Source organism: Bacteroides sp. 1001302B_160321_D4 (genome assembly GCF_015667765.1).
GTDB lineage: Bacteria > Bacteroidota > Bacteroidia > Bacteroidales > Bacteroidaceae > Bacteroides > Bacteroides xylanisolvens.
On the sequence record NZ_JADPLO010000042.1, the window covers coordinates 1 to 57,671 of the forward strand.

The 57,671-nt window shown below is 42.7% G+C and carries 34 protein-coding genes (1 of these 34 running past the window's edge); 12 read left to right on the forward strand and 22 right to left on the reverse strand.

Features of this window, described 5'->3' with window-relative positions:
- Positions 1-267: 267 nt before the first annotated feature.
- Together KFO40_RS16200 and KFO40_RS16205 are read left to right on the forward strand one after the other, a co-directional pair.
- Positions 268-2,793 (forward strand): AsmA-like C-terminal region-containing protein, encoded by a 2,526-nt coding sequence (locus KFO40_RS16200; protein WP_211146581.1) that lies wholly within the window; start codon positions 268-270, stop codon positions 2,791-2,793.
- A gap of 80 nt (positions 2,794-2,873) precedes the next feature.
- Entirely contained in the window at positions 2,874-3,488 is a 615-nt protein-coding gene (locus KFO40_RS16205) for an L-threonylcarbamoyladenylate synthase (RefSeq protein ID WP_015532391.1), read from the forward strand.
- A 93-nt stretch (positions 3,489-3,581) separates the two neighbouring features.
- Here the strand turns inward: KFO40_RS16205 and nagB are convergent, their stop codons facing one another.
- The 7 genes from nagB to KFO40_RS16240 all read right to left on the reverse strand — a co-directional run bounded on the left by nagB (position 3,582) and on the right by KFO40_RS16240 (position 12,170).
- Positions 3,582-4,394, reverse strand: coding sequence for a glucosamine-6-phosphate deaminase (gene nagB / locus KFO40_RS16210; RefSeq protein ID WP_004301540.1), 813 nt, complete (start codon positions 4,392-4,394; stop codon positions 3,582-3,584).
- Positions 4,395-4,445: 51 nt separating this feature from the next.
- Positions 4,446-5,642: an FprA family A-type flavoprotein gene (locus tag KFO40_RS16215; RefSeq protein ID WP_008020770.1), complete on the reverse strand. Its 1,197-nt coding sequence runs from the start codon at positions 5,640-5,642 to the stop codon at positions 4,446-4,448.
- Between the two features lie 54 nt (positions 5,643-5,696).
- On the reverse strand, positions 5,697-6,677 hold the full coding sequence (locus KFO40_RS16220; RefSeq protein WP_211146582.1) for a TIGR01212 family radical SAM protein: 981 nt from the start codon (positions 6,675-6,677) through the stop codon (positions 5,697-5,699).
- 437 nt (positions 6,678-7,114) lie between these two features.
- A complete protein-coding gene (locus KFO40_RS16225) occupies positions 7,115-7,933 on the reverse strand; it encodes a LytTR family DNA-binding domain-containing protein (RefSeq protein WP_008020767.1) in 819 nt (272 codons plus the stop codon).
- 3 nt (positions 7,934-7,936) lie between these two features.
- A complete protein-coding gene (locus tag KFO40_RS16230; protein ID WP_074707678.1) occupies positions 7,937-8,731 on the reverse strand; it encodes a LiaF transmembrane domain-containing protein in 795 nt (264 codons plus the stop codon).
- Positions 8,732-8,904: 173 nt separating this feature from the next.
- Entirely contained in the window at positions 8,905-10,482 is a 1,578-nt protein-coding gene (locus tag KFO40_RS16235) for a polysaccharide lyase family 1 protein (protein WP_118194793.1), read from the reverse strand.
- Positions 10,483-10,529: 47 nt separating this feature from the next.
- Positions 10,530-12,170, reverse strand: a complete 1,641-nt coding sequence (locus KFO40_RS16240) for a pectate lyase (protein WP_211146583.1) — start codon at positions 12,168-12,170, stop codon at positions 10,530-10,532.
- Positions 12,171-12,467: 297 nt separating this feature from the next.
- On the opposite strand from KFO40_RS16240, the gene KFO40_RS16245 reads away from it, so the two are divergent.
- Genes KFO40_RS16245 through KFO40_RS16255 form a run of 3 tightly spaced genes read left to right on the forward strand, consistent with a single transcriptional unit; the run spans position 12,468 to position 19,344 of the window.
- On the forward strand, positions 12,468-15,689 hold the full coding sequence (locus KFO40_RS16245) for a SusC/RagA family TonB-linked outer membrane protein (RefSeq protein ID WP_211146584.1): 3,222 nt from the start codon (positions 12,468-12,470) through the stop codon (positions 15,687-15,689).
- 13 nt (positions 15,690-15,702) lie between these two features.
- Positions 15,703-17,730 (forward strand): RagB/SusD family nutrient uptake outer membrane protein, encoded by a 2,028-nt coding sequence (locus tag KFO40_RS16250; RefSeq protein WP_055234949.1) that lies wholly within the window; start codon positions 15,703-15,705, stop codon positions 17,728-17,730.
- Between the two features lie 18 nt (positions 17,731-17,748).
- Complete coding sequence (locus KFO40_RS16255; protein WP_015532384.1) at positions 17,749-19,344, forward strand: fibronectin type III domain-containing protein; 1,596 nt, start codon at positions 17,749-17,751, stop codon at positions 19,342-19,344.
- 227 nt (positions 19,345-19,571) lie between these two features.
- On the opposite strand, the gene KFO40_RS16260 is transcribed toward KFO40_RS16255, so the two are convergent.
- From KFO40_RS16260 to KFO40_RS16280, 5 genes are all read right to left on the reverse strand, one after another.
- Entirely contained in the window at positions 19,572-24,146 is a 4,575-nt protein-coding gene (locus tag KFO40_RS16260) for a hybrid sensor histidine kinase/response regulator transcription factor (protein ID WP_192923095.1), read from the reverse strand.
- 90 nt (positions 24,147-24,236) lie between these two features.
- Complete coding sequence (locus KFO40_RS16265; RefSeq protein WP_211146585.1) at positions 24,237-25,577, reverse strand: ATP-binding protein; 1,341 nt, start codon at positions 25,575-25,577, stop codon at positions 24,237-24,239.
- Between the two features lie 272 nt (positions 25,578-25,849).
- Positions 25,850-27,598 (reverse strand): pectinesterase family protein, encoded by a 1,749-nt coding sequence (locus KFO40_RS16270; RefSeq protein ID WP_211146586.1) that lies wholly within the window; start codon positions 27,596-27,598, stop codon positions 25,850-25,852.
- A 545-nt stretch (positions 27,599-28,143) separates the two neighbouring features.
- Positions 28,144-29,115, reverse strand: coding sequence for a pectinesterase family protein (locus KFO40_RS16275; RefSeq protein ID WP_120144442.1), 972 nt, complete (start codon positions 29,113-29,115; stop codon positions 28,144-28,146).
- A gap of 9 nt (positions 29,116-29,124) precedes the next feature.
- Positions 29,125-30,324 (reverse strand): glycoside hydrolase family 88 protein, encoded by a 1,200-nt coding sequence (locus KFO40_RS16280; protein WP_004315060.1) that lies wholly within the window; start codon positions 30,322-30,324, stop codon positions 29,125-29,127.
- A gap of 301 nt (positions 30,325-30,625) precedes the next feature.
- Between KFO40_RS16280 and KFO40_RS16285 the strand changes: the two genes are divergently transcribed.
- The 4 genes from KFO40_RS16285 (at position 30,626) to KFO40_RS16300 (ending at position 35,093) form a co-directional block, all read left to right on the forward strand.
- Positions 30,626-32,032, forward strand: coding sequence for a PTS galactitol transporter subunit IIC (locus KFO40_RS16285; protein WP_004301502.1), 1,407 nt, complete (start codon positions 30,626-30,628; stop codon positions 32,030-32,032).
- 67 nt (positions 32,033-32,099) lie between these two features.
- Positions 32,100-33,020 carry a 5-dehydro-4-deoxy-D-glucuronate isomerase gene (kduI, locus tag KFO40_RS16290; RefSeq protein WP_004324875.1) on the forward strand — a complete coding sequence of 307 codons (921 nt, stop codon included), beginning with the start codon at positions 32,100-32,102 and terminating at the stop codon, positions 33,018-33,020.
- A 327-nt stretch (positions 33,021-33,347) separates the two neighbouring features.
- Positions 33,348-34,865, forward strand: coding sequence for an MFS transporter (locus KFO40_RS16295; protein WP_008642154.1), 1,518 nt, complete (start codon positions 33,348-33,350; stop codon positions 34,863-34,865).
- 87 nt (positions 34,866-34,952) lie between these two features.
- Positions 34,953-35,093, forward strand: a complete 141-nt coding sequence (locus KFO40_RS16300) for a hypothetical protein (RefSeq protein WP_153882606.1) — start codon at positions 34,953-34,955, stop codon at positions 35,091-35,093.
- A 176-nt stretch (positions 35,094-35,269) separates the two neighbouring features.
- Here KFO40_RS16300 and KFO40_RS16305 read toward each other — a convergent pair whose 3' ends face one another.
- The 5 genes from KFO40_RS16305 to KFO40_RS16325 all read right to left on the reverse strand — a co-directional run bounded on the left by KFO40_RS16305 (position 35,270) and on the right by KFO40_RS16325 (position 43,512).
- Positions 35,270-38,791: an AAA domain-containing protein gene (locus KFO40_RS16305; RefSeq protein WP_151921884.1), complete on the reverse strand. Its 3,522-nt coding sequence runs from the start codon at positions 38,789-38,791 to the stop codon at positions 35,270-35,272.
- On the reverse strand, positions 38,754-39,590 hold the full coding sequence (gene tatC / locus KFO40_RS16310) for a twin-arginine translocase subunit TatC (protein ID WP_004324871.1): 837 nt from the start codon (positions 39,588-39,590) through the stop codon (positions 38,754-38,756). Before tatC ends, KFO40_RS16305 begins: the two co-directional genes overlap by 38 nt.
- A 17-nt stretch (positions 39,591-39,607) precedes the next feature.
- Positions 39,608-39,829 carry a twin-arginine translocase TatA/TatE family subunit gene (gene tatA / locus KFO40_RS16315; RefSeq protein ID WP_004301497.1) on the reverse strand — a complete coding sequence of 74 codons (222 nt, stop codon included), beginning with the start codon at positions 39,827-39,829 and terminating at the stop codon, positions 39,608-39,610.
- Positions 39,830-39,976: 147 nt separating this feature from the next.
- Positions 39,977-42,517 carry a bifunctional UDP-N-acetylmuramoyl-tripeptide:D-alanyl-D-alanine ligase/alanine racemase gene (locus KFO40_RS16320; protein WP_151921885.1) on the reverse strand — a complete coding sequence of 847 codons (2,541 nt, stop codon included), beginning with the start codon at positions 42,515-42,517 and terminating at the stop codon, positions 39,977-39,979.
- Positions 42,493-43,512, reverse strand: a complete 1,020-nt coding sequence (locus KFO40_RS16325; RefSeq protein WP_248005597.1) for a GSCFA domain-containing protein — start codon at positions 43,510-43,512, stop codon at positions 42,493-42,495. Before KFO40_RS16325 ends, KFO40_RS16320 begins: the two co-directional genes overlap by 25 nt.
- 166 nt (positions 43,513-43,678) lie before the next feature.
- Here KFO40_RS16325 and dxs point away from each other — a divergent pair, with 166 nt between their 5' ends.
- From dxs to KFO40_RS16340, 3 genes are read left to right on the forward strand one after another with little or no spacing between them, the layout of a single operon-like run.
- On the forward strand, positions 43,679-45,583 hold the full coding sequence (dxs, locus tag KFO40_RS16330) for a 1-deoxy-D-xylulose-5-phosphate synthase (RefSeq protein ID WP_004301493.1): 1,905 nt from the start codon (positions 43,679-43,681) through the stop codon (positions 45,581-45,583).
- Between the two features lies 1 nt (position 45,584).
- Complete coding sequence (trkA, locus tag KFO40_RS16335; protein WP_211146587.1) at positions 45,585-46,925, forward strand: Trk system potassium transporter TrkA; 1,341 nt, start codon at positions 45,585-45,587, stop codon at positions 46,923-46,925.
- A gap of 39 nt (positions 46,926-46,964) precedes the next feature.
- Positions 46,965-48,416, forward strand: a complete 1,452-nt coding sequence (locus KFO40_RS16340) for a TrkH family potassium uptake protein (RefSeq protein WP_015532375.1) — start codon at positions 46,965-46,967, stop codon at positions 48,414-48,416.
- A 378-nt stretch (positions 48,417-48,794) separates the two neighbouring features.
- Here KFO40_RS16340 and KFO40_RS16345 read toward each other — a convergent pair whose 3' ends face one another.
- The 5 genes from KFO40_RS16345 to KFO40_RS16365 form a co-directional block, all read right to left on the reverse strand.
- Complete coding sequence (locus tag KFO40_RS16345) at positions 48,795-50,177, reverse strand: SGNH/GDSL hydrolase family protein (protein WP_015532374.1); 1,383 nt, start codon at positions 50,175-50,177, stop codon at positions 48,795-48,797.
- A gap of 55 nt (positions 50,178-50,232) precedes the next feature.
- Positions 50,233-51,366: a glycoside hydrolase family 130 protein gene (locus KFO40_RS16350; RefSeq protein WP_015532373.1), complete on the reverse strand. Its 1,134-nt coding sequence runs from the start codon at positions 51,364-51,366 to the stop codon at positions 50,233-50,235.
- 78 nt (positions 51,367-51,444) lie between these two features.
- Positions 51,445-53,601 (reverse strand): GH92 family glycosyl hydrolase, encoded by a 2,157-nt coding sequence (locus KFO40_RS16355; protein ID WP_015532372.1) that lies wholly within the window; start codon positions 53,599-53,601, stop codon positions 51,445-51,447.
- Between the two features lie 24 nt (positions 53,602-53,625).
- Positions 53,626-55,899: a GH92 family glycosyl hydrolase gene (locus tag KFO40_RS16360; protein WP_015532371.1), complete on the reverse strand. Its 2,274-nt coding sequence runs from the start codon at positions 55,897-55,899 to the stop codon at positions 53,626-53,628.
- 50 nt (positions 55,900-55,949) lie between these two features.
- On the reverse strand, positions 55,950-57,671 hold the 3' portion of the coding sequence (locus KFO40_RS16365; RefSeq protein ID WP_211146588.1) for a sialate O-acetylesterase. The gene runs 267 nt beyond the window's last position; 1,722 of the gene's 1,989 nt are visible here — the last part of the coding sequence; its start codon lies off the right edge, out of view — the gene reads right to left on this strand; it ends in the stop codon at positions 55,950-55,952.

Consider the following 57,671-nt stretch of genomic DNA (forward strand, 5'->3'; position numbering starts at 1 on the left):
AAATTCAGATTGTCGTTTTTACGTAGGGCGTTGCCCTACGCTATATAATTAAGCCCTTTCAGGGCACTCCGCAAAATGATCATTTATCTCATTTCTGCACCGATTTGAACTAAAACCGGAAATTCGGATTAAGCCAGAAGCCAGTCCGTTGGATTCCGCTTAATTTAAAAATAAGAATCCCTAAAAATTTCTCTTTTATCTCTTATTATCAAAAAGTTTTATTAGTTTTGCTCTTCATTATATCTCAAACTCTTAAAATAGAAGCAAATGAAAAAAGGTTTGAAAATCGCAGCTATCACCGTAGGAGTAATTATCATTCTGATGTTCCTTCTTCCTTTCGCCTTCCAAGGAAAGATAGCCGACATTGTAAAAACAGAAGGCAACAAGATGCTTAACGCACAATTTGACTTTAAGAACCTTAACATTAGTCTGTTCCGCAATTTTCCACAGGCTTCTGTCACTCTCGAAGATTTCTGGTTGAAAGGTACGGGTGAATTTGCCAATGACACCCTTGTACAAGCCGGAGAAGTTACCGCCGCAGTCAACTTATTCTCCCTTTTCGGAGATAGCGGTTACGATATTTCTAAAATATTTATTGAAGACACGAAGTTACATGCCATTATCTTGCCGGACGGACGTGCCAACTGGGATATCATGAAACCGGATACAATAGCAACAGCCGAAACGCCTGCAGAAGAAGAAGCCTCTTCTCCTTTCAAAGTCAAGCTGCAACGCTTTGTTATCAAAAACATGAATCTGATTTATGACGATCAACAAGGAAAGATGTATGCTGATATCCGTGACTTCAACGCTATTTGTGCCGGAGACTTAGGAAGCGAACGTACCACTCTGAAACTGGAAGCGGAAACCAAATCACTCACCTACAAAATGAATGGAATCCCTTTCCTGGCAAATGCCAATATCTCCGCCAAGATGGACGTAGACGCCGACCTTGCCAACAACAAATACACATTGAAAGACAACACTATCCGCCTCAACGCCATTCAGGCAGGAATCGACGGCTGGGTAGCCTTGAAAGACCCGGCTATCGACATGGACTTGAAACTTAACACGAATGATATAGGCTTCAAGGAAATTTTGTCATTGATTCCCGCCATTTACGCCACAGAATTCTCCAGCCTGAAAACAGACGGAACTGCAACGCTTACCGCAACGGCCAAAGGTATCCTGCAAGGAGACACCGTTCCATCATTCAATATTGACATGCAAGTCAAGGATGCTATGTTCCGCTATCCGGCTCTACCGGCAGGAGTAGATCAAATCAACATCAGTGCCAACGTTCAAAATCCGGGAGGAAATATTGACCAAACTACGGTCAACATCAATCCGTTCAGTTTCCGCCTTGCCGGAAATCCGTTTAGCCTGACTGCTACTGTGAAAACGCCGATCAGTGATCCGGATTTTAAAGCAGAAGCGAAAGGAGTACTCAACTTAGGTATGATCAAACAAGTCTACCCGCTTGGAGACATGGAGTTGAACGGTACCATCGATGCCGATATGCAAATGTCGGGACGCCTCTCATCCATCGAAAAAGAAGAATACGAACGTATACAAGCTTCGGGTACTATCGGACTGACGGGCATGAAACTCAAAATGAAAGATATGCCGGATGTAGAGATTAAAAAGTCTCTCTTCACCTTCACTCCGAAATACCTCCAGTTGAGTGAAACAACCGTCAACATCGGAAAGAACGATATCACCGCCGACAGCCGGTTTGAAAACTACATCGGTTATGTATTGAAAGGTAGCACATTGAAAGGAAACCTGAATATTCGTTCCAACTACTTCAATCTGAACGACTTCATCACCGCTTCTGCCGATGAAGCCTCCACATCAGAAGCTGCGTCCACCGACTCTGTAGCTACAGCCGCCACAGGTATTGTTGAAGTTCCCCGTAACATCGACTTCCAAATGGACGCTAACCTGAAACAGGTGTTATTCGACAAGATGTCTTTCAATAATATGAATGGCAAACTTGTTGTAAAAGATGGCAAAGTGGATATGAAAAACCTTTCCATGAACACCATGGGTGGTAATGTAGTGATGAACGGCTACTACTCCACCGCCAACGTAAAGAAGCCGGAAATGAAAGCCGGATTCAAGCTCTCCAATATCGGTTTCGCACAAGCTTACAAAGAACTGGATATGGTGCAGAAAATGGCTCCTATCTTCGAAAACCTGAAAGGTAATTTCTCCGGAAGCATCAATGTCCTGACAGATTTGGATGCAGCCATGAGCCCCGTACTGAATACGATGCAGGGTGACGGTAGCCTTTCCACCCGCGACCTTAGTTTAAGCGGAGTAAAAGCAATCGACCAGATAGCCGATGCCGTGAAGCAACCCAGCCTGAAAGACATGAAAGTGAAAGACATGACATTGGATTTCACCATCAAAGACGGCCGCGTAGAAACCAAACCGTTTGATATCAAGATGGGAGACTACACACTGAATCTTTCCGGCAGCACAGGACTCGATCAAACCATCGACTATTCCGGTAAAGTGAAACTGCCCGCATCCGTAGGCAATATCTCTAAGTTAATGACTCTTGACTTGAAAATCGGAGGTTCGTTCACCTCTCCGAAAGTCAGTGTAGATACTAAAAGCATGGCCAACCAAGCTGTCGAAGCCGTAGCCGATGAAGCAATCAGCAAACTCGGACAGAAACTTGGACTGGACTCTGCCGCTACCGCCAACAAAGACTCAATCAAACAGAAAGTCACAGAGAAAGCTGCGGAAAAGGCACTAGATTTCTTGAAAAAGAAACTCAAATAAAAAGAGAAGATAATAACCATTTAACCCCACTCATCCCTCCTCTTTCTCCTTTGCGAGAGGGAAGGGATGAAGCTTTTAATATGCTACTGAAACTATATGATAAAAACAATAACCCGCAGGATTTACAACGAATCATCGATATCCTGAATGACGGCGGACTTATCATCTATCCTACCGATACGATGTACGCCATCGGCTGTCATGGTCTGAAGGAACGTGCCATAGAACGGATATGCCGGATTAAAGAGATAGACCCTCGAAAAAACAATCTGTCCATCATCTGTTATGACTTAAGCAGTATCAGCGAATACGCGAAAGTAGACAATAACGTATTCAAACTGATGAAGCATAATCTTCCGGGACCATTTACCTTTATTTTGAACGGCACCAACCGGTTGCCGAAAATCTTCCGCAACCGGAAAGAAGTAGGTATCCGTATGCCGGACAACAACATCATCCGTGAAATCGCACGCCTGCTGGACGCTCCCATTATGACCACCACACTGCCATACGAAGAGCACGAGGACTTGGAATATATGACTGATCCCGAACTTATAGATGAAAAGTTCGGCGACATCGTCGATCTGGTCATTGACGGCGGTATCGGAGGTATAGAACCTTCAACGGTAGTGAAATGCACGGACAACGAACTGGAAATCGTCCGACAGGGAAAAGGCTGGCTGGAAGAGAATTAATTCCGCTGACAGCTATCCCTAACATACAAAATGGGCTGCAATCAATTCAACACTGATGCAGCCCATTCTCTTTTTATAGAATCAGTTTTATGCTTACTTGATCAAAGATTCCGGATCTAAATGAGCAGACTCGATATCTTTGAAGTAACGGTAAGTACCTACTTTCAATTCCGCCGTAGCAGCATCATCACAAACAATAATACCTTTTTCATGCATTTGCAATGCACTGATTGTCCACATCTGTGTGATAGCACCTTCTACTGCATGATACAAAGCACGAGCTTTGTTATGACCGTTTACAATAATCATCACTTCTTTTGCAGAAAGCACAGTACCCACTCCCACTGTCAAAGAAGTCTTAGGAACTTTGTTGATGTCATTATCGAAGAAACGGGAATTAGCAATGATGGTATCCATTGTCAATGTTTTCTGACGAGTACGTGAAGTCAATGAAGATCCCGGTTCGTTGAACGCAATATGTCCGTCAGGACCGATACCGCCCATGAACAGGTCGATACCACCGTATGACTTGATCTTTTCTTCATAACGTGCACACTCTGCATCCAAATCCGGAGCATTACCATTCAGAATATTCGTATTCTCCGGTTTGATGTCGATATGACCGAAAAAGTTATTCCACATGAAAGAATAATAGCTTTCCGGATGTTCTTTCGGCAATCCTACATATTCGTCCATGTTGAATGTTACCACATTCTGGAAGGAAACGATTCCTTTCTTATTCAGGTCGATCAAAGCTTTATACATACCCAGAGGAGAAGATCCGGTGGGGCAGCCCAATACAAATGGTTTTTCGGGGGTTGGATTGGCAGCTTTTATTTTAGCAGCAACATAATGTGCAGCCCACAGAGATACGGACTGATAGTCCGGCTGAATAATAAGTCTCATAAGTCGATTGTTTTATAGGTTAGTTAATAAATTATTATCTCATTCACAGTTTTAACGATCTTTCTTCAAACGATCCGCCATGGCACGTGCCAGATTTTCACATTGAGTATAAGTCAGGTCTTTCATTGCCTGTTTCATCTCCACCGGATCACCGACCAATTCGAATTTGCTCTTTTCCGCAAACTCTGCCAGACGCTTCACAGCAGCACCTGCCCATGTGAAAGAACCGAAATAACCCAAATAGCGTCCCTTCACCTCACGCAACAGAATCTTTGAGAGCAGCGCTTCCACTTCCGGGAATATCTGATTGCTATAAGTGGGAGAACCGATAATCAATCCCTTGTAACGGAAAATATCCGCTATAATATAAGAAGGATGGCTCTTTGTCACATTATGCATGACAATGTTCTTAACACCCTGTGCCGAAAGCTCTTCTGCAATAGCTTCCGCCATTTGCTCCGTATTTCCATACATGCTTCCATAAGCAATAACAACACCTTCGTCTGCATCATAACGACTCAAACGGTCATAGATACCAATTACCTTGGCAATATTCTCTGTCCATACCGGACCATGTGTAGAACAGATGGCAGAAATAGGTAGTCCTCCCAATTTTTGCAAAGCTTTTTGCACGGGGCTTCCGTATTTGCCTACGATGTTAGAGTAGTAACGAACCATTTCCCCCCAATACTTATCCACATTGATCCGCGTATCTAGGAATCCGCCATCTACAGTGCCAAAGCATCCGAATCCGTCGCCGGAGAAAAGAACGCCGTCCGTTTCATCAAAAGTCATCATCGTTTCCGGCCAATGCACCATCGGAGTCATATAAAAACGCAGTTTATGATGTCCCAAAGCTAAGAAATCACCTTCCTTTACCAGATACTGTTCGCCGGTTACACCGTAGAAACCTTCAATCATACCGAATGTCTGCTTGTTACCCACGATAATAATTTCCGGATAATGTTGCTTAATCAGTCGGATAGATCCCGAATGATCCGGTTCCATGTGGTTTATAATCAAATAATTAATAGGACGTTCTCCAATCACTTGCTTGATCTTGCGCAAGTAGACTTCAAAATAACAAATATCTACCGTATCCACCAATGCCACCATTTCATCATCAATCAGATAAGAGTTATATGAAACTCCATAGGGCAATGGCCACATCCCTTCAAATCTGTGCTTGTTACGGTCATTCACTCCCACATAGTGGACATTTCCTTTAATTCTTGTTTTATGTTCCATTCTTCAAATCCATTTATATTTCTTCCACCATCTATATTCCGCTCAAACAGCTATTTATTCAGTGGTAAGTTTATCGTCTGCAAAAATAATCCTTTTTTCCGAATCCCTATACTTCTTACCTTGATAAGCACCTCTTTCTTTCATTCTTTTTTGTAAACGCGCTACAAATTCATAATTTTTCAATCCCCAGTCCGGAGCTATTAATAAATCTTTAGGAGATTGGGAAACAAAACGCTCCACAACTATATCGGGACGAAGATGTTCTACATAATCAATCACCAGATCAATGTATTCCTCCACCTCGTTAAACAAATGAAAACCATCAGGAGCTTCATCATACCCATGCGCCATTCGTGTACCACGAATCAATTGTAACTGATGGATCTTGAGTGTAGCTAAAGGCAGATCGGAAAGTATTTCCGCTTGTGCCACCATCGTATCATGCGTTTCTCCCGGAAGTCCGAGGATGATATGTCCGCCTGTCAGGATACCACAGGCGGCTGTCCGCCGGACGGCTTCCACCGTATCGGCATAAGTATGCCCCCGGTTAATGCGTTTTAAGGTTTCGTCGCAAGTGCTCTCGATCCCATATTCAACCATAAGGAAAGTATGTTTGTTCAATTCTTCCAAGTAACGCAACAAACTCTCCGGCATACAATCGGGGCGTGTACCTATTACCAATCCGACCACCCCGTCTACCGTCAACGCTTCTTCATATTTACGCTTCAAGCCTTCCAGTTCGGCATACGTATTGGTATAGGCCTGAAAGTAGGCCAAATATTTCATTTCCGGATATTTATGGGCAAAAAAGCATTTCCCTTCTTCCAATTGGGTAGTGATAGACTTCTCTGTCCGGCAGTAATCCGGATTAAAAGTCTGGTTATTGCAATATGTACATCCGCCCCATCCTTTTGTTCCGTCACGATTAGGACAAGTGAAACCTCCGTTCAATGAAATCTTTTGTACCTTGTAAGGAAAATATTTCCGCAAAAAAGTAGGAAAATCATTATATAATAGCTGTGTAGACATGTTCATTCACTTCTTTCTTTATTTTATCTACAAACATAAGCAAAATCAGCGAGTTATGGAAAGTTGACACAAAATATCTTCAATATATTAAAAATTTCATAAATTCCATAAGATAAATTAATAAACATTGCTATTCAAAAAACTATTTAATTAGCTTTGTAATGATTTTAGGCATTGGCAGGAGGATACTTGTGAAAGTCTTGTGCAATTATTCCCCAATTATGATTTCATCTCACCATACCCCATGCAACTCTTGTCAATAAAATTATCCTCTTTATATTCTGAATAAGATTATAAAGAGGATTTTTTTAACGAATATTATTCATTTCACTTTTCCAAAACAAAGAAGCGAGATCAACATTATTACCCAACCGATCTGCTAGATGAAACATTGATAACAGGACTGTAGTGATAGTATATTACAAAATCAGAATAAACAGATTTTATATGCCCAACCGTTCTTTCAGCAACCGGTAGCCGGAAAGGCTAACCCGAAGTTTCACTCCATTCTTCAATAATAACTGATAGGTTTCTTTTCCGAAAAGCTCGACCCGGGAAATCTGCGTAACATTCACAATCGTAGAACGATGCACCCGAACAAATGTATCCGGAGAGAGATGAGTTTCAAAATACTTCATGGTCTGCTCTTTCAGGTATTCGCCTGTGGGGGTTATCAGCATCACATAATCTCCACATGCTTGTATGTAAATCATTTCGTCTGCCTTCACCAAATGAATCCGGGAGCCGTCTTTCACTGTAATACGATCTATCCATTCAATGGGTGATTCTTCCTGCTGTTCAGCCACATTCACCTGATGTACAGCCAGTTCTTTTTCCAGTTCCTGATTTTGTACTTCTTCTTTTGTGACTATCAAGCGGTACCATAGAGTAATAGCAATTAAAACCGGTAGTCCGAACAATAACCGGAAAGGGATTGTCTGCGCAAAAGGAACATAGGACACTCCTACAATTCTCACCATTATGTCACAGACCATAAAACTTCCTGCCAGCCAAAGCAGACTTCCAACGATAATCATAATTACATCCGTCTGGAACAACGAGACAAGACCGACCACAAACCATGCCAGATAGGCGATAGCCGCCAGCCAACCAATCGTTACTATTCCATCTACCAAAGCGGGAAGATAATCGTTTCCGGTGTATCCACAGACCAAAGCTACCTGGAATGCAACCAGAATCAATGCCAGCACCAGCATCGGAATCCAACGAAAAGGAGATTCTATAATCGGATGTGCTTTCATACGCTAGCCTTTAACCTCCAAGCCTCCGAAAGAAAGTGTTCCCCGAATTACCAACACACTCTCCTTATTTATATTTCCATTCTGCCAACGTTTATCATCACATCCTCCAAAGAAAGCATTGCATTTAAACACGACTTTCCAGTCAGAAGGGACATATATCTCAACTCCTCCCCAACTGCAATCCAAATCTATGTATGTTTCTCCGGGTGCAATATGGGTATGGCGCAAATCAATCGTCGTTCCTCCGAAAGATGTGCGAATGACAGCTCCTTTAAACAATTCGTCAAGCACCACGTGACGGGCAGCTCCCCAAACATTCTCGGCACGTAGAAAACCATCTACTGACTCTGCCTGCTGTTGCTCACTTTCAAAATTCATGCCGGGTTGTCCCTGATGCATCTTCATCCATTTCTGACGGTGCTGCATGGCATGATGGTGCGCCCAGTGCCCCCGCCTGTTCTTGCCGGATTTCAAAAAGAATAAGACACCTGCTGTTATCAGAGCGACAGGCCATACCATTGCCTGCGAATTTTCAGGCAACCATGAAAGCCCTCCAATTAAAAAATACACACCTATCAACAAAAGGATGATTCCACCGATGAAATGGCGGCGAATCATAGAATATATACCTAATATAATAAGGAGTGAATGCCAGGATACGATCATATCGAAGACTTCAGATGTAATCCATCCCATATTACGGGCAAACAGCAGAATCCCGGAAAGGATAAAAAGCGAAGCTATCAGTGTTTTACCGGAAAAGCCTGTAGCAGTGGGAAATTTTTGTTTCTCTTCCATTGTCTCTATTACTAATTGATTAATGGTTCAAAGATACATCATTTCTCACTGCTTCTACAGCCTTTTCTGTTGATTTCCGGTATAAATTCCGATGAATGCCGGATAAAAACCGGTGAAACTGACTATAAAGTATCTTACCTGATAAAGATAATTCTTAATACGATGTTTGCAGATTACTTCTTTCCACCGCTATTTTGTTTTTCAATAATGTCATGCACCAAACTATTCATATACATTTCCAGATTTGTATACTGGCCATATTTATCTATCGTTTTTCCATTGCCATCAGAAGCATCATGAGGATTTAATCCGAATTTTCTCTCCCATGCATCAGGCATACCATCATTATCAGAATCAATCAAGGTACTTCTCTGTAAAAGAACTGGCCATGCGGAAACATTTTCCGAAGTATTTAACGAGAGCAAATCATCCTGACTATCTATCAATCCTGGTCTCGGATATCCTTCACTTTTCCAAATACCTCCTTCTCCATTATGAACATTCAAACCTTTATATCCAGCTGTTCTCGTACGTGTTTCCTTCACAATACGTGCATCCACATCATCTCGATGTAATGAACACCCCGCATAATCCAACACTTGTTTATAAGCATTGAAAGCAGAATGTGTCGTTACCGATGCAAATTCATGAGGTTTGTCCAATCGAATCGAGTCTTTAGTTTTTTGCGTAACTACTTTCTTATAATTATTCGAAAATTGATTGTAAACTCCATATTCCCAATTATTAGCTGTAGCCTTTTGGCTGTTTTTATCATCTGCCCCTCCATCTACAACGTTACCATCAATATAATACTTTCCCCACAGATACCCCCCATTCCTATTTTCTGTTGCATCTATAGCAAAAATCCGTCCACGTTTAGAGCCTGTCACCGTTGCAGGACCAGGTTTATAATAATTGTTCACTATATTAATATTCATCCTTTCACCACCATACGAACTGTTCATACCCCAATTATAGATCACATTATTGCGAAAATCTACATAATCACCATCACATTCTCCATTCTTACGTACCTTAGCTCCTAATCCGAAACGGGGATTCCGGCTATCATGATGGGCTAATAAATTATGATGATAAGAAGAGTGTTCACCTCCCCAAATTCCTCCATATCCATGAGGACCTTTGGTATGTCCACCTAATCTAAGACTTTCAGAAATAATGCACCACTGCATAGTAAAATCATCATTTTCATAAAAAGAGGCACATTCATCTGTACACCAGCTGATAGAGCAATGGTCTATAATCACATTCCTTGCCCCTTTTCCTCCTAAAGCATCTGCACCGTCAGGATGCACACATTCTTTATTACCCATACGGAAACGTAAAAAACGGAGAATTACATTACTAGCATAATTTGTCACCGGATAACCCGCTATGCATATACCGTTTCCCGGTGCAGTTTGTCCCGCAATAGTCAAATTCCCTTTCCGTATTTTTAGGTCTTTATGCAGAAATATTGTACCGGACACTTGAAAAATGATAGTACGAGGACCATCCAACTTTTCTATACCATAACGTAAAGTGCCAGGCATCCCATCATCTGCTAAAGAAGTAACAATATACACTTCACCTCCACGTCCGCCTGTAGTCATACGTCCATATCCTTCTGCTCCGGGAAAAGCAGCCAACTCTCCAAAATCAAGAGTGTTACCAATACCAGAAAAGGCAAAAACAGCCTCATTTCCGATCAGAGTTAATAAAACGGTTAGACAACGAAAGATCAAATTCATATTCATATTTTTATTTATGGAATAATACAAAAATACACCAAATTTATTTATTGTACTCCTCCTTTATTCTGTTCCTCAACAATCTTTTGTACCAAGCTATTCATATACATCTCCAGATTTGTATATGTTCCTTCCTCATCTACTGTTTTACCATTTCGGTCAGAAGCATCATTCGGATTCAAACCATACTTTTTTTCCCATTCATCAGGCATACCATCATTATCCGAATCCTTCAGAATAACACCTTGTACCAATTCAGGCCATGCTGAAGATTCTCCAACAGGAATCACATCATCCTGACTATCAATGATACCTTTCTTTGGATACCCCACGCTTTTCCAATCAATACCTTCAACAACTCCCTGACCATTGTGCTCGTTCATTCCCTGATAGTTCGCAGTCCCGGTACGAGTCTCCTGAACAATACGTTCATCCACTCTATCCCTGTGCAAAGAACAACCTGCATAATCCATAACACGCTCAAAAGCCGTACGAGCATCATGAGTGGTAACAGTACCTGTTTCTACAGGAGTGGTACGTTTAAGAGCTTTTTTTGTACCTTCATCCAACGTTCCATACTTTTTATCAAACTGATTATAAACTCCGTACTCCCAGTTATCCTTTGTAGCCTTCATACAACGATCGTAATCAGCCGCACCATTAATTTGCCCATCATCCACCACATTTCCTTGGATAAAGAAATCTCCCCAAGTGTCAAAAATGGCCGGATATGATTTCTTATCCGAATCACTCACTTTTTTGTCAATGGCAATAATACGTCCACGTTTAGAAGTACCAGTAGGAGTGGCAGGCCCCGGCTTATAAAAATTATTCACAATATTTACATGCATGGCTTCTCCACCATAACAAGAGTTTCCACACCAGTTATAAATGACATTATTACGCATATCAACAATTTCATTCTCTTTTGTCGAATTAACTCCAGGACCTAGACGAGGATTACGGCTATCATGATGTGCCAATAGATTATGGTGAAAAGAAGCTTTCATACCTCCCCATATACCACCATAGCCATGAGGACCTTTTGTATGCCCACCTAAACGCAGACTTTCAGAAATAAGACACCATTGCAGTGTAAAATTCTCATTTTGATAGAAAGAAACACACTCGTCAGTACACCAACTCATAGAACAATGATCAATCATTATATTTCTATGATACCGACCGCCAAAGGCGTCGGCTCCGTCTGCACTGACATCTTCTTTATTTCCCATTCGAAAACGCATAAAACGGACAATAACATTGTCTGCTTCCAAGAAAACCGGATAACCAGCCAAACAAATACCATCCCCCGGAGCCGTCTGGCCTGCAATGGTCAAATCTCCATTCTTAATCTTTAAATCACCGTTTAAATGAATAGTTCCGGATACCTGGAAAACAATTGTACGTTTTCCGCTTAGTTTCTCAATACCATAACGCAAAGTTCCGTCCTGTAACTTGTCCTCCAATGAAGTAACAATATATACATCGCCACCACGCCCACCGGTTGTGTAGCGTCCATGTCCTTCTGCCCCAGGAAAAGCTGGTATCTTTTCATCTTGAGTTTCTCCAGTCCCCTCAGGTTCTTTAGGCAATTCATTTGCGTCACTACCATCAGTACACGCCAGAATTCCAAAAGCAAACAAAATGGCCAAACACCATTTACTTAGAATTATATCCATTTTCATACATTATTAGATTAATGAGGACAAAAGTAGACAGGATAAAGAAAAGTCTTGTTCAAATTTTGTTTTTCCAAATCATTAAAATCGATAAAACAAGGCTTTTCAAGCTAGCATGTGTATTTTTTGTTTTAAAACTATTCTAAAAATGCCTGCCGGCTATTAAAAAACAAAAAATACTAGGTGAAAAACAAATATTGCACATATCTATATTCACATTCATATACTTTTGTACCGAGGAATTAACTCTAAATATGAGTACAGAATCAAAACAATAACCATTAATTAATAAACATGCAAAGAATGTCTAACAAGGTGAAAAACATGCGCAGTTGGCTGCTAATGCTATTTGCAGCGATATCGCTTAGCGTATCAGCGCAAACAATTACCGTAAAAGGTAATGTGAAAGACACAACAGGAGAACTGATCATCGGAGCTTCTGTAGTAGAGAAAGGTAATACTACCAATGGTACAATTACTGATTTAGATGGTAACTATTCTATCAAGGTTCCTTCAAAAGCAACCCTTACAATTTCTTATATCGGAATGAAAACTCAGGATATTGCTGTAAAAGGACAAAGTCAAATTAATGTCACTCTTTCCGATGATACACAAGCATTGGACGAAGTTGTGGTAATTGGTTACGGAACCGTTGCAAAAAAGGATCTGACTGGTTCCGTATCTTCCGTTAGTGCCAAACAGATAGCTGCCATTCCGGTATCTTCTGCATCAGAAGCATTACAGGGAAAAATGGCTGGTGTATCTATCACAACGACTGAAGGTTCTCCTGATGCAGACGTAAAAATCCGCGTACGTGGTGGCGGTTCTCTATCTCAAGACAATTCACCGCTTTATATCGTAGACGGATTTCCCGTATCAAGTATCTCTGATATTGCTCCAACAGATATTCAATCGGTAGATGTATTGAAAGATGCTTCTTCTACTGCTATTTATGGTGCCCGTGGTGCAAACGGTGTTATCATCATTACTACTAAATCCGGTCAGGAAGGTAAGGTGCAAGTAAACTTCGGTGCATCTTACGGTTTGCGCAAAGTGACCAAGATGGTCGATGTGCTCAATCCGTATGAGTTTGTGATGTGGCAACAAGAATTAGACCAGAAAAGTTTTAATTATGGCACCTTTGACGATCTGGAGATTTATAAATCATACACAGACACCGACTATCAAGGAGAAATATTTGGTCGCACCGGTAATCAACAACAATACAATATTAGTGTCAGTGGTGGAAGCAAAGATACCAAATTCAATATCAGTTATTCACGTAATGACGAAAAAAGTATCATGTTGAACTCAGGTTTTGCCAAAGACAACATCAATGCTAAAATAAATACAAAAATCAACAAATGGCTAACATTTGACTTCAATGCCCGTTTATCCTATCAAAAAGTAAAAGGAACCGGAAGCGGTGCAGACGACAATCAATCGAGTGCAACCACTTCTGTAAACGCACGCTCTGTAGTATTTGCTCCTGTTGAAAAATTAATCAGCGGCGGCAGTGACGATGATGAAAACGTAAATAACGCACGTTACACGCCTATCGAAATATTGAACGCGACTTACAAACGTGTTAGCCGCTTCCAACAAAACTACAATGCCGGAGTAAACTGGGAACCCGTAAAAGGACTTAAATTCAGAAGCGAATTCGGATATGGATGGAAATACAATAATACTGACCAAGTATGGGGGGTGGAAGCTACAAACAACAGTAAATACGGAAATCCGGGAATGCCCCAAGCGTTATTAACCAAACTTATCAACAAGAACTGGAGAAACGCCAATACTGTAACATATAATAACGATAAGATGTTCAATTTGAACCACAGAATGAATGTCATGTTAGGTCATGAAGTATCCAGCAGTTACGACCACAAAACAACAATGACATCTGTAGGTTTCCCTAAAAACATGTCAATAAAAGAAGTACTTGCTAATATGGGACAAGGTCAGGCACTCCCCACAGATACATACATTGGTATCAAAGACAACTTGCTCTCTTTTTTCGGACGTATCAACTACACCATTAACGATAAATACCTGATGACTTTCACCATGCGTGCAGACGGCTCCAGCAAATTTGCCTCCGGCAATCAATGGGGATACTTCCCATCACTAGCTTTAGCATGGCGTATATCCGACGAAGCTTTCATGAAAAACGCCCAAGAATGGCTTTCCAACTTAAAACTTCGTTTAAGTATCGGTACGGCAGGAAACAATCGGATTCCCTCCGGGTCGCTGGAAACAACTTACTCACTGGCAGGTTCGGGAGACAAACATATCTATTTCAACAATACAAGCAGCGTGGTCCTGCAAAGAGGTAAAAACCTGTCCAACCCGAACTTGAAATGGGAAACAACGCTCACTCGTAATATAGGTTTGGATTTCGGCTTCTGGAACGGACGCCTTTCCGGTAGCTTAGATGCATACTGGAACACGACCAAAGATTTGTTGATGCAAACTACCCTCCCCAAAGGAGCTGGTTATGAGTTTCAATATCAGAATTTCGGTCAAACCTCCAACAAAGGAATTGAGCTTGCTTTAGACGCTATCCTTGTCGACCAAAAAGATTTCGGTCTGAATTTCAACTTCAACATTTCCTATAATCAAGCTAAAATTGACAAACTGCCTACAAATAAAATCTGGCAAAGCAGTGGCTGGGGCGGTAGTCTCATCGCTGGTATCGATGATTTCCTAATTGAAGAAGGTGGAAGACTGGGTGAAGTATACGGTTATAAACTAGATGGTTTCTATACCACAGAAGACTTTACTTGGGATAATGGATGGAAACTTAAGGAAGGACGTGTCAATCCAACGGAATCGGGTATGAAAGTCAATAACTTCGGTCCTGGCTCACCCAAACTGAAAGCAAATGCAGATGGCAAAATCGAGAAAGAACGCCTTGGCAATACAATCCCGAAAATAACCGGCGGTTTCGGCATTAATGCACGATATAAGAGCTTTGATTTAAGTGCATTCTTCAACTATTCATTGGGAAACAAAATTATCAACGCTACCAAACTTGCTTCCGGATTCTATAGTGACACAAAAAAAGATTGGAATCTGAACAATGAATTCAACCTTAGCAAACGTTACACTTGGATTGACCCTACCAACGGAATGGACATGACTTCCAAAAGCTATATCAACGAATTTGGAAGCGACTATGCCATCAACCGTCTAAACGAAATAAATGCCGGTGCCAGCATATTCAACCCTGCCTCCATCACACAAATTCCACTTTTGGACTGGGCTGTAGAAGACGGTGCCTTCCTGCGTGTCAACAACATTTCCATCGGCTACACATTGCCGAAAGCTTTCGTACAAAAACTACAAATGCAGAATGTGCGTATCTACTTTACAGGATACAACCTCTACTGCTTCACTAAATATTCCGGTGCCGACCCGGAAGTAGACACTTGTCGCAAAACACCTATGACTCCGGGCATAGACTATTCAGCCTATCCTAAAAGCCGTTCATTTGTAGGTGGTATAAATGTTACATTCTAAAACAGATACATATATGAAATCAATTATAAAATACATCATTGGAGGAATGGGGTTACTGAGCATCACCTCTTGCAGTGATTTCTTAGATCAAAGCTCTCCTTCCGAAATCAAAGGCGACATGGTTTTCAACTCGCTTACTTTTACAGAACAAAGTTTGAACAAAGTATATGCAGGGCTTACCCTCGACCATACTTATGGTGCCCGCATCCCTCTGAATTTCGGATTCAATACAGATATTGAATTAGTAGATGCCGACGTTAACAAACCGGCTTCTTTCACCGAATCCAGCGAGCGCGCTTTAGGTAATTACAATGGAGAAAGCATCAGCGGTTCCTGGTCAAAACTGGATGACAACTGGAAAAACTGTTTCGCCATTATTGAGGACGCCAATCTTGTCGTAGAAGGAATCCGTTCCAGCGAGTTGTTCCAAGAAGGAAATCCGGCACGCAACAAGATGGCTAATTTCTTGGGTGAGGCACTCACCATCCGTGCTATGGTCTATTTCGACCTTGTAAAAAACTATGGAGACCTGCCAATGAAATTCGAAACGACCAAGGTAGACGGTTCCAATTTATATGTAACCAAAAGCGACCGAGACGACATCATGGAACAATTGCTGAGCGACTTGGAAGAAGCTGCAAACTATCTCCCTTGGGCAGGCGAATCCGGCTATACGACCGAACATGCCACTGCAGGTTTTGCTCACGGCTTGTTCGCCCGCATCGCCCTTGCCAAAGCCGGCTACAGTATCCGCGAATCCTCCAAACCCGGCTATGAGACACTTGCCGGCTCTGACGGTACATACCCTACCCAACGCCCAGGAGAAGCAGAAAGAAAACTGTTGTATGAACGTGCACTGAAACATCTGACAGCTGTTATTGGAAGCGGTGTACACAAGTTGAATCCTTCGTATGCAGACCAATGGTTCCAAGTAAACCAGCGGAAATTGGACAATACTTATAAAGAAAACCTATACGAAGTAGCACACGGTCTGAATAAATCCGGAGAAATGGGATATACCATTGGCGTGAGAATCAGCGGTGCAAGCAGCTACTACGGTGCTAAAGGAAACTCAAGCGGAAAAGTGAAATTAACCGCTCCGTTCTTCTGGTCATTCGACCACTCTGACCTGCGTCGTGACATCACATGTGCCACTTATGAACTCAAAGAAGAAAACGGGCACATCAAAGAAAATATGCAGAAAAACGCCCCATTCGGTATCTATGTAGCAAAATGGGACATCCGCAAAATGAACGACGAATGGCTGAATGCTGTCCGTGCGAGCGATGCAAAAATTGGATATGGCATCAACTGGATTGCAATGCGTTATTCCGACATACTATTAATGTATGCTGAAGTTATGAACGAACTGTATGGAGCTGATGCAGCCAATCCATTGGGTGGAACTGCCATGACAGCCCGTACCGCACTGACAGAAGTTCACAGCCGCGCGTTCGACAACAAAGCCAATGCACAAGCGTATGTAGCTGCTATCTCATCAGGTGACGATTTCTTCAACGCCATTGTGGATGAACGCGCATGGGAATTTGCCGGAGAATGTGTCCGCAAATATGACTTGATTCGTTGGGGATTACTCTCTAAGAAGATCGACCAATTCAAAGAAGACTACCGCCAACTCACTACCATAGCTCCCAAATACATATTCTATAAGATGAAAGCCGATGATGAATATTCCATCGACATGAGTAGTATTTGCTGGTATGAATATCCCTCCTTTGTCAGCGAAATCAATAACGAATTGGATGTCAAGAATGCCATAAAGAACGCCGCAGATCCCAACTGGAAATACGTTCCGGGCTGGGGAACTTTCCCAAATGGAAAGATAGAGAAAGACGCAACTACAAAGCAAGAAGTGTTCAAAGAGGACGGAAGCACCTCCAACGACTCCAACCTTTCGGGATTAACGGACTATGTTAGCACAGGTCTGAACAAGACCGTAAAAAACAGGCATTTGATTCCACTAGGTAGTAAAACGATTTCAGAATCAAACGGAACATTAGCCAATTCATACGGATTCTAATTGATAAAAACGATTATTATGAAAATTAGTACAAATATACACACGCTATTAAGCATCATTTGCTTAACAGTTATTTCATTTTCGTCTTGCGACAAAAGTAATGACTGGAGTTCGGACGAACGATACAACCGCTTATTCCGCAGCAACAATCTTGCGGTTACTCCCCAAACATTCGAAGCAGAGGTTATTTGGAACGCAACTCCCAACACCGACTACTATATCATAGAGGTAAATAAAAACGAATTTACAAATGACGAACTGCAAGAAGGCTCTATCATCTACGGAGAAGACAAAGGCATTACAAGCAGCCCTTACAGTATCACAGGACTAGAAGAGCAAACGACGTATTACTTGCGTCTGCGTTCCTGTTCCGAATCTGCCCAACCGTCTAAATGGTGCACTTTGGAGGATGGCACTTTCACCACGAAGAGCGAACAAATTATCGAAAGCAGCAGCAACGTGACCAGCAAGAACGCCACCATCCACTGGACTGCAGGAGTGGACGTTACCCACTTCCTCATCGAATCTACCGAAGAGGAGACACGCCGCGACATCACCGCCAACGAGAAGAATGCTGGTCAAGCTACGTTGACAGGACTCAAAGCTGCCACCACTTACAAAGTTTCTATCTATAACAATCAGAAGTTGAGAGGAAACTGTAAATTTGAAACAACAGAAGACTTTCCGGAAGGATACAACATAGCCAACCTGAAAGAGGGCGATGATATTGATGCGGTTCTTGCCGAACAACAAGGAGATGTAGTACTCGTCTTCCCTGCTGGAAGCACTTTCGAACGTACGGAAAAACTCAGCATTCCCGCATCGGTAAATGCAATTATCTTCTGGGGCGCCTCCGGTGGGACACAGCCTAACTTCAAGCCCAAAGAAGTGACAGCCACAGAAAATACGACTTCTATCAAGTTTTATAACATGAACCTCTACAACAACGGTAAGAGTGGCGACTATATGATTAATCAGGATGCCATGACAACGGATGTAAACATCTCTTTCGACAAATGCAACGTATCCAAAACTCGTGGTATATTGCGTGTGCAAGGCGGCGGTGTGGATTGCTCCATCAATAGTATAGAGTTTACTAATACCACCTTCAGTGAAATCGGTTCGTATGGTGTCATCAACACTAAAGACATGACGGGAAATCTGAATTCCATTCATATCAGTAAATGTACATTCAATAATGTAGCAGCTACCGACGGACCGACATTTACACTAACAGCAAAAAATACAATGCATCCTATCACATTCAATATCGATCAATGTACATTCTATGCTTGCGATCAAAAAAGTGGAAAACACTTCATTGATGCAAACAAAGTGGAACTACATGATATCAGAATCACAAATTGCTTATTCGCCAACTGTGGTAGCAGCGATGCCAAAAACAAACTATGTAGCATAAAGGGTATCGTTAAAGAGACCTCCGACAACTGGTATACCACCGATTGCGCATGGCACAGTGAGGCACAAGCGATGTGCACCGAATATAGCAAAACATCTGCCGAACTCTTTGAAGATCCTGAAAACGGTAATTTCAAAATTAAAGACGCTTTATTCAAGAACCGTGCAGGCGACCCTCAATGGTTCAGTGAATAATATAGTTTTTACCTAAAAAACATATAAAAAAGATAGGGCGAATGTATATTTGAATATATACACTCGCCCTACTTTTTTATATACATTCCCAAGCAAATGAACGTTTACAAACAAAGCATATAAAATACACTTTGAGTTTGGAATATATGAATTGAGAAGTTCATAGGAATAGTCTCTCAAATCATTTATATCCTAAAATAGAATAACAAAAAGATTATTATTACGTATTACCGGCCTATTTTTTCCTTATACTCAGTTGGTGTCATACCCACTTGTGCCTTAAAACATTTGCTAAAATAACGCGGGTCGTTGATTCCGACCATATATGAAATCTGCGTCATATTAAACTCTCCGGTTTCAATCAGTTGCGTAGCACGCTTGATGCGTATTTCTTTGATAAACTCAATAGGTGCCAGTCCTGTCAATGTCTTCAGCTTCTTGAAGAACACGGAACGACTGACAGCCAGTTCACGTACCAAATCATCCACTACGAGGTCTCCATTATCCATGTTCTGCTCCATCAATTCCACCAGTTTATCCATAAACTTACGGTCATTTGGAGACATATCAGGAATGGTCGGTTGCTGTTGTGACTGTAATTGCGTTTGCTCTTCTTCTCGCTCCGACACTATCTTTTTTTCCTCTTCAGCCATAGCCTTTGTCGACGCAGGCAACTCGCCGGAAGTAACGGACATATTGATATGCATCAGGCTATCCCGATAGAAACTTTGCAGTTTCTTACGCTGCATCAACAGATTTTCCACACGGGCTTGCAGATAGGTAGCACTGAAAGGTTTCGTGATATAATCATCCGCACCATATTCCAATCCTTCCAGTTTACTTTCAATCGTAGTCTTGGCAGTAAGCAGGATAATAGGTATATGGCTGGTTGTCATATCCGCACGCAGTTCACGCGTCATTTCAATACCGTCTTTCTCGGGCATCATCACGTCACTGATAATAATATCCGGAAGATACTTCAATGCTTTATTCGCTCCTTCCCTACCATCGGCAGCTTCCACTACCCTGTACATCGGAGTAAATATACTACGCAAGAATTCACGTAACTCCTGATTATCTTCGACTAATAACATCAGTTCTTTGGAGTTTTCTTCTTTCGCAGCATCTTCCTCATAAACGGCTTCAATTTTCTCCGAATCATCGGGTATCAGCGTTTCAGACTGAATGGAAGAGTTGGCTATATCCACCACTTGCCCCATCCTTACCGGAGCTTCCGCATCTTCCAGGATAAACTCGGTTTCCTTATCATAATGTTCTTTCCCTTTCAGGAAATCGACTTTGAAACAACTTCCCTCTCCCAAACGACTATCCACGGAAATAGTAGCCTTGTGCATCTCCACAAGCTCTTTCACCAATGAAAGTCCGATACCCGTACTAGCCTGATTGAAAAGATTCTTGTCTACCAGATTCTCAAAACGGACAAACAAGGATTTCTTTTTATTTTCCGCGATACCAATTCCCTGGTCTTGTACACCGATAGAAACTGTATTCTCATCTTCACGGATAAACATCGTTATCATCTTGCCATTCGGCGTATACTTAAATGCATTGGAAAGCAGGTTGAATACAATCTTTTCCAGCTTATCGGCGTCCACCCAAAGATAAAGATGCTCCTTTTCCGTCTGAAACAGGAAATCAATCCGATGCTCTTCGGCCACAGCCTCAAAATTATCCATCACCTTGCGCACGAAAGGAACGATGTCCACACGCTGTACCTGCATCTTCATCTTCTTGTTCTGAATCTTACGGAAGTCCAATATCTGATTGACAAGACGAAGCATACGGCTGGTGTTCCGTTCAACCACCACCAACTGTTCGCGGGCATCAGCCGGCAATTTATCATTCTTCAAGACTTGCTCTACCGGACCTGCTATCAACGTAAGCGGAGTACGCAACTCATGGGATATATTCGTAAAGAAGCGCAGTTTTATATCCGAAATCTGCTGTTCGACCGACACTTCATGCTTCAACCGGTAAATGGTGAACAGGATATAAACGGCCACAAGAATAATAATCAGAATGAAAAGTATATAAAGCACGTATGCTATCGGCGTTTCCCAGAAAGAAGGCAGAATGACAATATCCAAGATACGTTCGTTATCCACCCACACACCATCGCTATTGGTAGAACGGACGCGGAGCACATACTCTCCTTTCGGAAGATTCGTATAAGTCACGCTACGCTGTTTGTCGGCAAAGGTCCACTGTTTTTCAAATCCGTCGAGAATATAAGCATACTGTATATTCTGCGGATTGGTATAATCGAGTGCCGCGAAATGAACGGAGAAAATATTCTCTTTATGCGAAAGTACCAATTTATCAGTGTCGTCAATATCCACTTTCAATAATGAGTTGCCGCCGGGGGTAATGTCCTCATTAGCCACTGTCAGTTTGGAGAATACGATAGGCGGGATATAGCTGCTCTTACGAATAGAGTCAGGATTAAATATAAAGACTCCGCCACTGGCACCGAAAAGCATGCTTCCTTTAGCAGTTAATGCCGAAGCGGCTTCACTAAAACGTACGGGGAAAGTGATACTACGTTCGTCATAACTTTCAAAACGTTCTTCAGAGGGGATGAACTTACAAATTCCATTCTCTGTACTAATCCATAAATTCTGCTTACTATCTTCGCGGATGGAAAGCAGGACATCAGAAGGAAGACCATCCAATACGGAATATGATTTGAATTCTCCGTGACCGTCCTTACTGATAGATACCAGTTTGTTGAGTCCGCCGCCGAAAGTAGCCAGGTAAAGTTCCTTTTTCTTGGTGGAGATAATCCAATGGACATCATTATTACTCAAACTTTGCGTATCATTCGGCATACGGGAGAAATGATAGAACTTCACATCCTCCGGTTTCTTAAAATTCTCATCAAAAGCAACGGCACCCGTAGTTGTTCCTACCCACAAGCGTCCGTTGTTATCGGAAGTGATGAAACGAGCTTTGTAACAAGGATCGATGGGATAACCTTTCAGGTTGTTCCGGTGATTGATAAACAATGTCTTTCCAGCTTCATTCTCCGTGATATAATTGATACCTCCGGCAAAAGTTGCCAGCCAGATACGACCATAATGATCTTCATAGACGCAATATACATTATTATCGCTCAAACTGTACATATCATCTTCACGATGAAGATAACGGGTCAACTTATAAGACATTCCGTTGGAAGAAGTCGGCTCGGCACGAACAAGGCCGTCTCCTTTTGTCGCAATCCAGATGATTCCTTTTGAATCCTGAATAACAAAATAAACGGTTCCCAACATGGGAGTACCGATGGTAGAGATCGTGCCGTTTTCGGTGAGGTATCCTTTATAAGTTTTGCCGGCATCATATATACGAAGTATACCGTCTTTCAAGCCAACCCACAAATTGCCCAGTTTATCTTCACACAGGGCACGCACCTCATTATGCAACGATTCGTGTTCATGAGGCATAGGGGTCATCATCGCAAAGGGTACATTTCGATAAGTCACCTTCTCCAATCCTTTGGAGTGGGTACAAAGCCACAGATTACCTTGTTTGTCGGAAAAGGCCGAATGAATCTTATTGGAAAAACGCCAGTCACGGCTACCCAGTCCGTTATAGAAAGGAACCAAGCATTTTTTTTGAGGATCGAAGTAAGAGAAACCTCCTCCGTAAGGATGTACCCAAAGATAACCGTTTACGTCTTCATGGATATGAAAAGCCGGACGGGAACGTTCGGGATTACTATATTCTATTGGAATTTGTTCACGGGTCACCACTCCGGTCGAGGGATTAAAATGAGCTACAACACCCGGTTCTTCCTGTTCGAACCACACTTCCGAAGAACGGTCTACATAAGCAGAAAGGATCGGCTTTGCGGGTAACGCCTTACAAGCCAGGAACGAGTAATGTACGTTTGTTTTTGTTCGCAGGTTGTAAGTAAAGAAGCCATCCGAATCGGTAGTAATAACGGATACGTCCGGTGCAATGGGATGAATGGAGGTTATCTGTCCTTTTGTGGGAAGCTCGATCAACGTAAACTCTCCGCTTTCTTTCTGATAAGACCAGATGCGTCCATGATCCGAGGCGAAGCAAATATCTTTATCGCGTTCCTGCACAGCATAGAAAGCCTGATTCATTCCGCCAAACTTTCCTTTTGTCTCCGTAAAATAAGAATCCGGCTCTTTCTTTCCGGGATGGATCATACCGAGGCCATTATCCGTCAGCAACCAGTCATTGCCGGCTTTATCCTGATGAACTTTGAATACATGTAAAGAAGGAAACAGTTCTGTCTTGCTGGAATAAATATCCCATGTCAAGCGATTATTCTCATCCGGATGCGTCAAGATGCGGATAGCTCCATCGTTTTCCGTCAGCAGCCAGACGGTTCCGTTCGGCATCACTTCAATGGTATGCACATTGAAAGCACTCCCCTCTTCTCCGGCAGCAGGCACTTGCTCGAATGTCTCTGTCTTCGGGTCGAAACGATGGACACGGTTGTCATAAGTCAGCAACCACAGAAAGCCGTAACAATCTTCATACATACGGTCTACACGGTTATTGGTCAGACTGATGTAGTTTCCCTGACGAGCCTTGTATGTTTTGAAAGTATAACCGTTGAAACGGTTGATACCATCCCAGGTGGCAAACCAAAGGTTGTCTTTGTGATCCTGCAAGATGTTCATCACCGTATTTTGGGATAGTCCATCTTCAGTAGAATAGTGGGTGAAAAAACAGTGCTGTTGCGCGTATGTTGAGAACGCAATAGCTAACAAAAGAATTACTGAAATTAAGGTTTTCTTCATCATATCACTTGGTTCTGTGGCGTAAAGATAGAAAAATACTTGTAGTATCATGCAATCTTTAGCGGCTATTTAACAGAATCAGGCCAACATGACTTATGTCTCTATTTTTTTTAAAATATTAGGCAATGCGGCTATCATGTAAAAAGGAAGGTTGATAAGTTTGAAATGTTTTCCCTCATTAGTAGTAACTTCGTCTATAGCATAATTCCCCGACCAGATTCGAACTGCCAAATCATGCTCCGTTTCATTCATAAACTGATGAATGGATTTTAAGTGGGCGTTGTGTCCGTTTTTCACTTCAATTGGAATGATTTTCCCGCCATATATGTATACAAAGTCCACTTCAGCAGAACTCCCCCTTTTAGCCCGTACCCAAAACTTTTGCTTCTTACCTACTTCGTTGGAAAGAGCTTTTAATTCCTGCGCAACGATTTGTTCGGCAGCCATACCTCTCCATGTATCTGTCAAATCTTTACTAAGAAGATATTCTTTTTGTATTTCAGCCGCATAATTTACTAGTCCTGTATCCAGCCAGATCAATTTAGGAGCGCGTTTCAAATCTGTGGTAGCTGGCATTATCGTATGAGTGGTAGGATATACCAACTCCAGCAACAATGCTTTTTCCAGAGTACGGAAAGCCTCGCCCGTTTCACGGGCTTTGTAAGCGGACTGTGCAAATCCTCCTAAAGTGACAGCTTGCCCCGCATATCCCCAACCTTCTTCCAGTATGTAACGAATCACCGCAGCTTGCGTGTTTGTCCCCGCATACTTTTCCACATCATTCTTATAGGCATTTAGCAGTTGATTGTAAGTATCGGACAAGGATACAACATCCCGGTTGGCAGCATACCTCGCTACAATTTCGGGCATCCCGCCTATCAGTGCATAACTATTAAATAGTAGCATAAGCTGTTGATGAAAAGCCTCCGGCAAACGTGTCTCCAAAATCCAATCTACAAACCGTCCCTCTCCTATTGCCTGAAGAAACTCAATAAAGGAACACGGATGCAAAGCCATATACTCCACCCGTCCTACAGGCAACGAGATGTGTTTGTCCAACATATTTTCCAGAAGAGAACCTGCTGCAATAACATACAACTCCGGCAATTCCTCGTAAAAGTACCGCAACAATGCAACAGCTTGTGGCGACGACTGTATCTCGTCGATAAAAAGCAGGGTTCGTCCCGGCCTCTGCGGCTTATTATCATACAAAAACAATAAAGGCAGCAGCATCTTTACATCATCAGTAGACTCAAACAAATCCTTCGCCTCTTTCTTTTCAAGGTTTAAAGACAGGAAATTATCAAATTCTTTGCCAAACTGCTCAACAATAGTGGTCTTCCCTACTTGGCGGGCTCCTCTCAATATCAGAGGCTTTCTATTATTTTTCTCTGCCCACTCATGCAACTGATTCTGTATCCTTCGTTCAAACATATCGTAATTTGTTTATTTACAGTTACAAATATACAAATTTGTTTCATTGCAGAGGTAAATTCACCTATTTTTTGTTTCATTGCAGAGGTAAATTCACTTGATTTTTGTTTCATTGCAGAGGTATATTACACCAACTTTATACCAGTTCAATAAAGTAGACACTAAAAATAATCTTTAATTAATGCTATTTTTAAAAATAGTCAATACTGCACTTTTTATTAATTTCTCTTTTGCGAAAGTAGACATTCCCATCGATTTTCAAAAGTATATTTTCAACGCTTTACCGTTATCAGCTTGTTTCCGTTCTCTACCGGGTTCCATCCGTCTTCTCCTGCCAAAACTGCATTTATCTCATATCCTTTCAGATTCTTCAATTGTTGGGAGAAAGCAGCGCGTGCTTTCGGATGGGCTCCTTCGCCCCGACTTTCATATTCGGCATAAAAGACAGTTTTCTCGTTTTCCTTCTTGCCCCAGTTGTTCCAGCCGACGGGAAGAATGTGTTTACCCAGTTCGCAGCGGATGAATACAGCTTGTGCATACGGACGCCAGGGACGAGACAGATACACTTTTGTGGCTTCCGGTTCCGCAGTCAGTTTGCAATCATAGAATACATAGCCATATTTTTTACCTTTATCAGTAGAGGGAGCGGTGACATAACCATCCCGTTTGCTATGAATGTGGCAACGGTTGAAAACAGCCGTAGACCAACCGAAGATAAAATCAACCGTTCCTTCGATGTAGCAGTCTTCATAATATTGGCGGCTTTGCTTGCTGTATGTATAGAGGGTATCCTGGAAGCCGAGGAAACGACAGTTCTTAAAATAGACACGATCGGCAGATACGAAACAGGCAACTGCTTGTCCTACGGGACCTGATGAGTTCTCGAATGTGATATTCTCCGCATAAAAATCGGGGGCATAGATGTAACAGCTGGACGAACCGGAAGTTCCCATGTTCTCACCGAATACATTTTTTTTGTTTGCAAAACCGTCATAAGTCAGTATCGCACCGTCTTCTCCAATCAAAGAGATATTAATCTTGGATTCAGGAATGATGAGCTTCTCTTTATAAGTTCCTTTACGAATCAGGATAGTGGTAGGGACGTCTTTGCGAAAATCGGGAACAGCATTGATAGCTTCCTGCACAGTAAAGAAATCACCGCTACCGTCTTGGGCCACTACATAATCGAATTGACGGATATATTTCGCCAGTTCCGGAATTTCCTTGCCGATAGCATCCACTGCCAGTCCGGCAATTGTTCGTGCTCCGTATACGTTTAAGTGAGTATTGTCTTCACGACCTTTCGGGAAAGCCGGCACCTGATTGGGTTCGACAAACATGAATAGTTTCTTTGATTCTACTGGTCCCAGTCCCTGCACCAGGTCGTGGGTGATTTTGTTCATGTCGATGAAAGTCACTCCCAGTTCTTTTGCCACATTACGGGGAGCATCCAGATAGGCACCATGCGTATCGAACAAAACGGTTCCTTCTTTCGGTTGTTCCTTTTCCCCCGGTGTGCGGCGGACATCTTTTGCGATGGCATCATCCTTCGGCTGTACGAAGTTTCGACGGACGATAGAGTTGAACAATACCGGTATTCCACCTTTGGCGCGGGTTTCATTCACATACCGACGAAGATTTTCATCAAAAGTACTACCTGGATCGGTGTGACGGGTAGAGTCTGCTTTCTCATCATTATGGCCGAACTGGATAAAGACATAATCTCCTTTTTTCACTTTAGAAATTACTTTTTCCCAGCGTCCTTCGCTGATAAAACTCTTGGAACTTCGACCGTTGGCGGCATGATTGTCTATCCGTATGTCTTCGGAGAAGAATCCGGGAAGTACCATTCCCCAACCACGTTCGGGATTTCCTCCGTCTATTTTCTTGTTAGCCATTGTCGAATCACCTATCATAAAGATAGTGATGACCGGTTTGTCTGCACGAAATGCAGAAAAAAGAATAAGAGCCGTTGCAAGTAGCCCTACCATTTTAACCCTAAGTGTTTTCATATTCTTCATCCCCTCCTACGAGTTTTATTGGTTCTTAATCAAATTCCGTGCTACTTATTTATGTTCAATAACCTTATTCATGGCTATTCCGGGGTACTTTAAGATGCATATAGCTTGGATAATTTATTTGCTATTTCTAATATGCCGATATCCCTTTATCCATCAACCTTTCAATGAGCTTTACTAGCACGGAATTTGAAGAAGAACCGTTTTATTTTTTGTTTTTATCTGCCACCTGCAACGTTTTGCTTGTATCTTACTTGCAATCAACTGATTGCAGCGTTGCAGATACTGTTGCAGATACCGTTGCAGATGTTTATCTGCAACACCTTATATGATCCAGTTTGCACGCAGACAAATTCAGTTTCCACGCATAGGAACTACAGTTTCCCTGGGAAGAAACGCTAGTTTCCACGTAGAGAAACGACAGTTCCCACATAGGGAAACTGCAGTTTCCTGCCTTGGAACGGGAGTTTCAAGCTAGGGAAAGCAAAGAGCCAAGCCCGGAAACAAAAATTTCAAGCTACATAAACAGTCGGAAACCCTACGTGTTTTTATTTATAGGGATACCAATTACTGCTTTCCTTAAAGATATTTTGCGGAGTATACTTCATTGCCTCCTTATTTGTCAACTGTTTAGCCCATGCCACACGCCCGGAAGTATCTGCACCCGCACCCGTATTTCCGAATTCGGCATAACGGGCTGTCTTTTCGTTCTCCGGATTCTTCCAATTGTGCCATCCTTCGGGACGGATATGATTACCAAACTCACAATTGATAAAGACCGTTGCCGCATAAGGACGCCACGGACGACCCAAATATACTTTTTTCACTCCCGGAGCGGCTGTCAGCTTACAGTTTTTAAATACATAACCGAATTCTTCACTTTGAGGAGTGGAAGCGGCAGTGATATACGAATCACGTTTACTATGCAGTTCGCAATATTCGAATAGAGCGGTGGAAGGACCAAAAATAAAATCAGTAGTTCCCTCGATATAGCAATTTGTGAATAAGAGACGCGCTCCTTCGGTTCCTGTATAAATAGTATCCTGATTTCCCAAGAAACGACAGTTGACAAACATCAGTCTGTCACCTTCGGTGTGAAGAGCTACCGCTTGCCCCAGTGGAGCCGCATTATTTTCAATCGTCAGGTCTTTGAAAGTGATGTCATTTCCCTCCACTTTTACCGTATAGGTGCGGAAAGTACCCATCTTATTGATATTGGCATGGTCATCGTAAGTGATAATCGTTTTTTCTGCGCTTTCGCCCACTAATTGCACATTCTTCACCCAGGAAGGAATGACCAGCTTTTCTTTGTATATACCATTCTTAATATAGATCGTCACCGTATAATCCATAAAAGCGCGGACAGCTTCCACGGCTTCCTGAATGTTACGATACTCCCCTGTCCCGTCGCGTGCCACGACTAATGTGTCTTTGCGTTGCTGTTGTTGTGCATAAACAGATGTTGCTCCCACACCCAGTAGAAGCAAACACATCATTCCTTTAAAAATAGTCCTTTTCATTGTCGGAAATTACTTTTGTAAACGTTCGTATTCCAAGCTAGCCATAATAAAAGGTCCTACGGCTTTAGGATCGTTATTGCGGATAGTTTCATTAATATAATAGTCATAATCGCCGGAACGATAGACCTTTCCTCCCAATCCTGCCACTGCACAAGCCTTGGTGATGGTTACCAATCCGTTCTTGTCCACTTCGATAAAATTATCCAGGAATCCTTTGTAGCCTTTCAATGCCACATCCAGATAAGACTTATCAATATATCCCAGACGAACAGCCTTAAAGAGCGAATAAATGAACATAGCGGAACAGGAAGATTCTACGTAATTACCTTTATCACCACTCCGGTCCATCACCTGATACCATCCTCCGGTCTTCGGGTCCTGAAGTTTCTTCACCTGCACAGCTACATTATTCAATATATCAAGCAGGGAATCTCTTCCGGCTTCATGTTGCGGAATAAATTCGAGCACATCCACCAATGCCATCGCATACCATCCCATTGCACGTCCCCACGTATGTTTCGACTGTCCGGTCACCGGGTCCGCCCAACGTTCGGTGCGGCTTACATCGCACGCATGACGATAAAGACCATTTTTAGGATCGTACGTATGACGGGCACAAGTGACAAACTGGTTGATTACATCTGCATAGTCCTGCGGAAGATTATTACGGAATGCATATTCCGCGTAGAAAGGAGCTCCCATGTAAATTCCGTCCAGCCACATTTGGTGGGGATAAATCTTTTTATGCCAAAAACCACCGTCCTCATTACGCGGTTGTCCTTCAAACTGGCTATAAAGCAGGTCGAGCGCTTTCTTATATTTAGGATTCTTGGTCTGCTCATAGATACGGAAAAGGATTTTTCCGGAGTTGATACGGTCGAGACTGTAATCGGTTAATTTATAAGCGGTAATGCTTCCGTCCTCGTGCACCATTGTATCCGCATACGCGATGGCGTAATCACGAATTTTCTTGTCGCCATAAGCGTCGTACACATCGAGCATGGCTCCCAGTTCAAGTCCGTGGCAATAATCCCACTTCAGTTTCGGCTGAAAGTCGAGCTGCCAGGATTCGGGGTAACGGATCATTTCCGATTCAGTCAGTCGCACAGACCAGGGAAGCTTGCTGTCTACCTGTTGTGCCGATACGGAAGCGGTCATTGTAACCAATAAAGCCACTATAAAAAAATTATAAAAAGGAGTTCGTCTCATGGTTTGTTATTTTAAGGATTCAACATAGTCTTTTTTCACGGTACGAAAGTAGTGTTTTTCCTCCAAACCCAGTGGGATTTTTTAGTCAAGTAGGTGCATTTTTTGTTTTTCGTGCACGGAAACGACTAATTTTGTGCACGCAAACGTCAAAAATGTCCATTTTTGATGCAATATCTCATAAATTAAGAGTTTCGTTTTGGAAGAAAGCAAAAAAGGTCTTACTTTTGGCACGGTTTACAACTAATACCCTCTGGGGAAACACAGGTAATTTATCATTAAAACAGAGAAAAAATAGAACAGAATGGAAGAAGTATTTAAGTACATTATCGGTCTTGGAGCGGCAGTAATGATGCCAATCATTTTCACGATTTTAGGAGTATGTATCGGTATTAAACTTCCCAAAGCGCTGAAGAGCGGTTTGTTGGTTGGTGTCGGTTTCGTTGGTTTATCAGTAGTGACGGCATTGCTCACCAGCAGTCTGGGTCCGGCATTAAGTAAAATGGTTGAAATCTACGGATTGGAATTGGGAATTTTCGACATGGGTTGGCCTTCTGCTGCGGCGGTAGCTTACAACACTTCAGTCGGTGCTTTCATCATCCCTGTTTGCTTGGGAGTTAACTTATTAATGTTGCTTACCAAAACAACCCGTACCGTTAATATCGACCTTTGGAACTATTGGCACTTCGCATTTATCGGTGCTATCGTGTACTTCGCTTCCGACAATATCTATTGGGGATTCTTCGCTGCCATCATCTGTTACATCATTACACTGGTAATGGCTGATATGACTGCTCCTGCTTTCCAGAAGTTCTATGATAAAATGGACGGTATCTCTATTCCTCAACCGTTCTGCCAAAGTTTCGTTCCGTTTGCTATTGTAATCAATAAACTATTGGATAAAATTCCGGGATTCGACAAGCTGAATATCGATTCTGAAGGTATGAAAAAGAAATTCGGATTGATGGGTGAACCGCTGTTCTTGGGTATCGTAATCGGTTGTGGTATCGGCGCATTGGGTTGTGCCAGCTGGAAAGAAGTATTGGATAATATTCCGGGCATTTTAGGACTGGGTATCAAGATGGGTGCGGTGATGGAATTGATTCCACGTATCACCAGCCTTTTTATCGAAGGGTTGAAACCGATCTCTGACGCTACCCGCGAACTGATCGCTAAGAAATATAAGAATAACACCGGTTTGAGCATCGGTATGAGCCCTGCACTGGTTATCGGTCACCCGACTACCCTGGTGGTATCTCTGCTGTTGATCCCTGTCACTATCTTCCTGGCTGTTATCCTTCCGGGCAACCGTTTCTTACCGCTGGCTTCTCTGGCAGGTATGTTCTACCTGTTCCCGATGATTCTGCCTATTACAAAAGGTAACGTAGTGAAATCATTTATTATCGGCCTGGTGGCATTGATTGTAGGTCTGTATTTCGTAACAGGACTGGCAGGCTTCTTTACACTGGCTGCTAAAGATGTATACGAAGCAACAGGTGACCCGACAGTAAATATCCCCGCCGGTTTTGAAGGCGGCGCACTTGACTTTGCTTCCAGTCTCTTCTGCTGGGGTATCTTCCACCTTACTTACAGTCTGAAGATTATCGGCCCTGCCATCCTCGTGGCACTGGCACTCGGAATGGCTATCTACAACCGTATCCGCATGACTAGAAACGACGCAAAGAACGCATTGAACAGTAATAAGGAATAAGTAGAAAAGCCTTTAACTGATTATAATAAGTGGTATATAATATATAACTCAATAAAAAACTCGAAAGATGAAAAAATTAGCAATTGCAATGATGTTGGGTATCGCAGCAATGTCTGCCTCCGCCCAGGTGAATTACAAGATGCAAGTGGCTTGCAGCCCGCAAGACGTGAAAACGTATGATACTAACCGCTTGCGCAGTAGCTTCCTGATGGAAAAAGTAATGGTTCCAAACGAAATCAACGTTACTTATTCTATGTACGACCGTCTGATCTTCGGTGGCGCAGTGCCTGCAACAAAAGAATTGGTACTTGAAACAATCGACCCGTTGAAATCTAAATTCTTCCTCGAACGCCGCGAACTGGGTGTCATCAACATTGGTGGCGAAGGTATCGTAACCGTAGACGGTAAAGAATATACGCTGAAATTCAAAGATGCCCTGTACGTAGGTAGAGGCAAGCAGAAAGTGACTTTCAAGAGCAAAGATTCCAGCAATCCTGCCAAATTCTACATCAACTCGGCTACTGCCCACAAGGAATACAAGACTCAATTGATTACTATCGACGGACGTAAAGGTTCTCTGAAAGCAAACTCATTCGCTGCCGGAAAGCTGGAAGAAAGCAACGACCGCGTTATCAACCAGTTGATTGTTAACAACGTACTTGAAGAAGGCCCCTGCCAACTGCAAATGGGATTGACTGAACTGAAACCGGGTAGCGTATGGAACACCATGCCGGCACACACTCACTCTCGTCGTGTAGAAGCATACTTCTACTTCAATGTACCGGAAGGAAATGCTATCTGCCACTTCATGGGCGAACCTCAAGAAGAACGCGTCGTATGGATGCAGAACGAACAAGCTATCATGTCACCGGAATGGTCTATCCACGCTGCTGCCGGAACAAGCAACTACATGTTTATCTGGGGTATGGCAGGTGAAAACCTCGATTACGGAGACATGGACAAGATCAAATATACAGAAATGCGCTAACCGTTGCGTATTCCTGTATGACATATAATTTTTCAGACGCAGATAACGCGGATAGCACGGATCAAAAATAAGAATCCGCATTATCCGCGTCATCTGCGTCTAAAAGATAAGACTCATTTGCTCTTGATTCACAAACTCGTTTATCTTCTTTCTGTATTACCCCCAACGTTGCAAATGATAATGCTATGAGACATTTTTATATCCTTTGAAACAAATAGCATATATAATGCAACGAATAATACATGATTTTGACCAATTTTTACAAATAAAATTCAGTCGAAATACCGACCTTTGTCAACGAAACAAAATCTATTTAAATCCATTATCATGAATGCATTTCAAAAAACAGGCGAAAAGATGACAAACTACAGATGGACCATCTGTGCTATGCTATTTTTTGCTACTACAGTTAACTATCTCGACCGTCAAGTTCTCTCATTGACGTGGGATGAATTTATCAAACCGGAATTCCACTGGGACGAATCTCACTACGGTACTATTACTTCTGTTTTCTCCATTGTATACGCTATATGTATGCTGTTTGCCGGTCGTTTTGTCGACTGGATGGGAACTAAAAAAGGATTTTTATGGGCTATCGGTGTCTGGTCGGCAGGTGCTTGTCTTCATGCCGTTTGTGGTATTGTTACAGAAGCACAAGTTGGGCTTCATAGTGCAGCAGAACTGGCCGGTGCCACAGGAGATGTGGTAGTGACTATTGCTACGGTCAGTATGTACTGCTTCCTCGCTGCCCGCTGTATCCTTGCTTTAGGAGAAGCCGGTAACTTCCCTGCCGCTATTAAAGTAACCGCAGAGTACTTCCCTAAAAAAGACCGTGCTTATGCTACTTCTATCTTTAATGCTGGTGCATCTATCGGAGCATTGATCGCTCCTCTTACCATTCCTATCCTGGCAAAAATGTTCGGTTGGGAAATGGCATTTATCGTAATTGGTGGACTTGGCTTTATCTGGATGGGATTCTGGGTGTTTATGTATGATGCCCCGTCGAAAAGCAAACATGTCAATCAGGCAGAGCTTGACTACATCGAGCAAGATAATCGCGAAGCAGGCAGTGCTCCAATGACAGACGAAAAAGATGAAAAGAGAATGAAGTTCTGGCAATGTTTCAGCTACAAACAAACATGGGCCTTTGTCTTCGGTAAGTTCATGACTGACGGCGTATGGTGGTTCTTCCTTTTCTGGACTCCGTCTTATCTGAATACACAATTCGGTATTAAAACCTCCGACCCACTAGGTATGGCGTTGATCTTTACGCTTTATGCAGTGACTATGTTATCTATCTATGGTGGTAAACTACCTACTATCTTCATCAACAGAACAGGTATGAATCCGTATGCAGCCCGTATGAAAGCGATGCTAATCTTCGCCTTCTTCCCGCTGGTTGTACTGTTAGCACAACCGTTAGGTACTGTTTCTCCATGGTTCCCGGTTATCTTAATCGGTATTGGTGGAGCTGCTCATCAATCTTGGTCGGCCAATATATTCTCTACCGTAGGCGATATGTTCCCAAGAACAGCTATTGCAAGTATCACCGGTATAGGTGGTATGGCAGGAGGCGTAGGCTCTATGATTCTTCAGAAAGTGGCAGGTAACTTGTTCGTATATGCTTCCGGAACAACGATGGTTGACGGTCATGAGGTGGAAATGACGAAAGAGTTACTCGAACAAGGGGCACAATTTGTTCACCCTGCCATGACATTCATGGGCTTCGAAGGTAAACCAGCCGGATATTTCATCATCTTCTGCGTGTGTGCAGTAGCTTATCTGTTGGGTTGGGTTATCATGAAGGCATTAGTTCCGAAATACAAACCTATCGTATTGGATTAAATCTATTCGTACAAATAGAATCGTTAAAAACAAAAGAGTAACTCGTCGCCGAGTTACTCTTTTGTTTTTAACCAATTATTCAAAAAAATGAAAAATGAAAAGAAAAATAAAAAAGCCTCTTCTCACGAAGAAGGCTTTTTAGGTTTACTTATCCTGCATCATCCTCCTGCAAAATTTTTAACCGAAACACTAGAAACAGTGTTTTTGCATTCCTATAATGAAGTATAGTAAACGTTAAGATGAAAAAAAGGGAAGTCTCACGACTTCCACAATTCTTCTAACCTTAAATCTAAATCTCTATGAAAAAAACGTGTTGCAAATATAGGCGTTTGTTCAATATAGAGGTGTTAATGAATTGCATAAAGAGAGAATAAAAACTAACATCTGCAAAAATGATGCAATTTTCAGGAGCCTTCTATTAATTTTAATAAACTTTTATAGAGTGGATTGCGTTCGAGGAGCTCGGGAACTCCTGTAATGAACATCTGTTTTCTTGCACGAGTCAAGGCAACATTCAGTTTCCGGTCGATCAAAACGCCCTCTTCTTCCGTCAGATTGGATAGAAATTTTAGTTGATAAGGGTAGTTGACACAGAAGGAATAGATTATTACATCACGCTCGCTTCCCTGGAACCGTTCTACTGTGTCAACTAGAATTCGGTTCAGAACTGGAATACCTAATGATTCTATTTCTTTTTTTATCAATGCTATCTGACTCCGGTAAGGGGTAATGATCCCTAAAGTACGGGATTCGTCAAAATCTGTCTGATGCTCTTCATAAATGCGAGCAGCTAAGTCGGCAACAATACGTGCTTCCGAATAGTTGATCTTTGCAGACGCTCCGGCCTTTTCCGGCACAGAGGGATAAAAAGCCAAACGACAGATAGTATCGGATGATTCTATTTGGTGAGGCAGGCCGACAGGGATCAGACGCCCTCCATAAAAGGCACGATTAGCAAACAAAGCAACTTCCGGATGCATTCGCCCTTGACGGCACAGCATATCGTAGGAGCGTTGAACCGTTGCGGTACAGTTCCGGTAGAGGCGTTCAAACAAGGAATCTTTCAGATTGGTCAACCCGATAGACAGTAAAGATTCATCATAAATGGCCGATTGCTCCGTATTTTGCTGTACCACAGCAGGCAGTTGTTTATGATCTCCGATCAACACAAACTTATCTATTGCATCTTTTCCGTCTTCTCCACGTGCACAGAGAATGCCTAACAACTGCGGTTCCAATATTTGGGTAGCCTCATCAATAATGGCTACATCAAAATGCTTCAAACGAAACAGTTCCGGTTTGCCGGAAATAGCCGCTACCGTTCCCACAATAATCCGACAATTCCGGATGCGTTCGTACACTTCCGAACGACGGTTACAAGAGGATAATTCATTTTCAATCAGATGCCCGCGGTAGGCTTCATCACATGATAATTCACTTCCCACACGTATAAAATCAACAGCCGGAGCAATGGAAGCCAGCGACTTGCATATCTCATCGACAGCCCGGTTGGTGTATGAAAGCAAAAGAATCTGCGCATCTTTATCTGCATGAAAAGTCTCTACCATTTTCTTCAGGGCACATGAAGTTTTACCTGTTCCCGGAGGTCCGATAAGAAGGAAATAATCCTGTGCGGCTTTTGCTTTCAGGGCGATTCGCGTAAAATCGTCTTCCGAACGGGAAATCATGGAATCCAATGATTCATCAAAACGAGGAGGACGCTGTGACAACAATAAGTCACGCCGCTCCTTCCTTGCAGAAAGATAAATATATAAGCCCTGATACATCGAGCGGAATGTTGTATCCATCGTATCATGTTCTATCGCATAAAGGCTTTCGGCAGGAAGTACGGATGGGTTCTGCTGGGTAGCACGTAAGCGAATACCTATTTCGTTTTCTGTCAGGTATTCAATATTACCTTTAAAAACCATTTTATTGGTAACGTTATCTGTGTCGCTGTTTCGTTCATAAAGGATTATGGCGTCGCCTTGGCGGAAATTAGGGAGAGAAGTCTCTGTTTCAAGAGCTTCACTTCTGACAGTCTTACTTGCAGAGGCTTCATTTCCAAGAATATCATTTCCAATAGCTTTATCTCCGGTAATGTCATTTCCAATAGCTTTATCTCCAGTAATATCATTTATGGTAGCCTCATTCAACAAAGTTTCCCTAGCCTTTTCCTTTTTAAGGAAAGAAAAAGTAAGTCCGGCCTTATGTTCATCGGCCGCATGATTCTCCTTTATTTTCAAATCATAAATGATTTCTCCGGCCTCGCATTTCTCCGCTAATGTAGAAAGCCATAAAGAAGCTGCCCCGGTACGTCCTTCATAATCCACATCACCGGATTTTGAGGTATAAAGTTCCTTTGTAATAAAGTTGTACACCGCATAGAAGTAATTCTTTTCCAGTGGAGAAAGAGCTTTCAGTTTCGATTGAAAGTTATCAATAGAAGGACGCAGATATGTTTCCCAAAAACGTCCTTTCAATCCTCGTTCATTCAAGGTGGAGGCATTGATTTCTTCCAGTTTTTGTGCCGTATATTCCAGACTGTTGCGTAATTGGACGCCATATTCATCGGCCACAATGCGGTTACGCAAGTCAATCACCCGACGTACCATCGCCCACGAAGGACGGGAGGGATAAAGGAGCGGATAACGGGTATAAAGCAAATAGGCTTTCACTTTCCGGTGATCCATTCCCATCGAATATTGCAGGACTGCTTGATAAAGTAACATCTGTACTTTATTATTCTCCTTCGGCTCTACCTTGCCCCGGATAGCGTATTCATCCGCCTTGCCGGATTTCATTTCTATGAAAGAAGACATGTCCCGCTGCATATAGTCGAGACGTCCCTGAAGTCCGAGTGCTTCACAGATATAAGAAGGTTCGAGCACGGCATCCGTCTTGTCCAGTTCATAACCGGCTGCATGAAAGGTATCATTGACCGTTTCACGAATATGATCGAAGTGCAGTTTGCAGTCCTCAAAGAATTGGCGTTCTTTCTCTTTGTCGCGCAAATCGGAACAGGCAGCCAGCTCAATAGGATAACGCCGGAAGGCTTTCTGCATACAGGTACGATAATCTATGTCTTCACTCTTCGCATAAATCCATTCGTCCAGGAAAAGATTGGCTATATTTCCCAGCAACAGAGGCCGGGCATTTTCGATCGGTTGAAGACGGGAAAGAAAATAATTGGCCGGATGATGCCCGTAATCACGGAAACATTCTGCCAAAGAACTGATGTCAAGTAAATAATCCGGTTCGAGTACAATGAAAGAAGGAGTCAGGATTCCCGCCTCATCCACTGCAACATCCAATAAATTGACCTGGGCATGACGCCAAAGCAGTTTGCACGTTTCTGCAAACTCTTCATTGATTTGAGGAATATTATAACGAACTAAATATGGTTTCTCCGAGACTTCGTCCAAGGGAGTCACATACAAATATTGCTCGTCGGCATACTGGAAGCAGACACGCATTCGCTGCACCCGTTCGCGGGCAGGAGGCGCAACCAGGTAGGTGGCATCCGCACGCGGAAGTAGCCGGTATAGTTCCAAGGGAATATCCTCTTCCAGGAGTTTACGAATAAAGAAAGCTAATGTTTTCGCATCGCGCAAGAGTTGTTCCCGGTTGGGCTCCTGCTGGCGGTTCAGGATAGCATTCGAAGTGAGCCGGAAAGTATGCAGCCGGTTCTGCTCTGCAACAGAGAGACCGACCTTAGCCGCCACAAAACTGATTCGTGCGGAAAGGTCGGTCATCTGTAAGCTTTCGTTTTGCATTTGCGCGCGACAAATACGCTCCAGCAAGTCGCGCATTTGCTTATATCCTACGGCAAGATGGGTATCTTCCGCCCGGCAAACTGCTAAAAGGATTTCATAAGATTCTATCGCTTCACTCTTCGGACAGGGCAACTTCATCTCCAGCTTCATCTTCAACTTCCTCTTCTGTTTTCTTCTTGTCCTTTATCATCAAAATACTCATCTCGTACAACAGATAAAGCGGAATAGCAACAACACTCAAGGTGAACGGGTCTCCCGTCGGAGTAATAATAGCAGCAGCTATCACTATGATGACAACCGCATGACGGCGGTATTTCCGCAGGAAGGACTTGTTGACCACTCCCATTAAAGAAAGCAACCATGTAACCAATGGAAGTTCAAAAGCCAATCCCATGCAGAGAATCAGCATCATAAAATTGTCGATATAAGAATTGAGCGACAGGATATTCTCCACTTCCGAACTCAACTGATAAGTAGAAAGGAAACGGAGAGTCAACGGATAAACCATAAAGTAGCCCAACAGTACACCGATGAAGAACATCAGTGTTCCGATAGTCAATGCTTTACGCACGCCCTTTCTCTCATTCGGATAAAGGGCGGGATTGATGAAACGCCATATTTCAAAAAAGATATAAGGCATAGCCGTCACCACCGACATCCAGAATGCTGTCGACATGTGAATAAAGAAAGGAGCAGCCAAGTTGATATTGACCAGCTTCACATAAAATTGTTGCGTGAAGAAGTCATCGGTCAAATCAAATGTTTTACCAATATGCCGTAATAAATCGTAGAATATGAAATCATTGTGGCAAGGCGCAAGTATCACATGGTCGAAGAGGTAGGGCATAGCAATAAAATAGCCTATTGCCAATACAAACCAAACTCCAACTACTCGAAAAAGTACTTTACGCAGTTCGTCCAAATGATCCCAAAAGGTCATTTCTGCCATCCGTATGTTGTGATCTTTTAGTTCTTAGAAGGATCTACAGGTTTGTCCAACTCGTCTTTAGCCTTGTTTATTTCATCTTTCGCTTCGTTCACACCGTCTTTGAAGCTCTTTACGCCTTTGCCTAATCCGCGCATCAGTTCAGGAATTTTCTTTCCACCAAAAAGAAGAAGGATAACCAAAGCGATAATAATCCATTCGGAACCACTGGGCAAAAAGCCTAACAATAATAAGTTTGTCATAAGTTTATTTGATATAAGAGGTTTTTAATAGCTGATGCAAAGATAATTATTTTAATGAAGAATGAAGAATGAAGAATGAAAAATTCGCGATGTGAGTGATTCATCATAATCGCGTAGCCATTCTTCATTCATCATTCTTCATTAAAATTAGTCCTGATAATATACCCGTTTCACCCGTGTCGATATACTTGTCAACACTTCATAAGGGATCGTTTCCAGCTTATCGGACAACACCGTAATCGGCAGATCATCACCGAAGATGATAGCTTGATCGCCTTCCCGACAATCAATATCCGTCACATCGATCATGCAAACGTCCATACAGATATTCCCCACATAAGGAGCTTTCTTTCCGTTCACCAGGCAATAGGCGTTGCCGCGTCCCAAGTGGCGGTTCAGTCCATCCGCATAACCAATAGGAATAGCTGCAATGCGGGAAGGGCGTACCAAATGCCCCATCCGGCTATATCCTACCGTATCTTCTTGAGGAACATCCCGGATCTGAAGGATGGTGGTCTTGAGCGTACTTACATTATGTATTATCGAATTGTCTATCGGGCTGACTCCATAAAGTCCGATTCCCAAGCGTACCATATCGTACTGTGCTTCGGGGAAACGCTCGATTCCTGCCGTATTACAGATATGACGGAGAATCTTATGAGAGAAGGCGGCCTGTAATTCTTGCGAACCTTTCTCAAACAATTCAATCTGTCCGCGGGTGAAAGCGTCGAACTGTGACGAATCACTTCCTACAAAATGAGAGAATACCGAACGGGGAATCACCGCGCTCTGATTCTTCAGACGACGGATAAGCAATGGAATATCCTCTACCGCAAAGCCCAAACGGTGCATACCTGTATCAAGTTTCACATGAATGGGGAAGTTGGTGATTCCTTCTTTCTCCGCAGCTTTGATGAGTGCGTCGAGCAAATGGAAATTATAGACTTCCGGTTCCAGTTTATAATCAAACATGGTTTTGAATGCAGTAAGTTCCGGGTCCATAATGATAATAGAGGCGGTAATGCCTGCCTTGCGGAGTTCGGAACCTTCGTCAGCAACAGCTACGGCCAGATAATCGACATGGTGTTCCTGTAAACTCTTGGCAATTTCATACGAACCGGCTCCGTAAGCTGATGCTTTCACCATACAGATCATCTTTGTTTCCGGATGGCGAAGCATAGAACGGTAATGGTTCAAGTTGGCTACCATCGCCCCGAGATTTACTTCAAGAATGGTTTCATGCACCTTCAATTCGAGGGCTTCGGATACCAGATCAAAGTTGAACACGCGGGAACCTTTCACCAGAATCACTTCCGAATGAAGCGATTTGAGTATATTGGATGCAAGGAGTGCTTCTGTGTTAGGAAAGAAATAGCGTTCGAGATCATCATCAAAACGGGCGGAACAAGAAGATATCTCCTGCCCTACTCCAATCAGTTTATTAATACCTTTACTCTGTACCAATTGTGCCACACGCCGATAAAGCGTAGCGGTACTTTGTCCGGTTTCCAGTATATCCGACAGGATAAGCGTCCGTTTCAAGCCTTTCTTTTCCGAGCGGCGTACAAGGAAATCGAGAGCAATATCCAATGATGCCAGATCTGAATTATAGCTATCATTAATCAGTACACAGTTATTCTTCCCCTCTTTCACCTCCAGACGCATGGCAATCGGTTCGAGACGGGCCATCCGCTCGGTTATCTGGTCGGCAGGCGTCATCAGATAAAGACAAGCTGCCAGGCAATTCAGTGCATTTTCAATGGAAGCGTCATCGATGAAAGGGATACAGAAAGTATTATCCATCTCCAGATAACGATAGGATATAACAGTATGATCTTCTTTCTTGGTCACACGGCTGATATACAACGGGCGTTCAATATCGGTACGGCTCCAGGCAATCTCACGCGCCGTCAGCATTGATTTTGCGACACAATTACTGATTAACTCGTTATCACCGTTGTAAATCACGACATCACAGTCTTTGAAAAGCGTCAGCTTTTCCATGCATTTCTCCTGCAAGGAGAAGAAGTTTTCCTGATGGGCACCACCGATATTGGTCAGAATACCAATGGTAGGCTTAATCATTCGTTTCAAAGCTCCCATCTCCCCCATCTCGGAAATACCGGCTTCGAAAATACCCAGTTCGGCTTCTTCAGAAAGTTGCCACACAGAAAGTGGAACTCCGATCTGCGAATTATAACTGCGTGGAGAACGAACGATGCAACGATCCGGGCTAAGCAACTGGTGCAACCACTCCTTCACAATGGTTTTTCCATTACTGCCAGTGATACCGATCACAGGGATTTTAAATTTATCACGATGTGTTTCGGCAAGCTTCTGCAAAGCTTTCAGAGGATTGGGAACGATGAGGAAGTTGAGAGTTGAGAGTTGAGAATTGAGAGTGGGCTGCGCACCATCATGCTGCATAGAACTCTCAACTCCCAACTCTCCATTCTCAACTTCTTTAAAGTCTTCTTCCGTAATTACAAAATTACGTACGCCCCGGTCATATAAATCGGGGATATAACGGGCTCCGCTGTTTCGTTTGGTAGTTAAAGCAAAAAAAAGAGTTTCTTCCGGAAAACTCAAAGAGCGGCTGTCTGTTAGCAGCCAATCAATAGTCGCTTTATGTTTGCCCACACGGCGGGCACCGATACTTTTGGCTATGGATTCAATCGCATATGACATAGTTCTGTTTCTTTTTGAAAATCTAAGTACGGGTATTTTCCGATAAGTCGTTCTATTTTTAACACTATTTGTCCTAAAAAGCGTTGATACGCCTCTGACTCGGGATGAAAGGGCTTGTGCGCCAAGTCCCGGCGGATGTCTTGCACAGCTACGATAACCTGCTTTGTTTCAGAAGAAAAGAAGGTTTCGGAGAAGCGTTCCCACAGGTAACGAATCGCCAGAGGAGACGGATGCAACATATCGTCGGCATAGAAGCGATAATCACGTAATTCGTCCAATATGATTTCATAAGAGGGGAAATAGAACACTCGTTCCGGGAACAGTTGTTGCAATCGGTCGATGGCGAGTAGCAGAGTCGATTTGCTTAACTGGTTGGCGTGCATCCCGTCGCGTATATGACGGATCGGGCTGACTGTAAACAGCCATTTTAGTTCCGGATTCCGGGCGGCCATTTCGGTGATGAGTGCTGTATAATCTTCTACAATTTCTTCAACAGACAGCCGGTAACGCAAAAAGTGACTCTCCGGCAATTGATGGCAATTAGCTACCACTTGTCCACTCTCCTTTTGTTTATAAACGTAAGCAGTTCCCATTGTCACCATCAGCCAGTTCAATTCCGGCAGTTTTTTATAAGCATGGTGAAGACGTGAATTTATGGTATGCAATGTCTCTTCGAGCGTAAAAGCAGAAAAAGAGCCATGATGCATCGGGCTATGCCATAAATCTTTGTAGGCAAACAGATCTTGTTTGTTGTATTCCTTATTCCTTATAATCTCTCTCAAAGCAGATGAGACGGATAAAGGATTATAAAGAATACCAAAAGGATTCAGTTCCAGTTGAAATCCGGCATCCATCAATTGTTGCCCGATATTTTCCGCAAAACAGGACCCCATCAGAAGAATATGATCTGCATGACTGACCGACGGCATCCCGGCAGGTAATTCTACAGATGTTTGAAAGTTCATACGATTTTCCATCATTTCATTACGTTTCATGTGCAAAAGTAATCAAAAAACTATTTCCGCCCTCTTTTTCCTCACGATTCAATAATCTTAGGAAGCATAGAAAAACAGATACGTCTTTATACCGGATAAGATTTTATAAAAAAAGGAGGTCGAATATACTTTCTTTTCGTATTTTTGCACTAAATTTCCTAGAATCATGAATAGTGAACCAACATATAACTTGTTAAACTCCATCAATTACCCCGAAGACCTACGTAAACTAACCGTAGAGCAACTGCCGGAAGTATGTGGTGAACTAAGACAAGACATTATTAAAGAACTCTGCTGCAACCCCGGACATTTCGCCGCCAGCCTGGGGACCGTGGAACTAACCGTAGCTCTGCACTACGTCTACAATACACCATACGACCGTATTGTATGGGACGTGGGACATCAGGCATACGGCCACAAAATTCTTACAGGACGCCGTGAAGCATTTTCCACAAACAGGAAACTCGGAGGAATCCGCCCTTTCCCATCTCCGGAAGAAAGCGAATATGATACTTTCACGTGCGGACATGCTTCCAATTCTATTTCTGCCGCTCTCGGTATGGCTGTCGCAGCCGCCCGGAAAGGAGACGCCAAACGCCATGTAGTAGCCATTATCGGTGACGGATCAATGAGTGGCGGACTGGCTTTTGAAGGATTGAACAACGCATCTGCCACGTCGAACAACCTGCTCATTATCCTGAATGACAATGATATGGCAATCGACCGCAGCGTAGGAGGCATGAAGCAGTATCTTTTCAACTTAACGACTTCCAACCGCTATAATCAGCTACGTTTCAAGCTCTCGCGCATGCTGTTCAAGCTTGGCATTTTAAACGAAGAACGCCGCAAAGCGCTCATCCGTTTCGGAAATAGCCTGAAATCAATGGCGGCCCAGCAACAGAATATTTTTGAAGGGATGAATATCCGTTACTTCGGTCCGATAGACGGACACGACGTAAAGAACCTGGCAAGAGTATTACGTGATATCAAAGATATGCAAGGACCTAAAATCCTGCACCTGCATACTATCAAAGGAAAAGGATTCGGTCCGGCAGAGAAACACGCTACCGAATGGCATGCTCCCGGCAAGTTCGATCCCGTCACTGGCGAACGTTTCATTGCCAACACCGAAGGAATGCCCCCGCTTTTCCAGGACGTATTCGGAAATACACTGGTGGAACTTGCCGAAGCCAACCCGAAGATTGTCGGTGTCACTCCCGCCATGCCCAGCGGCTGTTCGATGAATATACTAATGGAGAAAATGCCGAAACGCGCTTTCGATGTCGGTATTGCCGAAGGACATGCGGTTACTTTCTCCGGTGGGATGGCAAAAGACGGACTGCAACCATTCTGCAATATCTATTCTTCTTTTATGCAACGGGCGCATGATAATATCATCCACGACGTAGCGATTCAAAATCTTCCAGTTGTTTTGTGTCTCGACCGCGCCGGACTGGTTGGCGAAGACGGTCCCACTCATCACGGAGCTTTTGATATGGCATGTTTACGCCCGATCCCTAATCTGACTATCAGCTCCCCCATGGACGAACATGAATTACGTCGCCTGATGTATACGGCACAATTGCCGGACAAGGGACCGTTCGTGATCCGCTACCCCCGTGGACGCGGCGTACTGGTGGACTGGAAGTGTCCGCTAGAAGAGATCCCGGTAGGAAAAGGACGGAAACTGAAAGAGGGTAGCGACCTTGCAGTGATTACTATCGGACCGATAGGAAATGTAGCCGCCCGTGCCATCACCCGGGCAGAAGCAGATTTAGGTCTGTCCATCGCCCATTACGATTTACGATTCCTGAAACCACTGGATGAAGAGTTGTTGCATGAGGCAGGACGCAAATTCCAACGTATCCTGACCATCGAAGACGGAATTATCAAAGGCGGTATGGGTAGCGCTGTCCTCGAATTTATGGCAGACAACGAATACAAACCGACCGTGAAGCGTATCGGTATCCCTAATATATTTGTAGAACATGGGGCAGTCGCCGAACTATACCAACTGTGCGGCATGGATGAAGAAGGGATTCTGACTAAAATAAAAGAATTTATCAATTGACATGAAGATTATTATTGCCGGTGCCGGCAACGTAGGCACCCATTTGGCCAAACTGTTATCGCGCGAAAAGCAAGATATTATCTTGATGGATGATGACGAAGAGAAACTAAGTGCTCTTAGCGCCAACTTTGACTTGCTGACTGTTGCCGCTTCTCCTTCTTCCATCTCCGGATTGAAAGAAGTGGGCGTCAAAGAAGCCGACCTGTTTATCGCAGTCACACCGGACGAAAGCCGCAACATGACTGCCTGTATGCTGGCCACCAACCTGGGAGCCAAAAAGACAGTGGCGCGTATCGACAACTATGAATATCTTCTACCCAAAAATAAAGAATTTTTCCAGAAGCTGGGAGTAGATTCGCTGATTTACCCGGAAATGCTGGCTGCTAAAGAAATCGTATCTTCCATGCGCATGAGCTGGGTACGCCAATGGTGGGAATTCTGTGGAGGTTCGCTGGTTCTGATTGGTACGAAGATGCGCGAAAAGGCTGAAATCCTGAATATACCGCTGCACCAATTAGGCGGTCCCAACATTCCTTACCATGTAGTAGCCATCAAACGCGGAACGGAAACGATTATCCCTCGCGGAGACGATGTTATTAAATTGCATGATATTGTTTATTTCACCACTACCCGCAAATACATTCCTTATATACGTAAGATAGCCGGCAAAGAAGACTATGCCGACGTACGCAATGTAATGATTATGGGAGGTAGCCGTATCGCAGTCCGTACCGCACAATATGTGCCGGACTATATGCAGGTGAAAATAGTGGATAATGACCTGAACCGTTGCAACCGTCTGACAGAACTACTGGATGATAAGACAATGATTATCAACGGAGACGGTCGTGACATGGATCTGCTTATCGAAGAAGGGCTAAAAAATACCGAAGCATTTGTAGCCTTGACCGGCAACTCGGAAACGAATATCCTGGCCTGTCTCGCCGCCAAACGTATGGGAGTGGAAAAAACGGTAGCAGAAGTGGAGAACATCGACTATATCGGTATGGCAGAGAGTCTCGACATCGGCACGGTTATCAATAAAAAAATGATTGCTGCCAGCCACATCTACCAAATGATGCTGGATGCCGACGTTTCTAATGTGAAATGCCTGACTTTTGCCAATGCGGACGTTGCAGAATTCACCGTACCGGAAGGAGCTAAAATAACCAAACACCTGATTAAAGACCTAGGACTTCCAAAAGGTACTACCATCGGAGGAATGATCCGTAACGGAGAAGGTATCCTGGTGACAGGTGATACGCAAATCCTCCCCGGCGACCATGTAGTCGTATTCTGCCTAAGCATGATGATTAAAAAGATTGAGAAGTTCTTTAACTAAGTATTAAGTATCAAGTATTATTTAATAAATTACTTGTCTATGATTAACTCGAAGATGATATTCCGGATTCTGGGTTTTCTGCTTCTGATAGAAACAGCCATGCTGTTATGTTGTGGAGGGGTCTCTCTTTTCTATAAAGAAAACGACTTGCAAAGCTTCCTGATTTCATCAGCCGTCACTGCCTGCATCGGGGTTCTGCTGCTCGCTATTGGAAAAGATGCAGTAAACTCCCTGAATCGCCGTGATGGATATGTCATAGTCAGTGCAGCATGGGTCACCTTTTCCCTTTTCGGAATGTTGCCTTATTATATAGGAGGGTATATCCCAAGTGTCACGGATGCATTTTTTGAAACGATGTCCGGGTTCAGCAGTACTGGTGCCACTATCTTGAATAATATAGAGTCAATGCCTCATGGAATACTTTTCTGGCGAGCTATGACGCAATGGATAGGTGGTCTGGGTATTGTATTCTTCACCATTGCCGTTCTACCGATTTTCGGTGTGGGTGGGATTCAGGTGTTTGCAGCAGAAGCCAGTGGACCTACTCATGATAAAGTGCATCCCCGCATTGGCATCACCGCTAAATGGATTTGGGGTATTTATGCCGGAATGACGGGAACATTAATTGTCCTATTAGTACTCGGCGGTATGAGCGTATTCGATAGTATATGCCATGCTTTCACAACTACCAGCACCGGTGGATTTTCTACCAAACAAGCGAGTATTGAATATTATCACTCACCCTATATCGATTATGTAATCTCTACTTTCATGTTTCTTTCGGGCATCAACTTCACGCTATTACTGTTGATGTTCAATGGAAAAATAAAAAAGTTCATTCATGATGCAGAGTTGAAATTCTATTTCTTGTGTGTTTCTTTTTTTACTATATTTATTGCCGTCTGGCTCCATCAGACTTCTTCTATCTCCATAGAAGAAGCGTTCCGCAAATCACTATTCCAAGTGATCTCCTTGCAAACTTCTACGGGATTTGCTACTGCCGATTATATGCTATGGCCTTCTATCCTTTGGGGATGTCTTGTAATAGTAATGATCATCGGAGCTTGTGCCGGCAGTACAACCGGAGGTATCAAATGTATTCGTATGGTTATTCTGCTTCAGGTTGCAAAAAACGAATTCAAGCATATTCTTCACCCTAATGCCGTGCTCCCGGTACGAGTAAATAAGCAAGTGATTTCCCCTTCAATACAATCTACCGTACTAGCTTTCACCTTTTTGTATGCAGTCATTGTGATTATCAGTGTACTTGTCATGATGGGCTTAGGAGTAGGTTTTTTGGAATCAATCGGAACAGTGATCTCAAGTATAGGCAATATGGGACCGGGACTCGGCACATGTGGCCCGGCCTTTTCATGGAGTGAACTGCCGGATGCTGCCAAATGGCTACTCTCTTTCTTAATGCTCTTGGGACGTTTGGAATTGTTTACAGTATTATTGCTTTTCACTTCCGGTTTCTGGAAAAAGAATTAAGAAGGTTCTTCTTCAAATTCCGTGCTAGTAAAGCTCATTGAAAGGTTGATGGATAAAGGGATATCGGCATATTAGAAATAGCAAATAAATTATCCAAGCTATATGCATCTTAAAGTACCCCGGAATAGCCATGAATAAGGTTATTGAACATAAATAAGTAGCACGGAATTTGATTAAGAACCATTAAGAATTCAATAAAGGTAGCCTGTTTAATGCAAAAGCTACAATAAGATATACATTACCAGGCTATTACAAGACTAGCTATCTATTCATATATTTCTCAAACATACTCACTAGGATAAGAAAAAACACTCATCGCAATGAGAAAAAATTCTCATCACGATGAGTATTCTATCGTATTTCTACGCTGTTATCGCATCATATCTTTCTAAGTAAAACTTTTCTTACAACAGGCTTATTTATTTCATAAATCTTATTGATAAGAACCTCCATTTCTTGCTGGCGAGCATCACGGACAGCTTCAAACATCATCTTTGAATACATATCACGACGTCCCTTCAACCAAACGTTTTTATCCAGGTTTTCATCCATCACCTCGATCGCTTTTCTGTCATCAGCAAACAATAATCCCTTTTGTTGGAAAAAACCGAATTCACACCATGCATACTCTCTGAATGTTTTTTCAATTTCCCAACGATATTCATTCAGGTGCATAACCGCCAATGCCTGTTGGTATTGGGGAGTTTTGGATTCAGCAGCAAGATTAATGCCTTTTGCCAGTTCATCTCCACTCCAGGTTCCTATTTCTTCATTATCTATCAACAATTTATAATTGCCTTTCAGTCCTGTTACTTTCAACGTTTCGCGGTTCATCTCTTCCATAAAAGGAACAACCTTCAGCACTTCTGCCTGGCTCTTTTTCTGTCCCCAACCACGAGGAATAGTATCCAAAGGATAAGGAAGAGCACCTGCCAGGTAGTCAAAGCTCAAGTCTTTTCCGCTCTTCTTTATATTTGAAATAGTACAGTTCTCCGACTTGACGGCTTGTTTCTTATTAGCATTAATCTCCACATCCGCTACTTCTTTACCTACAAATCCCTGGGCTTTCAGGAAAAGATAGGCCATCACCATGTGTCCGTCGTTATCGGGATGAATACGGTCACTTCCACAAAGAGTAAAGGTAGGATCTTTCTGCTGATATTGCTGATTCAAAGCAACCATAGGCGCATTTAAATCAGTAAATTCCCAATTATTCTTAGCTGCCGATTCTTTCTGATATTCAACAAGTCGTTTGATGGTTTCATTCTTTGTCTTGAACGGTGTATTCTCTTTAAGTTGTACGGTTTCATCATACGGAGAAGTTCCGACCATCACGATACGGGTATCAGGAAGATCTTTAAAGCGTTTCTCCATCTGCTGGTAATTCTTTACACTTTCCTGATATTTCTGTTCACCGAATTCTTTGGGCTTATCACCATTGTATTCAAAATATCCGGAATCATTCATACCAAAAGTCACCATCAACACGGAAGGTTTCATCGCAAAAATATCACCATCCAGGCGTTTGTTCATATCATAGGCCGTATCTCCACCAATACCACCGTTAAAAACACGGATAGGCATATCCGGAAAACGGGTCATATAATACAACCAGATGTATGAATGGTAATGACCGCCATCCGTTATACTATTTCCTAAAAACACTGCCCTTTCACCCTCTTTAAAAGGCTTCACTGTTTGGGCAAATGCAGCTGTACATGCCATACAAGCTGCCGCAATCAATAAAATAATTTTTTTCATGTCTTAGTCTTAATCTATCTTTTACAAATTGTTATCTTCTTCATGAATGTTTTCCTTATTTTTTGCGAGGATCATATACGGCAACCGCCACGCGTGAATCGGCACATCCATAATATAAGAACCATTTCTGATTGTGGAACACAAGTCCTTCTATGAATACAGTTCCGGCAGGATATTGTCCGCTCTTCTCAAAATCCGATTCGGGAATATAGAATGGCTTATCTAGACGATCAATTAATTTGGCAGGGTCTTTGGCATCAAACAAGGCTTGCCCTGCACAATAGGAGTTTGCTGTATAAAGTGTATCCCCTTCAACACCTGATTTATTTTTACCGTTATAGAACAACAGGATTCCTTGATCCGTCAGGATGGCAGGAGGACCACATTCAGTTAGATCACTGTCGAACTTACCTTCGCGCGGAGTCATCACTTTCAGGAATTCTCCGTTTTCGTCCAACATTGGTTCCCAGTTTACCAAATCTGTGGAAGTAGCTAGATTCACAAACTTTTCTCCCCAGTACATCCAGTATTTCCCATCAATCCTGGCAATCACTTGTTTGCCGTCAATTAATTTGGTTACAATAGAGGCAGATTTGGAAAATTCATCTATAAATCTTCCGTTGTATGCTTTTGCAAAAGCCGGTCCATGTTTTTCCCACGTTTGAAGATCGCGCGAGGTGGCCACTGCCAAACGCGCCTGTTTGCGATTCCATTGTGTGTAATGCATTACATAAAGTCCGTCTTCTGTTACGGCAACACGCGGATCTTCGCAACCGCCGGGATTTTCCAATTCTTTCTGGCTGTCGTCTGCCGGATAAAATATGGGTACGGACATTCGTTTGAAATGTAGTCCGTCGTCAGAAGAGGCATATCCCAAACGAGAGGTACGTGTTCCGATACCGGTTGCCGAGTTATCTTCAGCCCGATAGAGTACTACAACTTTTCCATCATAGATCGTAGCAGCCGGATTAAATGTATCACTTGCTTCCCATGCTATTGAATCCTGTCTCATCGGACAATAGAAAAGGGTTGTTGTGTCAGGAGAGATAATCGGATTAACACCCTCCGGACGCTGAAAGTCCGTCCATGCCCAATCCGGAAATTCTGATATTTGTTTCTTTTCGCTACATGAAGCAACGAAGGCGGCAGCCATCAGTAGATAAGCTATGTTTTGTAGTTTTCTTTTCATTTTTACGTTTGATATTATAAATAAGTGCTCTTACAAAATTATCTTATATCATAAATTTATATACTTCGTTGATTTGCTTTAAGGGAAAGAGGGAGGTGTTACTTTTGTTCCCCACTTCACGTCAGGCTTGGACGAGGTAGTGTATTCTATCGTAGCTCCATTATTCAGTTGATCCCAATCGAGCCATGTACTGTCATACGATTTACCGTTTAACTTCATGTTCTTTATATAAATATTCTTTTCAGAACCGCCTTTTATCACAATATCCCCTTTCTTCAGATGAACCTTCACTGATGAAAATATCGGTGTATTTACAGTAAAACCTCCCACTCCTGGTATTTCGGGATAAAGTCCGATGCAAGCGAATACATACCAGGCACCCATCGTTCCTAAATCATCATTACCCGGCAGACCATCAATTTTACTTGAATACTGTTCATTCAATACACGGTTAATAATCTCCTGTGCTTTATAGGGTGTTCCTACCCAGTTGTATATCCAAGGGATGTGAAAGCTCGGTTCATTGCCGGAAGCGAACCAGGCATCATTGTAACCGGCATCCAGACGAGTAAAGAATTCATCCAGGCGTTTTTCTGCAACAGCTTTGCCTCCGATGATTTCTATCAGGCCGGCAATGTCGTACGGCACCATCCAAAAATAATTCTTATAAGTCGATTCACGGAAATCTTCAGTCAATGGTTTCCACGAACCATCCGGATTGCGTGATTGCAGCCAGCCGGTTTCCGGGTTATACAGATTCTTCCATGAACGTGCGAAGTGAAAATAACGCCAGCTCGCAAACTCATCTCCTACGGCATGTAAGGCAAATTGTGCGATTGCAAAATCAGCGGAAGTATATTCCAACTGAATAGAAGCATTATAATAACCTTTATCCAAATACTGTTTCAGTCCCGGTCGAGCCTCCACATCCTGCGACATTGCTCCCGGTTCTTCAGCTCCCTTTCTCATTATTTTGAAAATCGGTTTCGGATCATAATTACGGGCACCAAAAGCATAAGCATTGGATATCAGGATAGGAGTCGGATCTCCTTGCATTACTCCGGTTTCTATATTAGCCATCACCCAACGCGGGAAAGCACCACCCGCTTCTTCTGCAAACAGTTGGTGAGAAATCACAATATCAGAAGCAACTTCGGGATCGAGCATAGATAATAATTGAATCTGTGTGCGATAGGTATCCCAGTTACTGAAAGAGGTGTAATGTTTCGAACGAGACTTATGCACTCTGAAGTCAGCTCCCATATACTCTCCGTTCACATCACTGCAAACGTTCGGATGAATGAATGAGCGATACAGATGGGTATAAAATTGAGTGGCACGATCCGGATTAGTTCCTTCGACTTCGATCTTACCTAAATAATGATTCCATTTGGATTCAGCCTGATTCTGAATCTGCAGGAAATCCCATCCGGTATTCTCCGCTTTCAGATTCTCGCGTGCATTCTCTACCGAGACATAAGAAACTCCAATCTTATATTGGACATTTTTCTTCTTGCTTACATCAAAAGTAAAGTAAACTCCAGAATATTCTCCTTCGGCAAAAGTAGTGTTCGGTTTCAATTCATCTCTTTTCCATGTTCCCGACTCCAAGGCATCCGCATCAAATTCTGCTACGAAATAGACTTTATACGGTGTACGCAGACCGCAGAAATTACCACCCTCTGCATATCCTTCACACTTATTGGGTGCAGTGATTACGATGGCTGCCTGTTCAATTGGAGTGGCAGATATCCCTCCACCGATAATAACCGTACCATATTGCTGATCTGCCGGATATTCATAACTCGCCATACCGGTTCTCTCGGTCACAGTCAGTTTGGCTTTGATGTCTTCCTGCACCATAGCCTCATAATAACCTGCATGTCCTTTTTCTTCAGAAATATTGATGCGATAGTTGAGGATATTGTCAGGAGACATCTTCAGTTTGCCTTTTACCGGAAAGGTAGGAAAGTTGCCCATGTGTTCGCAACCGCCGCCACTCAACTGATTGATGACGAATCCGGAGCGTTTGGAAAAGTAAGAAGGGGTGAACTGCACCATACCATACGGATAGGTGGCTCCGGGATAAAGATATCCCGAAGTCAAGCCAACGCCTTTTGTACCTATCAGCGTATTTACCTGACGAGCATAATTGCTCCCGGCATTCTGTGCCAAAAGGTTCCCCCACCCTCCGATCAATACCAATAATAAACCTGTTAAAACTTTATTTTTCATACTGTATTTTCATTATTTCTTTTCTTATTCTTTCGACAGAGAGAAAGGAGCGGCATACTTTGACGTGCACCTTTCTTTATTTGGTTGACTTCCCATTTCAAAACGGAGCGTACCACCGTCTGCTATATCGTCATATTTAATGAAATTCTTATCCAACACACGTCCATTCAAAGTAGCAGACTGGATATAGACATTCTCTTTATTATTGTTATTTGCTTCAATCACAAACTTATTCCCGTTTTCCAGCGTTATGGTAGCCTTTTTAAATAGCGGACTGCCAATCACATATTCATCCGTACCCGGACAAACGGCATAAATACCTAATGAGCTCAAGATATACCATGATGACATACCACCTTGGTCTTCGTCTCCCGGATACCCTCTTTCTGTTGCATTATAGAGTCTTTCAACAATCTGACGTACCCAATACTGTGTTTTCCATGGCTGACCGGCATAACTATACAGATAAGGCATGTGTTGAATCGGCTGATTGCCGTGTGCATATTGTCCCATACCTGCCAGCTCCATTTCTTTCATTTCATGGATCACACCTCCGTATGTTCCCGGCTTGATAGTGCTGGGCAGGGTAAATACTGAATCCATCTTGATGGTAAACTTCTGATCGCTTCCGAACAAGTCTATTAATCCTTCTACATCATGGAATACAGACCAGGTATAATGCCAGGCGTTACCCTCACAGAAAGGTCCGCCCCACTCCAGAGGATCAAATGGTTCCTGCCATTTGCCATCGAGTCCTTTTCCACGCATAAAGCCGACAGACGGGTCGAACACATTCTTATAATTGTACATCTGGCGTGCAAATACTTCCTGATAGTGTTTGTTGCCAATCATTTTAGCCAACTGATAAGCACAAAAATCATCGTATGCATATTCCATCGTCTGGGAACTAGACCCCATTGATTGTGGATAGGGAACATATCCCAACTCAAAATATTCTTTCCAGAAGCCACGTCCGTTCGCACCCCCCCAAGGACCTTTGTTCATTGCTTCGTGCGCGTATGCTTTCAATGCTTTTTCCGGATCAAAGGTACGGATACCTTTTGCCCATGCGTCTGCCAGTAATGAAATAGAATGATTGCCCAACATTCCTCCCGTTTCTCCGGGAGCCGACCAGGATGGTAGCCATCCGCATTGTTCCTGTGCGGCGAGCAAAGCATTCATGTAGCGTCCTTGCATAGTGGGATGAAGAATATTGGTCAGTGGAAACTGTGAACGGAATGTATCCCAGAATCCATTATCGGTATACATATATCCGTCATATACTTTGCCATCATAAGGACTATAGTAATAAGGTTCTCCGTTTGCCTTACGTTCATAGAATTTACGGGAGAAGAGATTGGCACGGAACAGGCAAGAATAGAAAGTATTCATTTGTTCATCTGTTCCGCCTTCGACCTGAATTCTGTTCAATAATTCATTCCATGTTTTATATCCGCGTGCCTTAGTGGCTTCCAAATTCTTATCTTTACCCAGTTCGTCGTTCAGCGTAATCACAGCCTGCTCTGCGCTAATATAGGAAGAGGCAGCTTTCGCCTGTACCTTGGCTCCTTTTTTAAATTTGATATAAGCTCCATAGCCTTTACCTTCTCCCTCCAACTTTTTAGAGAAAATCTCATCTTTCTGATTTTCCCACATACCGTAATCCTCAAATGCTTTATCAAACTGCACAACAAAGTAACTACGGAATGTCTTAGAGTTATTTACAAAACGTTGATTATTCACCCAACCAGAGATTTGTCTCTTTGCTGGATCAATCTTAATTTCACTCATATCCGTATATCCGTCAATCACCAGATAAGCCTCTTCGGTAGAGGGATAAGAAAAGCGCAAATGTACACCACGAGTAGTTGGAGCCATCTCGGTTGTAATTCCATTATCCAGCGTTACTTTATAATAATGTGGCTTGGCAATTTCATTATCATGGCTGAACTTCGTTGCCCTCTTATCCTGATTGACCACTAATTCGCCTGCCACCGGCATAAACGAATAAACGGCATAGTCACTCATCCACGGACTACATTGATGTGACTGGCAGAAACCTCTGATTTTATCTACTGCATATTGATATTTCCAACCTTCACCATTCTTTCCGGTCTGTGCAGACCACGTATGCATGGCATAAGGCATACCGGTAGTAGGATATGTGTTTCCATAACTTAATCCAAAATGGGAATCAGTTCCTTGCAAGGTATTGACGTATTGCACCAAGTCTTTCGTTTGAGCATATATTCCTATCGAAATAAAAAGAAAGATTACTAGATAAATTAGTTTTCTCATGGTTATTCTTTAATGTGTAACATACTATTTTTACTGACAGATTGAAGGAATCATTTATTGCCGAAAGTGATTCCCGGCCAATCATCTGTGCGGAATGGAGATGCCGGAAGATTGGCTCCATTATACAAATTACAGATCGGATTATCAGCCCATGCGTATCTAACAGCTATCGGGAAAGTAACTTCCGGTGAAGATACAACGATGGTATTACCTTCAATCACAGCATTAGCCCAATAGAATTTATGATCAATACCGGCAATGGTAAATCCCTTTATTACTTCGTTATTTAGTGTCTTCAACCCACCATCTGTATGTTTGAAATAAATACGGATCTTATTCCCTTCAATCTGATACGTATCATACATTGGACCGGAATATGATATTTTCTCACCATAAGTCTGTGCTCGCGCAGCCAGTGCCAAACGCCTGCCGACTTCTTGCTTATTCTTCGGATGAATATCAAAAGCATCGCCTATATCAATGGTTACAGCCATTCCTGTATTCTCAAGATGCAATGTGCGTGTTTGAGCCTCTCTCAATTCAGCCCAGGTTGCATCTACTGGAGCTGTCTGTTGAGCTGTAAAACTAGCAAGTTGTACCATATAAAATGGAAAATCATATCCCCAATGATCCCGCCAGTCTTTTATCATTAATGGCATCAATTCACGATATTGATATGCTTGTCCTGTGTTAGCTTCTCCTTGATACCAAATCGCCCCCTTTATACTATAGGGAATCAACGGATTCAGCATCGCATTAAATAAGAAGCCAGGAATATTCGGTTCATTAGCAGTATTAACAGGCATTTGTGGAATATCTTTTATATTCAAAGAAACTTGATATTTCCAATCACCAGCCAATGGTATGACATCTGATTGAGAGCAATGAAGTGAGATACTTTCAGGGCTTCCATTTATACCACCTGCACCTCCTGTATCCATAACACGCACAGCAATCACTGCTTTACCACTTTTCACCAACTCTTTAGGTATCTTATAGCTTCTTGGGGTCATCCATCCCTCAGTGTGTCCTACTTGCACGCCATTGAAATATGTAAAATCATTATCATCAATTACTCCGACATTCAACGTCAGTTCTTTGCCCTCCCATTTCGCCGGAATTTCTATTGTTTTTCTAAACCAAACAATACCATTAAACCCTTTCAAACCTTGCTCCTGCATCAAACCAGGCACTTCCATTGTTTTCCATGCACTGTCTTCAAAGTCTGTAACTGTCCATGCGGCTCTGCCATCCACAAATCCTTTATCAATCTTTTCAATCTCTTTTTTCCAATCTTCCACATCTGAATGAAATTTCTTTTCACGATCTTCGGATGAAATCGGAAGTTCTTTCAAGACATCAAGTTTCTTCTGCATACCCGGCATTGTTGCTAAAGCCTCTTTACTCGTCCATGTCTCAATACAGGTACCTCCCCAAGAAGTATCTATCAAGCCGATTGGCACATTTTGATACCTATGCAAATCACGCCCGAAAAAATAACCGGCTGCCGAAAAGTCTGCTACACTTTTTGATGAACAAACTTGCCAACCACCACCTGCTGCTTTTATATCACTAACAGGCAATGGACTCGTAGCTTTTTCTATCAGTAAGAAACGAATATTTGGATAGTTATTTGCTTCTTTTTTTTCTTGCTGGTAGTTCATTACCTTACCCCACCCTTCTACCTGCATTTCCATATTGGATTGGCCGGAACATACCCAGACCTCTCCAATCATCACATTGTTCAACTTTACAGTTTTTCCGTCAGAGAT

What these genes read in the sequence shown, in the direction of transcription:
- KFO40_RS16255 (WP_015532384.1), top strand. Translation starts at nt 17,749, where the DNA reads ATGAAAATTAGTACAAATATACACACGCTATTAAGCATCATTTGCTTA.
- KFO40_RS16305 (WP_151921884.1), bottom strand. Translation starts at nt 38,791, where the DNA reads ATGAAGCTGGAGATGAAGTTGCCCTGTCCGAAGAGTGAAGCGATAGAA.
- KFO40_RS16250 (WP_055234949.1), top strand. Translation starts at nt 15,703, where the DNA reads ATGAAATCAATTATAAAATACATCATTGGAGGAATGGGGTTACTGAGC.
- KFO40_RS16350 (WP_015532373.1), bottom strand. Translation starts at nt 51,366, where the DNA reads ATGAAAAGAAAACTACAAAACATAGCTTATCTACTGATGGCTGCCGCC.
- nagB (WP_004301540.1), bottom strand. Translation starts at nt 4,394, where the DNA reads ATGAGACTTATTATTCAGCCGGACTATCAGTCCGTATCTCTGTGGGCT.
- KFO40_RS16225 (WP_008020767.1), bottom strand. Translation starts at nt 7,933, where the DNA reads ATGAAAGCACATCCGATTATAGAATCTCCTTTTCGTTGGATTCCGATG.
- KFO40_RS16235 (WP_118194793.1), bottom strand. Translation starts at nt 10,482, where the DNA reads ATGAATTTGATCTTTCGTTGTCTAACCGTTTTATTAACTCTGATCGGA.
- kduI (WP_004324875.1), top strand. Translation starts at nt 32,100, where the DNA reads ATGAAAAAATTAGCAATTGCAATGATGTTGGGTATCGCAGCAATGTCT.
- KFO40_RS16295 (WP_008642154.1), top strand. Translation starts at nt 33,348, where the DNA reads ATGAATGCATTTCAAAAAACAGGCGAAAAGATGACAAACTACAGATGG.
- KFO40_RS16300 (WP_153882606.1), top strand. Translation starts at nt 34,953, where the DNA reads ATGAAAAATGAAAAGAAAAATAAAAAAGCCTCTTCTCACGAAGAAGGC.
- KFO40_RS16270 (WP_211146586.1), bottom strand. Translation starts at nt 27,598, where the DNA reads ATGAAGAATATGAAAACACTTAGGGTTAAAATGGTAGGGCTACTTGCA.
- KFO40_RS16325 (WP_248005597.1), bottom strand. Translation starts at nt 43,512, where the DNA reads ATGAAACGTAATGAAATGATGGAAAATCGTATGAACTTTCAAACATCT.
- trkA (WP_211146587.1), top strand. Translation starts at nt 45,585, where the DNA reads ATGAAGATTATTATTGCCGGTGCCGGCAACGTAGGCACCCATTTGGCC.
- KFO40_RS16360 (WP_015532371.1), bottom strand. Translation starts at nt 55,899, where the DNA reads ATGAGAAAACTAATTTATCTAGTAATCTTTCTTTTTATTTCGATAGGA.
- dxs (WP_004301493.1), top strand. Translation starts at nt 43,679, where the DNA reads ATGAATAGTGAACCAACATATAACTTGTTAAACTCCATCAATTACCCC.
- KFO40_RS16275 (WP_120144442.1), bottom strand. Translation starts at nt 29,115, where the DNA reads ATGAAAAGGACTATTTTTAAAGGAATGATGTGTTTGCTTCTACTGGGT.
- KFO40_RS16265 (WP_211146585.1), bottom strand. Translation starts at nt 25,577, where the DNA reads ATGTTTGAACGAAGGATACAGAATCAGTTGCATGAGTGGGCAGAGAAA.
- KFO40_RS16240 (WP_211146583.1), bottom strand. Translation starts at nt 12,170, where the DNA reads ATGAAAATGGATATAATTCTAAGTAAATGGTGTTTGGCCATTTTGTTT.
- KFO40_RS16340 (WP_015532375.1), top strand. Translation starts at nt 46,965, where the DNA reads ATGATTAACTCGAAGATGATATTCCGGATTCTGGGTTTTCTGCTTCTG.
- KFO40_RS16320 (WP_151921885.1), bottom strand. Translation starts at nt 42,517, where the DNA reads ATGTCATATGCGATTGAATCCATAGCCAAAAGTATCGGTGCCCGCCGT.
- KFO40_RS16245 (WP_211146584.1), top strand. Translation starts at nt 12,468, where the DNA reads ATGTCTAACAAGGTGAAAAACATGCGCAGTTGGCTGCTAATGCTATTT.
- KFO40_RS16215 (WP_008020770.1), bottom strand. Translation starts at nt 5,642, where the DNA reads ATGGAACATAAAACAAGAATTAAAGGAAATGTCCACTATGTGGGAGTG.
- tatC (WP_004324871.1), bottom strand. Translation starts at nt 39,590, where the DNA reads ATGGCAGAAATGACCTTTTGGGATCATTTGGACGAACTGCGTAAAGTA.
- KFO40_RS16285 (WP_004301502.1), top strand. Translation starts at nt 30,626, where the DNA reads ATGGAAGAAGTATTTAAGTACATTATCGGTCTTGGAGCGGCAGTAATG.
- KFO40_RS16230 (WP_074707678.1), bottom strand. Translation starts at nt 8,731, where the DNA reads ATGGAAGAGAAACAAAAATTTCCCACTGCTACAGGCTTTTCCGGTAAA.
- KFO40_RS16205 (WP_015532391.1), top strand. Translation starts at nt 2,874, where the DNA reads ATGCTACTGAAACTATATGATAAAAACAATAACCCGCAGGATTTACAA.
- KFO40_RS16355 (WP_015532372.1), bottom strand. Translation starts at nt 53,601, where the DNA reads ATGAAAAATAAAGTTTTAACAGGTTTATTATTGGTATTGATCGGAGGG.
- tatA (WP_004301497.1), bottom strand. Translation starts at nt 39,829, where the DNA reads ATGACAAACTTATTATTGTTAGGCTTTTTGCCCAGTGGTTCCGAATGG.
- KFO40_RS16220 (WP_211146582.1), bottom strand. Translation starts at nt 6,677, where the DNA reads ATGAACATGTCTACACAGCTATTATATAATGATTTTCCTACTTTTTTG.
- KFO40_RS16260 (WP_192923095.1), bottom strand. Translation starts at nt 24,146, where the DNA reads ATGATGAAGAAAACCTTAATTTCAGTAATTCTTTTGTTAGCTATTGCG.
- KFO40_RS16280 (WP_004315060.1), bottom strand. Translation starts at nt 30,324, where the DNA reads ATGAGACGAACTCCTTTTTATAATTTTTTTATAGTGGCTTTATTGGTT.
- KFO40_RS16200 (WP_211146581.1), top strand. Translation starts at nt 268, where the DNA reads ATGAAAAAAGGTTTGAAAATCGCAGCTATCACCGTAGGAGTAATTATC.
- KFO40_RS16345 (WP_015532374.1), bottom strand. Translation starts at nt 50,177, where the DNA reads ATGAAAAAAATTATTTTATTGATTGCGGCAGCTTGTATGGCATGTACA.